Raw genomic sequence first — 57,671 nt, 5'->3', positions numbered from 1 at the left:
CGGCCCTGGGCCTTCCCGGCCCCCGAGCGCGGCACGCTCGACAACGGCCTGACGGTGCTGCGCTGCCACCGGCCCGGCCAGCAGGTGGTGGCGGTCGAGGTCTGCCTCGACGCCCCGCTGGACGCCGAGCCCGAGGGCCTCGACGGCGTCGCCACGATCATGGCGCGCGCCCTGTCGGAGGGCACCGACAAGCACTCCGCGGAGGAGTTCGCCGCCGAACTGGAGCGCTGCGGCGCCACCCTGGACGCCCACGCCGACCACCCCGGGGTCCGGGTGTCGCTGGAGGTCCCGGTCTCCCGGCTCCCCAAGGCGCTCGGTCTGCTCGCCGAGGCGCTGCGGACCCCCGCCTTCGCGGAGAGCGAGGTCGAGCGGCTGGTCCGCAACCGCCTCGACGAGATCCCGCACGAGACGGCGAACCCGGGCCGCCGTGCCGCCAAGCAGCTCTCCAAGGAGCTCTTCCCGGCCGCGCTGCGCGTCTCGCGCCCCCGCCAGGGCACCGAGGAGACGGTGGCCCGTATCGACGCCGCGGCCGTGCGCGCCTTCTTCGAGGCCCATGTGCGCCCCGCGACGGCGACCGCCGTGATCGTCGGCGACCTCACCGGCGTCGACCTGGACGCCGTGCTCGGCGACTCGCTCGGCACCTGGACGGGCGACAAGGCCGCCCCGCACCCGGTGCCCGCGATCACCGCCGACGACACCGGCCGCGTGATCGTCGTGGACCGTCCCGGGGCCGTGCAGACCCAGGTGCTCGTCGGCCGGGTCGGAGCCGACCGTCACGACCGTGTCTGGCCCGCCCAGGTGCTCGGCACGTACTGCCTCGGCGGCACCCTCACCTCCCGCCTCGACCGCGTACTGCGCGAGGAGAAGGGCTACACCTACGGCGTACGGGCCTTCGGACAGGTGCTGCTCTCCGCGCCGGACGGCTCGGGCGCGGCCATGCTCGCCATCAGCGGCTCGGTGGACACGCCCAACACCGGCCCCGCGCTGGACGACCTGTGGAAGGTGCTCCGCACGCTCGCGGCCGAGGGCCTCACCGACGCCGAACGTGACGTCGCCGTGCAGAACCTGGTGGGCGTCGCCCCGCTGAAGTACGAGACGGCGGCCTCCGTCGCGGGCACCCTGGCCGACCAGGTCGAGCAGCACCTCCCGGACGACTACCAGGCCCAGTTGTACGTACGGCTGGCGGAGACCGGCACGGTGGAGGCGACCGCGGCCGTGGTCAACGCCTTCCCGGTGGACCGGCTTGTCACGGTGCTCGTCGGCGACGCGTCGCAGATCGCCGAACCCGTCAAGGCGCTCGGCATCGGCGAAGTGAGGGTTGTCACGGGCTGAACGGAAGCCGCCGATCGGGCAGCAGGCCGAAACCGGCGGATCGCCCGTCAGGCGCAGACAAGCGGAACCCCGGCTTCGGATCGTTTGCCGGGGTTCCGTCGTATGCCCGTTTTGCGGGAGAGGTTGCCTGTCTGCCCTGTGGCATGCGCTACAAAACGGGCTGTCCGTTTGGCGATTGACGGACGAGATGCCTAGCGTCGGTCCGGCTGTTCGTCTGAAGATCGTCGCGCCCGCGGCGTCGGGCAGTCATCGCCGAGTCCCCGTCAGGCGCGAGCCTGGGGAGCCGGGGACCCAATCAGTCCCTGGGGTGAATCGGACACCTTCGCCCGAGCGGAGGCGCCCGTAGGAGACCTTCCTGCTCCGAACCCGTCAGCTAACCCGGTAGGCGAGAAGGAAGGAAAGGATCAGCCTCTCCATGGCGTTCACCCGTGCCACCGGGAAGCATCGTGCCCCGAGCCGCCTGACGCGCAGGAGCGCGAAACTGGCCGGCGCCGCCGCACTCGCCACCACCGGCGTCGTCGGAACCCTCGCCTCCCCGGCTCTCGCCGCAGACGCTTCCGCCCTCTCCGCCGAGGACACCGGCCTCACCCAGATCATCACCATGGGCTCGCTCGCCGACGAGATAGCCGACCAGGCCGCCGCGCAGAAGCAGGAGGCCGAGGAGGCCGCCGCCCAGGCCCGTGCGCGGGAGAAGGCCGCGGCGGAGGCCAAGCGCAAGGCGGAGGCGCGCGCCAAGGAGGCCCGCGAGGCCGAGGAGCGCGCCGCCCGTGAGGCCGAGCGCCGGCGGCTGAACTCCTTCCAGCTCCCCATCGCCGGCTCCTTCGTGACCACCGGCTACAAGACCGGCGGCGCCCTGTGGTCCTCCGGCTCCCACTCCGGCGTCGACTTCCGCGCCCCGTCCGGCAGTTCCGTCGTGTCCGTGGGCTCCGGCACCGTCGTCGAGGCCGGCTGGGACGGCGCGTACGGCAACAGCGTCGTGATCCGGATGAACGACGGCACCTACACGCAGTACGGCCACCTGGCGTCCATCGGCGTCTTCGCCGGCCAGCAGGTCACGCCCGGCCAGCAGATCGGGCTCTCCGGCTCGACCGGCAACTCGACCGGGCCGCACCTGCACTTCGAGGCGCGGACCACGGCCGAGTACGGCTCCGACATCGACCCGGTCGCCTACCTGCGCTCGCACGGCGTCGCCGTCTGACCCCGGCGTCCCCGCCGTGCGGCCCGCCCGTCGCACCCGCTCGCAAGGCCCCCGGCTTCCCGCCGGGGGCCTTCGGCCTATTCCGTGCCGTTTCCGCCATTCCGCGATTGCCGTGCGTGCCAAGAGATTTCCATGGTTTCCCGGCCGCCGTCGGAAAACGGCGCACATTGCAATAGAGTCACGGGAAGACACGTCCAACGGCTGCGTTTCGCTCGGATCAAGGCGGAGGTTCGGTCATGCGTATTCCCGCGCACTCGGTATGCACGGCGATCCGCGACGACATCGTCTCCGGTGTCTTCGAACGCGGCAGCCGGCTCACCGAGGAGCAGCTCGCCCGCCGCTACGGGGTCTCCCGGGTCCCGGTGCGCGAAGCGCTGCGCACCCTGGAGTCGGAGGGGTTCGTCGTCACCCGGCGGCACGCGGGCGCCTGCGTCGCCGAGCCCACGGAGCAGGAGGCCGCCGACCTCCTGGAGGTCCGCATGCTGCTGGAGCCCCTGGGGGCGGCCCGAGCCGCACAGCGCCGTACCGAGGCACACCTCAAGGTGCTTCGAGGCCTGGTCAGGCTGGGGCAGGAGCGGGCACGCCGGGGTCAGGGCGAGGATCTGCGCTCCCTCGGCAACTGGTTCCACGAGACGCTCGCCCAGTCCTGCGGCAGCCCCGGACTGACCGCGCTGCTCACCCAGTTGCGGCACAAGATCGCCTGGATGTACGCGGTGGAGCAGCCGGCCGCGCCGGTCGAGGCATGGGCCGAGCGCGGGGCGATCGTCGACGCCGTGGCGCGCGGTGACGCCGAGCGGGCGCGGGCGCTGACGGCGCTGCACGCGGAGCGGTCCGCCGGGGCGCACCGGCTGCGGCGCACCGTGCGGGTGAGGACTTCGCAACATCCCGTAAACACCACGAGCGGCCGGAATTAACAGACGGCGTATATAAAAAGTGGTGCGGTGCTGCTTCTTTTATGGATTTCCTTTTCCCGACGGCGTCCGTGAATTCGTGGTGCTCGCGGAAAGCGCGTGGGCGGTTCCGGGAAAGCGGTGGTCCCGGGAATGCAGAACCGCGGCGCCCCCGTATCGGGGCACCGCGGTTCTGTCGTACTGAACTGAGGGGGACTCGGCTCAGACCGTCTCGGGAAGCTCGTCGAGACCCTCGGCGACCAGCTTGGCCAGACGGTCCAGGGCGGCCTCGGCGCCGTCCGCGTCGGAGGCGAGGACGATCTCCTCGCCGCCCTGCGCGCCCAGGCCGAGCACGGCGAGCATGGAGGCGGCGTTGACCGGGTTGCCGTCGGCCTTGGCGATCGTCACGGGGACGCCGGCAGCCGTCGCGGCACGGACGAAGATGGACGCGGGGCGGGCGTGAAGGCCCTCGGCCCAGCCGACATTGACGCGGCGCTCAGCCATGGTGTTGCCCTTCAAGTCTTAGCGGGTTGTCTAGACCAGTCTCTCATGTGTTCCGGCGTGCCCTCCGACCGGTCCGAGGCGGTGCCGGACCGCCCGTGCGGCCTCCTCAGACTGCCCGCCGGCAACCGGCGGCGCGACCGCTGCGCCGCGCCGTAGGCTTTGCACCATGCAGACCTCGCAGGAGCACGCCTACCCGGCTCACTGGGAAGCAGACGTGGTGCTGCGCGACGGCGGCACCGCCCGGATCAGGCCCATCACGACCGAGGACGCCGACCGGCTGGTCAGCTTCTACGAGCAGGTCTCCGACGAGTCGAAGTACTACCGCTTCTTCGCCCCCTACCCGCGGCTGTCCGCCAAGGACGTCCACCGCTTCACCCACCACGACTACGTGGACCGGGTCGGGCTCGCGGTCACGGTCGGCGGCGAGTTCATCGCCACCGTCCGCTACGACCGGATCAACGCGCAGGGCCGCCCCGCGAGCGCCCCCGCCGACGAGGCCGAGGTCGCCTTCCTCGTCCAGGACGCCCACCAGGGGCGCGGCGTCGCGTCCGCCCTGCTCGAACACATCGCGGCGGTCGCCAGGGAGCGCGGCATCCGGAGGTTCGCCGCGGAGGTGCTGCCGGCCAACTCCAAGATGATCAAGGTCTTCCGGGACGCGGGATACACCCAGCGGCGCAGCTTCGAGGACGGGTCCGTCCATCTGACCCTCGACCTCGAACCGACGGCGGAGTCCGTCGCCGTGCAGCGCGGCCGCGAACAGCGCGCCGAGGCACGCTCGGTCCAACGGCTGCTCGCCCCCGGCTCCATCGCCGTCGTCGGAGCCGGCCGGCTGCCCGGCGGCGTCGGCCGCACCGCGCTGCGCAACCTCCTCGGAGCGGGCTTCACCGGTCGGGTGTACGCGGTGAACCGCGCGTTCCCGGAGGGACGCGGCGAGATCGACGGCGTGCCGGCGGTCCGCTCGGTCGGCGACATCGGCGAGCCCGTCGACCTGGCGATCGTCGCCGTCCCGGCCGAACGCGTGCCGGAGGCCGTCACCGACTGCGGCGAGCACGGCGTCCAGGGTCTCGTCGTGCTGAGCGCCGGCTACGCGGAGAGCGGCCCGGCCGGCCGGGAGCGGCAGCGCGAACTGGTGCGGCAGGCGCGCTCGTACGGGATGCGGATCATCGGGCCCAACTCGTTCGGCATCATCAGCACCTCGGACGCCGTCCGGCTCAACGCCTCCCTCGCGCCGGAGGCCCCGGCACCCGGCCGGATCGGGCTGTTCACCCAGTCCGGCGCGATCGGCATCGCCCTGCTGTCCGGACTGCACCGGCGCGGCGCGGGCGTGTCCTCCTTCATCTCGTCCGGGAACCGGGCGGACGTGTCCGGCAACGACTTCCTCCAGTACTGGCACGAGGACCCCGACACCGACGTCGTCCTGATGTACCTGGAGTCCATCGGCAACCCGCGCAAGTTCACCCGCCTCGCGCGGCGCACGGCCGCGGTCAAGCCGGTCGTCGTCGTCAAGGGCGCGCGGCACAGCGGCAGCGCGCCGCCCGGGCACGCCGTGCCCTTCACCCGTATCCCCGACGCCACCGTCGGGGCGCTGCTGCGGCAGGCGGGCGTGATCCGCGTCGACACGGTCACCGAACTCGTCGACGCGGGCCTCATGCTGGCCGGGCAGCCGCTGCCGAGGGGGCCGCGGGTCGCGATCCTCGGCAACTCCGAGTCCCTCGGGCTGCTCACCTACGACGCCTGCCTCGCGGAAGGGCTGCGCCCGCTCCCGCCGCGCGACCTCACGACGGCGGCCACGCCCGCAGACTTCCGCGCGGCGCTCGCGCAGGCGCTGGTGGACGACGCGTGCGACGCGGTGATCGTCACGGCGATCCCGTGGGTCGGGGAGAACGGCGTCACGGAATCCGGCGACGGCGAGGTCCTCGCCACGGCCCTCCGCTCGGCCTCGGCCACGGCGCCGGCGAAGCCGGTGGCGGTGGTCCACGTAGAAATGGGCGCCCTGGCCGACGCCCTGGCCGCCGCCTCCAGCACGGCCCCGCCCGCGGCCGGGGGCGCGGGCCAGGCCGGGACCGGGGCTGCCCTGGCCCCGGACCCGGCTGCGGCCGGGCTGGGCCCGGGTGCCCCCGGTCGGGGTGGTGCGGCCGACGGCCGGTCGGCGGGCACTGGTCTTTCGCCTTCGGGCAGCCCCGACGGCGCGGCTGTCCCGGTTTCGGGTCCTGGCGGCCCCGCCGCCACAGGCACCGGCTCCGCCGGTGACGGCCCTGGCCAGGGTGCGCCCGGTCGGGGTGGTGCGGCCGGGGGCGGGCCGGCGGGCACTGATGGTTCACCGTCGGACGCCCCCGCTGGCACGGGCGCTGCCCCGGAGGGGCCCGCCCGTGCCCCGGTTACGTCGGCCGACGCCGCGCAGGCTGCCGGCAGCGGTCCCGCCGCCATGGGCCCCGGCTCCGCCGCAGGCGCTCCTGCGCCGGGTGGCGTAGCCCCGCCCGCCCCCAGCCGCGCCGCGCAGTCCGGCACCGCCGCCCCGGCGCCGGGGCCCAGTGCACCCGCTCCCGACGCCCCCGGCTCCGCCGGGCCCGCCCCGTCCCGCAGGGACACCCGGCGGATTCCCGCGTATCCCGCCGCCGAGCGGGCCGTGCGGGCGCTTGCCGAGGCCGTGAAGTACGGGCAGTGGCGACGGCAGGCAGCCGAGCCGGGGCGGGTGCCTCAGTACGAGGACATCGACGAGTCGGGGGCCGCCGCGCAGATCGAGCGGACGCTCGCAAAAGCGGCGGACCGGAGGGGGTTCGCGCTCGACGCCGCCGACGCGCACACGCTGCTCGCGCGCTACGGCATCCATGTGCGGCCCACCCTCCCCGCGCCCGACCCCGGCGCCGCCGTGCAGGCGGCCGCGCGCCTCGGCTACCCGGTCGCACTGAAGACGACCGCTCCCCACCTGCGCCATCGCGCCGATCTCGGCGGCGTACGGCTCGATCTGGCGGACGAGACCCAGCTCCGCCAGGCGTACCGCGAGCTCACGGACCTGCTCGGCAAGCCCGCCGAGCTGCAGCCCGTGGTGCAGGCCATGGTGCCGCGCGGCGTGGACACCGTCGTGCGCGCCGCGATCGATCCGGCGGTCGGGGCCGTGCTCTCGTTCGGGCTGGCCGGTGCGGCGTCCGAGCTGCTCGGCGACACGGCCCACCGGCTGGTCCCGGCCACCGACCGGGACGCGGCCGAGCTGATCCGCACCGTCCGCACCGCGCCGCTGCTGTTCGGCTGGCGTGGCTCCGCGCCGGTCGACACGGCCGCGCTGGAGGAGCTGCTGCTGCGCGTGTCGCGGCTGGTCGACGACCACCCCGAAGTGGTCGGGGTCAGCCTCGAGCCCGTCGTCGTCGCCCAGCACGGCCTCAGCGTCCTGGACGCGTCCGTGCGGCTCGCGCCGCCCCCGCCCCGCAGCGATCTGGGCCCCCGCAGGCTCCCCAGCTACTGAGCACCGGCGCCTTCCGGGGCCCGTAGGATGGACCGCATGGCGAAGACCGGTACGACGACCCAGGGGCTGCGCGCGGCGATCGAGCGCAGCGGCTACTACCCGGCACTCGTGGCAGAGGCGGTGGAGGCCGCCGTCGGCGGCGAGCCCATCGCGTCGTTTCTGGTGCACCAGGAGACCACGTTCGACGCGAACGAGGTCCGCCGCCATGTCACGGTCCTCGTCCTGACGGCGAACCGGTTCATCGTCAGCCACACCGACGAGCAGGCCGCCGACTCCAGCTCCCCGACGCCGTACGCCACGACCTCCACCGAGTCGGTGAAGCTCAGCCGGATCTCGTCCGTCGTGGTCAGCCGTGTCGTCGCCAACCCGGAGGCGTACACCCCGGGTACCCTGCCCCGCGAGGTCGTCCTGACCATCGGCTGGGGCGCCGTCTCACGTCTCGACCTGGAGCCCGCCGCCTGCGGCGACCCGAACTGCGACGCCGACCACGGCTACACCGGCAACTCGACGGCCGACGACCTGAGCCTGCGGGTCAGCGAGGCCGGCGACGGCCCGGACACCGTGCGCCAGACCCTGGTCTTCGCCCAGGCGCTCTCCGAAGCCACGGCAGCCACCCGCTGATGGCCCAGCCCGCAGTGTGGCCGGACGACCCTGTGTCGCTGGACGTGCACGCCGCGCCCGCGCCCGAGTACGGCAGCGGCTCGCTGGCCGATCTGCTGCCGACGATCGCCGCAGGCCAGGGCGTGCCGGGGCTCGCGCCGTCGATCGCGGAGCTCACGCCCGCCGACCGGAACTGCGTTTTCCTGATCGACGGTCTCGGCTGGGAGCAGATCAGGTCGCACCCCGAGGAGGCCCCGTATCTGACGTCCCTCCTCGGCACCTCGCGCGGCGGCACGGGAGCGCCGATCACGGCCGGCTTCCCCGCCACCACCGCCACCTCGCTCGCCTCCGTCGGCACCGGCCTGCCGCCCGGCGCGCACGGTCTGCCCGGCTACACGGTGCGCAACCCGGAGACCGGCGAGCTGATGAACCAGCTGCGCTGGAGACCGTGGACGCCGCCGAAGACGTGGCAGCCGTACCCGACCGTCTTCCAGCTCGCGGACCGGGCGGGGGTGCACACCGCGCAGGTGTCGTCGCCCACGTTCGAGCAGACCCCGCTCACCAAGGTCGCCCTCAGCGGCGGCACCTTCCACGGCAGGCTGACCGGCGAGGAGCGCGTGGACCTCGCCGCCCAGCAACTCGCCGCCGGTGACCGCTCGCTGGTCTACACGTACTACAGCGAGGTCGACGGCAAGGGCCACCGCTTCGGCATCGACTCCGACGCCTGGCGCGGCCAGCTCATGTACGTCGACCGACTGGTCGAGCGGCTCGCCGACCAGCTCCCGCCGCGCGCCGCGCTGTACGTCACCGCCGACCACGGCATGATCGACGTCCCCTTCGACGAGCAGTCCCGTATCGACTTCGACGAGGACTGGGAGCTGCGGGCCGGTGTCGCGCTGCTCGGCGGCGAGGGCAGGGCCCGCCATGTGTACGCCGTGCCGGGTGCGGAGAGCGACGTGCTCGCCGTGTGGCGCGAGGTGCTGGGCGAGCAGTTCTGGGTGGCGAGCCGCGACGAGGCGATCGCCGCCGGCTGGTTCGGCCCCCGGATCGACGACCGGGTGTACGGGCGGATCGGCGACGTCGTCGCGGCGGCACACGACGACGTGGTGATCATCGCGTCGGTCAACGAGCCGAACGAGTCCGCGATGGTGGGCATGCACGGCTCCATGACCCCCGCCGAGCAGCTCGTGCCGCTCCTCGAAGTACGCTCCTGACTCCCTTCCGCCCAGACCCGAAAGGTCGCAACTTCCCATGCCCGAGCTGGTGTTCTTCTCCGGAACGATGGACTGCGGAAAGAGCACCCTCGCTCTTCAGATCGAGCACAACCGGTCCGCCCGCGGCCTGCAGGGCATGATCTTCACCCGAGACGACCGGGCCGGGGCGGGTAAACTCTCCTCCCGCCTGGGCCTGGTGACCGACGCGGTCGAGGCCGCGGAGGGCTTCGACTTCTACGCGTTCCTGGTCGACCGCTTCTCCAAGGGCGGCCGCTGCGACTATGTGATCGCCGACGAGGCGCAGTTCCTCGCGCCCGAGCAGATCGACCAGCTCGCCCGGGTCGTGGACGACCTGGAGCTGGACGTGTTCGCCTTCGGCATCACCACCGACTTCCGCTCCAAGCTCTTTCCCGGCTCGCAGCGCCTCGTCGAGCTCGCCGACCGCGTCGAGGTGCTGCAGGTCGAGGCGCTGTGCTGGTGCGGCGCCCGGGCCACGCACAACGCGCGCACCGTCGGCGGCGTGATGGTCGTGGAGGGCGCCCAGGTCGTCGTCGGCGACGTCAACCACTCGCCGGACGAGATCGGTTACGAGGTCCTGTGCAGGCGTCACCACCGCCGCCGGATGACGGCGGCCTCGGCCAGGGCGGCCGCGCTCTCCCCGGACGTCCTGCCGGTCGAGACCGGCGCCGAGGAAGCCCCCGGCGCCGGCCGGCTCAACGGGCGTCCGACCGTACGATCGTGAAGACCGCGCCCTCCGGGTCGCAGACGGTGGCCTCCCGGCCACCCGGGCCCGGTCCGGGCGCCTTGATCACGTGGCCGCCCAGCTCCACCACCCGGTGGGCCGCGGCATCGGTGTCCTCGACCTCGAAGTACGTCATCCAGTGCGCCCCCCGGCCGCGCGGCAGCGCCTGGCCCATGCCGTGCACGGACGCCACCGGCCGGCCGTCGAGGCGCAGGGTGAGGCGGTCGGAGGAGTCGGCCGGCTCGGTGTCGTAGCCGAAGACCGCGTGGTAGAACTTCCCGACCGACGACGTCTCCATGGTCAGCAGCTCGTTCCAGACCGGCGTCCCGTGCGTGCCGTACACGGCCGTGCCCAGGTGCGCCGCCGTCTGCCAGACGCCGAACACCGCCCCGGCGGGGTCGGAGGCGATCACCAGCCGCCCCGCGTCGGCGGCGTCGAGCGGCCCGACGCCGACCGTGCCGCCGCAGCTGCGGATCGCCTCCGCGGTCGCACCGGCGTCGTCGCTCGCCAGATACGGGGTCCAGGCGACGGGCAGATGGCGGTCGGCCGGGAGACGGCCGATGCCGGCGACCTCCTTGCCGCCGAGCATCGCGCGGACGTAGGGCCCCAGTTGCGCGGGCCCGGGGAAGAACTCCCAGCCGAACAGCGCCGCGTAGAACTCCTGTGTCGCGTCAAGGCCGTGCACCATAAGGCTCACCCAGCACGGTGTGCCGGGCGTGTGCCGAGTCGCCTCGGTCATCGTCACTCTCTCCTCGGACCATCGTGGTGGCCGTACGGGGGGACCGGCCGCGTCGCCGGCCGCGGCGAAGGCCGTGCGGAAGGCCGTCGCGCCCGAGCAGATGGTGCCATCATGCGAGGCCCACGGCGCCGGGCCGCGCCGGATATGGCGGGTTCCCGCCGGAAGCTGCCCGTTTTGAAGCGGCTCATCCCCTTCGGGGGCGTTACGGTGCGCCAGGCCGGTGCGCGAGGATGGCACCCATGAATCCGATCATCTCCGCGGCGGATCTCGCCCACGAACTCGCCGGCCCCACCCCGCCGGTCCTCCTGGACGTCCGCTACCGGCTCGGCGGGCCGCACGGCCGGCCCGAGTACGAGGCAGGGCACATCCCGGGCGCCGTCTTCGTCGATCTCGAGGCGGAACTGGCGGGACCGCCCGGGGAGGGCGGGCGCCACCCGCTCCCCGACGTCGCCGCGTTCGGCGCCGCGATGCGCCGCGCGGGCGTCTCGGCCGGCACGCCCGTGGTGGCGTACGACGCGGACAAGGGCTGGGCCGCGGCACGCGCCTGGTGGCTGCTGCGCTGGGCGGGGCACGACGACGTACGGGTGCTGGACGGCGGGCTCGCCGCGTGGCCGGGACCGCTCGAGACCGCGGTCCCGGCCCCGAAGGAGGGCACGTTCGAGCCGAAGCCCGGCGCGCTGCCCCTGCTGGACGCCGACGAGGCGGCGGCGACGGCCCGTGACGGCCTGCTGCTCGACGCGCGTGCGGGGGAGCGGTACCGCGGTGAGGTGGAGCCCATCGACCCCGTCGCCGGGCACATCCCGGGTGCCGTATCCGCGCCGACCACGGAGAACCTGGACGACCAGGGCCGCTTCCGCCCTGCCGAGTGGCTGGCGGCGCGGTTCATGGAGCTCGGGGCCCATGAGGGCTCGGGGGCCGTCGGCGTCTACTGCGGGTCCGGCGTCTCGGCCGCCCAGCAGGTGCTGGCCCTGGAGCTCGCCGGCTTCGACGCGGCCCTGTACGCGGGCTCCTGGTCCGAGTGGTCGCGCGACCCGGACCGCCCGGTCGCGACGGGCCCCGAGCGGGGCTGAACCGGCATGGCGCGAGGGCCGGTTCCGCACAACGGAACCGGCCCTCGGGCACCACGTCTCTCACCGCTGCGAAACGTTTCTCACTCCTGCTTCTTGCGGCGGGTGCCGAAGACGATCTCGTCCCAGCTCGGCACGGCGGCGCGGCGGCCCGGCCGGACGCCGTCCGCCTCCGCCTGCCGGTCCGTCGTACCCGTCAGCCGGTCACGGTGGCCGGCCACGGCACGGGGCATCAGCACGTCCGCGTACGCCGATCCGGCGCCGGCGGACGCGGCGGGCGCCACCGGCTCCTCCTCGGACTCCGGCTCCTGCCCGGGCTCGACGGCGGGCGGCTCGACCGGCACCGGCCGTTCGGGCACGACCATGTCGCCGCGGAAGTTGGGCACGGCCTCCAGCAGGCTGGTCAGCGAGTCCCGCTCCTCGTTGCCGTCGCCGTCGGCCGGGGGTCCGGCGGGCCGCTCCATCTGGCGGTCGAGGGCGCGGTCCAGCGGCCGGTCCCTGGGCAGCCGTGCGATGCGGGGGACGAACGGGAAGCTCGGCTCCTGCGACGACGTGATCGTGTCGTCGGTCTCGCCGATCAGCGCCCGCGCCTCGTCGTCGACGGCCTGGACGAGCCGCCGCGGCGGGTCGTAGGTCCAGCTCGCCGAGTGCGGTTCGCCGGCGACCCGGTAGACCAGCAGGACCTCCCAGGTGCCGTCGTCGCGGCGCCACGAGTCCCACTGGGCGGTTTCCTTCTCGGCGCCGCGCAGCAGCAGCCGCTCCTGCACGGCCTCGCCCAGCTGGGGGCCGGTGTTCTCACCGGGGCGGCGTACGGGGGTCTTGCGGGCCCGCTCCGCCATGAAGGCGCGCTCGGCGAGGACCGGGCCCTCGAAGCGGCGCACTCGTTCCACGGGGATGCCGGCGAGCTGGGCGACCTCTTCCGCGGAGGCACCTGCTCGTATCCGCGCCTGGATGTCACGGGGGCGGAGGTGGCTCTCCACCTCGATCTCGATCTGCCCCAGGCGGGCGCGGTCGTTACGTACGGCGGCACGCAGCCGCTCATCGATCGGAAGCGTGTATTCCGTGCTGTCCGCAGCCTTGAGCACCAGTCGTGTGCCGTCGTTGGAGACGGCCACGACACGCAGTTCGGGCATGGGGACCTCCCGGGTGGTGCCTGCCGACGTCACCTGCGTCGCCGCTTCCGCTAGTCGAGTGTGGCCTGCCCGGGTGCAGCCTGCCACAACCTTGCCGAGATGCCCGGCGTGTCGGGCACCTGCCCTGGATCGCCGTTATGGCACGGTTATCCATTCGCCACTCAGTGTGATCGGTCGGTCACTCTGAGCAATAGATCTCCGTGCTTCACCGCGGCGCCCCCGGATCGAGCGCCGTTTTCGGCCCCCAACCTGGGGTCCGGACACCACGAGGGAGGCCGGTCCCAGGGCTCGCCACAGTACTCCATTCGGGCCATCAGAGTGGACCGCCGCGCCGCCGAAGTTCCGCGGCGGGGCGGTAGTTGTGCGCCCGAACAGGGGGTGGCGGGGGTCGGTGCTTCACCGAAACGTCACAATTGGATCCATCTGTCTCCCTCGCGCGGCAGGTGACGCCCGGTCAGTCGCCCAGCACCCGGCGCAGGTACGCGTTCTGGAAGACCCGGTCCGGATCCAGCCGGTCGCGGAGCGCCGTGAACTCGCCGAACCGGGGATACGCCCCGGCGAAGTACGCCGCGTCCCGCGTGTGGATCTTGCCCCAGTGCGGACGCCCGCCGTGCGCCGTCATGATGCGCTCCACGGCGGTGAAGTACGAACGGTAGGGCGTGCCCCGGTACATGTGCACCGCGATGTACGCCGTCTCCCGGCCCGAGGCCGTCGACAGCGTGATGTCGTCCGCCGGAGCCGTACGCACCTCCACCGGGAACCCCACCCGCAGCGGCGAGCGTTCGAGCATCGCCCTGACCTCGCGCAGCGCCGTCACCGCGGCCTGCCGGGGAAGTGCGTACTCCATCTCCACGAACCGCACCCGGCGCGGAGATGTGAAGACCTTGTAGGGAATGTCCGTGTAGGTGCGGGCGGACAGCGCGCGACTGGAGACCCGGGCGATCGCGGGAACGGCAGCGGGCACCGCGCGGCCGAGCGAACAGGCCAGCTGGAAGGCCCCGTTGGACAGCAGCTCGTCCTCGATCCAGCCGCCGACCCTGCCCGGCGGGTCCGGCGGACCGGCGCTGCGGTTGTTCCGCTTGGTGTTGCAGTTGCCGGTGTGCGGGAACCAGTAGAACTCGAAGTGCTCGTTCTCCGCGTGCAGCTCGTCGAACTCGGCCAGCACCCGGTCGAAGGCCATCGGCTCCTCCCGGGCGGTCAGCAGGAAGACCGGCTCCACGGCGAACGTGATCGCCGTGACGATCCCCAGGGCGCCCAGACCGATCCGGGCGGCCGCGAAGATCTCGGGATTCTCCTTCTCGGAACAGGAGAGGACCCGGCCGTCCGCCGTCACCAGCTCAAGGCCCTTGATCTGGGCGGCGATCGAGGCCGAGTCGCGGCCCGTCCCGTGCGTGCCGGTCGACGCCGCGCCCGCGACGGTCTGCTCCATGATGTCGCCCATGTTCGTGAGGGACAGCCCCTCACGGGCGAGCGCCGTGTTCAACCGCTTGAGCGGAGTGCCCGATTCCACGGTGACGGTCATCCCGGAGCGGTCGATCCGCCGGATCCCGGTCATCAGATCCGGCCGGACCAGCAGCCCGTCGGTGGCCGCGATGGCCGTGAACGAGTGGCCCGTGCCGACGGTCTTCACCCGCAGACCGTCCGCGACCGCCTGCCGCACGGCGTCCGCCAGCTCATCCACGGACGCGGGGCGCGCCTCTCTCGCCGGCCTCGATGCGACCGTTCCCGCCCAGTTACGCCACGGGCTGCTTTCGCCCCTCCGGGTCCTGATCACGCTGCTCACGCTGCCCCTCCCGCGTCGGCACCGGCCTGCGCAGCCGGCGGTACCCCAGAAACGCCACCACGGCCGCGACCCCTCCCGCCACGCCGGGCACCGCGTACCCCGCCGCGGCGCCCCGGGAGTCGACCACCCAGCCGGCGGCCGCGGAACCCAGCGCGATGCCGACCGCGAGCCCCGTACCGGTCCAGGACATGCCCTCGGTCAGCTTGCTGCGCGGTACGTGCGCCTCGACGAGGGCCATGGTCGTCACCATCGTCGGCGCGATGGCAAGGCCCGCGACAAAGAGCGCCACGGCCAGGAACGGCAGGCTCCCGGCCAGTTGGAGGGGGATCATACTCACGGCCATCGCGCAGACGCCCAGCACCCACCTCCGGGCGGGATCGCCCTTGAGGTGCAGCAGACCGAAGACGGCGCCGGCGAGGCAGGACCCGAGGGCGTACACCGCGAGCACCCCGCTGGCCGCGGCCTTGTGCCCGCTCTCCTCCGCGAACGCCACCGTCGCCACGTCGACCGCGCCGAAGATCGCCCCGGTCGCGACGAACGCGGCGACCAGCACCTGGAGACCGGGGGAGCGCAGGGCGCTGCCGCCGGTGTGCTGCTCGGCGGGATGCGGCCGCGGCTCCGTCGCACGCTGAGAGGTCAGCCACCAGACACCGGCGAGCAGGAACGCGGCCGCCAGCAGCGGACCGGCCTGCGGGAACCAGAGGGTCGACAGCCCGATGGAGACGATGGGGCCGAAGATGAAGCACACCTCGTCGATGACGGACTCGACCGAGTAGGCGGTGTGCAGCTCGCGCGGCGACCCGCGCAGCAGAGAGGCCCAGCGCGCCCGGGTCATCGCCCCGACACTCGGCACACACCCGGCGGCGGCCGTGAAGGCGAACAGCGTCCAGTCGGGGGCGCCCTGCCGCGTGCAGACCAGCAGCCCGATCACCGCCGCCAGGGCGGCCAGGGTGGCGGGACGCAGCACCCTGCGTTGGCCGTGGCGATCGACGAGGCGGGAGATCTGCGGGCCGAGGACGGCCGCGGACAGCGCCAGGGTCGCGGTGAGCGTGCCGGCCAGTCCGTACCGGCCGGTGATCTCCGAGATCATGGTCATGATGCCGATGCCCATCATGGCCAGCGGCATCCGGCCGAGGAAGCCGGCGGCGGTGAACCCCAGAGTGCCGGGGGTGGCGAAGATCGCGCGGTAGGGACTGGGCAACGGGGGACTCCGGATCGGGCGCCGGTCACACCTGTGGCGCCGGTGAGACGCAGGGCTCCGGTAAGGCGTATGGACAGCCTTCACAGATTACGCGCCGGGAGCCGGCGGACGCACCGCGGTTTTTCCGGTGTCAGCGCCTGGTGGCAGGATCGACCTCATGTCCGATCTGCGCGATCCAGCTCCTTACGACGCCCTTCTGCTGCTCTCGTTCGGCGGCCCCGAAGGCCCGGACGACGTGGTCCCGTTCCTGGAGAACGTGACCCGTGGCCGCGGCATCCCCACGGAACGGCTCAAGGAAGTGGGGCAGCACTACTTCCTCTTCGGCGGCGTCAGCCCCATCAACGACCAGAACCGCGCCCTGCTGGACGCCCTGCGCAAGGACTTCGCCGAGCACGATCTGGACCTCCCCGTGTACTGGGGCAACCGCAACTGGGCGCCCTACCTCACGGACACGCTCCGCGAGATGAGCGGCGCCGGCCACCGGCGCATCGCCGTCCTCGCCACCAGCGCGTACGCCTCGTACTCGGGCTGCCGCCAGTACCGGGAGAACCTCGCCGACGCGCTCGCCACCCTGGAGGCGGAGGGGCGGGAACTGCCGCGCGTCGACAAGCTGCGGCACTACTTCAACCACCCCGGGTTCGTACGCCCCATGATCGACGGCGTTCTCGCCTCGCTCGCCGACCTCCCCGAGGACGTCCGCACCGGCGCGCACCTCGCCTTCACGACGCACTCCGTCCCGACTTCCGCCGCCGACTCCTCCGGCCTCGTCGCCGAACACGGCGACGGCGGCGCGTACGTGCGCCAGCACCTCGACGTGGCCCGCCTGATCGCCGAGGCCGTCGCCCGGGAGACCGGCGCCGAGCACCCCTGGGAGCTCGTCTACCAGTCGCGCAGCGGAGCCCCGCACATCCCCTGGCTGGAGCCGGACATCTGCGACCACCTGGAGGCGCTGCACGGCTCCGGGGCGCCCGCGGCGGTCATGGTCCCCATCGGCTTCGTCTCCGACCACATGGAGGTCCTGTACGACCTCGACACGGAAGCCACCGCCAAGGCCGCCGAACTGGGGCTGCCGGTCCGCCGCTCCGCCACGGTGGGCGCCGACCCGCGGTTCGCCGGCGCGGTGCGCGACCTGCTGCTGGAGCGGGCCGCGACCGAGCGGGGCATCCCGGCCGAGCGCTGCGCGCTGGGCACGCTCGGCGCGAGCCACGACCTCTGCCCCGGCGGGTGCTGCCCGGCCCGCGCGCCGAAGCCCGCCGCGGCCGGCGCCGACAGCCCCTACGCGTGAAGGAGACCCCTGTGACCGCCCCCGTGAACGACCCGCTCGCCCGTGAACTGCTGCCCCTCGCCCTGGAGGCCGCCCGCCGGGCGGGCGCGCTGCTGAGAGACGGCCGGCCGGACGACCTCGGTGTCGCCAGGACCAAGTCCAGCCCCATCGACGTCGTCACCGAGATGGACATCGCGGCCGAGAAGCTGATCACCGGCTACCTCACCGAGCACCGCCCGGACGACGGCTTCCTCGGCGAGGAGGGCGCGGCCACGGTCGGCACCAGCGGAGTGCGCTGGGTCATCGACCCGCTCGACGGCACGGTCAACTACCTGTACGGGCTGCCGACCTGGGCGGTCTCCATCGCCGCGGAGGTCGACGGCGAGACCGTGGTCGGCGTGGTCGAGGCCCCGATGCGGCGGGAGACGTTCCGCGCGGTACGGGGCGGCGGGGCGTTCCTGAACGACCGGCCGGTACGGTGCCGGCCGGCGCCGCCGCTGGATCAGGCCCTGGTCTCCACCGGCTTCAACTACGTCCACACGGTCCGCAGCCACCAGGCGGACGTGGCCCAGCGCCTGATCCCGCGACTGCGGGACATCCGGCGCAGCGGCTCCGCGGCGATCGACCTCTCCGACGTCGCGGCCGGCCGCCTGGACGGCTACTACGAGCGCGGCCTCAGCCCGTGGGACCTGGCGGCCGGCGACCTGATCGCCCGCGAGGCCGGCGCCCTGACCGGCGGCCGCCCCGGCGACCCCCCGTCCGGCGACCTGACCGTCGCGGCGACGCCGGGGGTCTTCGAGCCGCTGCAGGGGCTGCTGGAGGAACTGGGGGCGTGGCACGACTGAGTGGTGACGCCCGGGTGCGCGGCGGGTAGCTTGCCCCACCCCACCCCACCCCACCCCACCCCACCCCACCCCGCGCCTTCCCTCCCCGAACCGGGCTCCGCCCGAGCCCGGTACCGCGCTCCGCGCGGTGGCCTCGATCGTCGGCCGGGCTGACTGTGTCAGCCTCGCCGGCGTTTGAGGCGCGGGTCCGGGCGGAGCCCGGTTTCGGAGAAGGGGCGGGGTGGGGGACAGGCCCGCGCAGCGGCCCCGCGCCCCCACAGCAGAAGGCCCGGCACCGCTTTCGCGGTGCCGGGCCTCCGGCGGCGCGCGCGCAAGCGCACGCCCAGCCTCACGCAGCCGTGAGGTTCACCCCATGCTCGGCGGCCAGACGGTGGAGATCGTCCAGTTCCGCCTGCTCGACATCCGCGAGGAAGTCGTCACCCGTCTCCCGGGCGATCGTGAGGTCGGTCTCGGCGGCCTTTATGCGCTGAAGCAGTCCGGCGGTGAAAGCGTCCATGGTGCGCCCCCTCGTCGTGGGTCGGTGGCACGGGGGTGTGCCGACGGTGGGTTGATCAACCCTGGAACAGGTCGTGGTGTGCCACATACAGGGCGTGATCGGGATGTGCAGTCGTCCTCCCCCGGCCTCCCTGCGTGGAAACCTCAACCCACACGCGAATTCGTCTTATTCCGCGGCGCCCCTCCCTGCCCGGCCTGTAGCCCTTTCGACTTACCGCCGGTTTACGCGCGTAACGGGCAGGATGGATCCGCACAGTCAGTGCACAGACCTGCCCTGTCACATCAGTGGGGCTCGTGAGAGAGGAACAGCGACGTGCGCGTACTCGTCGTCGAGGACGAGCAGCTGCTCGCCGATGCGGTGGCCACCGGACTGCGCCGGGGGGCCATGGCGGTCGACGTCGTGTACGACGGCGCCGCCGCCCTGGAGCGCATCGGCGTGAACGACTACGACGTGGTGGTGCTCGACCGGGACCTGCCGCTGGTCCACGGCGACGACGTCTGCCGCCGGATCGTGGAGCTCGGCATGCCGACCCGGGTGCTGATGCTGACGGCCTCGGGGGACGTCAGCGACCGCGTGGAGGGCCTGGAGCTCGGCGCCGACGACTATCTGCCCAAGCCGTTCGCGTTCACGGAGCTGACCGCCCGGGTGCGCGCCCTGGGGCGCCGTACGACGGTGCCGCTGCCGCCCGTCCTGGAGCGCGCGGGCATCAAGCTCGACCCCAACCGCCGTGAGGTCTTCAGGGACGGCAAGGAGGTCCAGCTCGCCCCCAAGGAGTTCGCGGTGCTGGAGGTGCTGATGCGCAGCGAGGGCGCGGTCGTCTCTGCCGAGCAGCTGCTGGAGAAGGCGTGGGACGAGAACACGGACCCGTTCACGAACGTCGTGCGGGTGACCGTGATGACGCTGCGCCGCAAGCTCGGCGAACCGCCCGTGATCGTCACGGTCCCCGGTTCCGGCTACCGGATCTGATCGCATGGCCACCGCTCCCGTGCCGCCTGAGGCGCCTCCCAAGCCCACCTGGGACCCCCGGGACCCGGTCCGCCCGTGGCTGCGCCCGACCATCCGGATACGGCTCACGCTGCTCTACGGCGGGATGTTCCTGATCGCGGGCATCCTGCTGCTGTCGATCATCTACCTGTTCTCCGCGCAGGCGCTGAACGTCGGCGTCACCGAGCTGCCCTTCAAGATCGTCGAGGGCAAGGTCCAGCCCACCACGCGCTGGTGCACGCTCCCCGAGGAGGCGTCGGGGGAGCAGTTCAGCCAGGCCGTCTCCACCTGCCTCCAGTACCAGCGCGAACTGGCCCTGGACGACCTGCTGCGCCGGTCGCTCTTCGCCCTGCTGGGCCTGAGCATCATCGCGTTCGCCTTCGGTTACGCGATGGCCGGCCGCGTCCTGTCGCCGCTCGGCCGGATCACCCGGACCGCGCGCCGGGTCGCCGGGTCGGACCTGTCGCGCCGGATCGAGCTCGACGGACCGGACGACGAGCTCAAGGAGCTGGCCGACACCTTCGACGAGATGCTCGACCGCCTGGAGCGCGCCTTCACGGCCCAGCAGCGGTTCGTGGCGAACGCCTCCCACGAGCTGCGCACCCCGCTGGCGATCAACCGCACGCTGCTGGAGGTCCATCTCTCCGACCCCGGAGCCCCCGTGGAGCTCCATCAGCTGGGCAAGACGCTGCTGGCCACCAACGAGCGGAGCGAGCAGCTCGTGGAGGGCCTGCTGCTGCTCGCCCGCAGCGACAACCAGATCGTCGAGCGCAAGCCCGTCGATCTGGCGGAGGTGGCCTCGCGCGCCATCGACCAGACCCGTACGGAGGCCGAGGCGAAGGGGGTGGAGGTGCGGGGCCGGTGCGAGCCGGTCGTCGTGCAGGGCAATGGCGTCCTGCTCGAGCGGATTGCCCTTAATCTGGTGCAGAACGCGGTCCGGTACAACGTGCCGGAGCAGGGATGGGTGGAGGTCACCACGTCGGTCGAACACGGTCAGGCGGTCCTGCTGGTCTCCAACACCGGGCCGGTCGTCCCGGCCTACGAGATCGACAATCTCTTCGAGCCGTTCAGACGGCTCAGGCAGGAGCGGACGGGCAGTGACAAGGGCGTCGGCCTGGGGCTCTCCATCGCCCGGTCCGTGGCCCGCGCGCACGGCGGCCGCATCTCGGCAGTGCCCCGGGAGGGTGGCGGCCTCGTGATGCGCGTCACTCTTCCGGTGTGAGGCCCGGAATCGTTGTTCGCTTTAAGCGGAATTTTCGGAAACGGCATCCGGCGAATCCATGTGCGATCGATCACATGGGTCGCATCGGGTGCCCCTACGCTCCGTGATCGATAATCCGGTGGAAAGTCGGGAAAAGCCCGGGTTTCCGAGGGGTTGCATCACGGGAAGTACACGGGGTGGCGCTCGCGAAGCGCCTCCGCGGACCGTGTACGGTCCCCATCGCCATCCAACCCGATCACTCTCGAGGGCTCCGGTTGGGTGTCGATTGAGTAACAGACCTTGATGTGAGGCAAAATCTCCGCCTCAGGTCGGGCACAAGTCCGGCCTCTCACGCGTTACGTGCGCTGGAGACACCGAAACCACCCAGAGGGGGAGAGCGACATGGCAACGGACTACGACACCCCACGCAAGACCGATGACGACGTCGATTCGGACAGCCTTGAAGAGCTGAAGGCCCGCCGGAACGACAAGTCCACCTCGACCGTCGACGTCGACGAGTTCGAGGCCGCCGAGGGCATGGAGCTCCCGGGAGCAGACCTGTCCAACGAGGAGCTCGCCGTCCGGGTCCTGCCCAAGCAGGCCGACGAGTTCACGTGCATGAGCTGCTTCCTCGTGCACCACCGCAGTCAGCTGGCGCGCGAGAAGAACGGTCAGCCCATCTGCCGCGACTGCGACTGAGGAGTCGGCAGTGGCAGGCGGGACACCGTCCGGGAAGCGGCGCTTTCGGCGCAGTAAACCGCCGGAGGCGCACCACGGCGGTACGGACCGCGGACCGGACGCCACGGCGTCCGCCGAGGACCGGGCCGCTCTACTGCCGCACGACGCGATCGAGGGAATGGAGCGGGGCCTCGCAGCCTCGCTCGAGACGGCCGGCCAGGCCGGGCTCCCGACCAGGGCCCGACGCCTGGCAGCTGTCAGGAGGGGCGTCGCCGCGGGCGGCCGGAGCGCACGGGCGGGCCTCGCCAGAGGCGGCCACGGCGCCCGTACGAGGTTCGTGAGGAGCAAGGAGAGCGCCAGGGCCGCACTGGCCCACCTCGCCGACGCCCTGATCGACAACGCACCGCGGATCCCGGTGCGCGACCTGGAGAAACTGCGCCGCCAGTTTCCCGGCCTGCCCGCCGAGCAGCTTGCCGACAAGCTGGTCGCGGGTGCGGCGAACGGCACGTCCACCGTCGGCGCCGGCATCGGCGCCGCCGCGATGATGCCCGTGCCGCCGGCGATGCCGACCGAGCTCGCGGCGGAGATCGCCGGCGTTGCCGCGATCGAGCTGAAACTCATCGCAGAACTGCACGAGGTCTACGGGGTACGGCCGCCCGGCGGTCTCAAGGACCGCAGCACCGCCTATCTGAACTCCTGGTCGCAGGAGCGCGGGATCGAGTTCACCAAGCCCTCGACCTTCAACGCCTCGATGAGCGGCCAGCTCAAGCGCCAGCTGCGTCAGCAGATCATGAAGCGCATGGTGCGCAACCTTCCGAACCTGCTGCCGTTCATGGTCGGAGCGGCCGTCGGCGCCGTGATGAACCACCGCGACACCAGGAAGCTCGCCGACCGCGTCCGCGCCGACCTGCGGCGCAGGCAGGTCCCCTGGGACGCCCTTCCCCCGCTGCCCCCGCTGGAGCAGCCCAAGAACCCGCTGGAGCCCCGCGAGCTCCCCCCTGGGCAGGACGCCTGACCGGGCCCGATCGAGCGCCCGGCCGGCGAAGGCGACGAAGACCGGATCAGGCCGTACGGATCAGGCGGTACGGACGGCCGCCAGCGCCGCGGCCAGCGCCTCCGGGTCCCGGGTCGAGAGGTAGACGTACGGCGTCGGATCGTCCGGGTCGCTGACCTCGATCCGGACGGCGGTCGGCACGTAGCTGCGCAGCAGCATGAACGCCCGCGGATCGGCCTTGTGGAGGCGCCAGTCCCGCGCCTGCTCCGCGTCCAGCACCTCGGCCTCGCCCAGCGCGGAGACCGGGATCCTCGCGTCCCCCGCGACCAGCGACCCGGCCACCACCCGGATCCGGGCGGACCCGTACGAGCTGACCAGCGCCGACGCCAGCGCGCCCGCGGCGATCACGCCGCCGAGCATCGGCAGGAGGCCCAGCGGCAGCATGATCAGACCGCCGGAGAGGGCGACGAGTGCGGTGACGGCCCACCACGAGCGGGGCGCGGTCAGACGTTCTGCGTACTGCGGGGCGGAAGGCTGCATGAATCCAAGCTTGGCACGGCGCGACCCGCGGGTAGCCGCGCGGGTAAGGTCTGCGGCTGTGAGTAACGCGAACTCCCGGCGGGCGACCCCCGGACCCCCCGCCGGTTCCACGGCGCTGACCCCGCCGGCCGACGCCACGGCGCCGGTGCGGCACCCCGACGCGCCTGCCCCGGGTGAACTGCTCGGCGCCCACTACGGGCACTGCTTCGGCTGCGGAGGGGAGCAGCCGCACGGCCTGCACCTCGCGGCACGGGCCGAGGAGGGCGTCCGCGTCACCGCCGAGTTCACCGTGAAGGCGGCGCACCAGGGCGCCCCCGGTCTCGCGCACGGCGGCGTCCTCGCCTCCGCGCTGGACGAGACCCTCGGCTCGCTGAACTGGCTGCTGCGCGTCATCGCCGTCACCGGCAAGCTCGAGACCGACTTCGTGCGCCCCGTGCCGGTCGACACCGTCCTGCACCTCGACGCCGAGGTCACCGCGGTCGCCGGACGCAAGATCTACTCGACCGCCACCGGCCGGATCGGCGGCCCCGACGGCCCGGTGGCCGTGCGCGCGGCCGCCCTGTTCATCGAGGTCAAGGTCGACCACTTCATCGAGAACGGCCGCCCCGCCGAGATCCAGGCCGCGATGGCCGACCCCGACCAGCTCAGGCGCGCCCGCGCCTTCGAGGTGAACCCGTGATGCGTGAACCCGTCGACGTACTGATCCGCCGCGTGGACCCGGAGGTGCCGCTGCCCGCGTACGGGCACCCGGGCGACGCGGGAGCCGACCTGGTGACCCGCGAGGCCGCCGAACTCGCCCCCGGGGAGCGCGCGGTGCTGCCCACCGGGGTCTCCGTCGCCCTCCCCGACGGCTACGCGGCCTTCGTGCACCCCCGGTCGGGGCTCGCCGCCCGCTGCGGAGTCGCCCTTGTGAATGCCCCAGGGACGATTGATGCCGGGTACCGTGGGGAAATCAAGGTGATCGTGGTCAACCTCGATCCGCGCGAGAGCGTGCGGTTCGAAAAGTTCGACCGGATTGCCCAACTTGTCGTCCAGCAGGTCGAGAAGGTGCGCTTCCACGAGGTCGCGGAGCTTCCCGGCTCGGCGCGGGCCGAGGGGGGCTTCGGGTCCACCGGCGGTCATGCCGCCGTGGACGGCTCTACGGGTGGGAATCGATACGCTTCGGTCGTATCCGACCGGGAAGGACAGTGACGTGTTCGGACGTCGCAAGAAGAGTGGTTCCGCCGAGGACGCGGCGGACGCAACGGGCGAGGCCGAGCAGGTCGACGAGCTCGGTACCGACGCCGAGGAGAGCGAAACCCGCAGGGTGAACCTCCCGCCGGCGCCCCGGCCCGACGGCCCCTGGGACGTGTCGGAGGTCTCCAAGCCCGGCGAGGGCCGCGTCGACCTCGGCGGCATCTTCGTGCCCGGGGTCGAGGGCATGGAACTCCGTGTCGAGGTCGCCGGCGACGCGATCGTCGCGGCCACCGTGGTGCTGCGTGACAGCGCCGTACAGCTCCAGGCCTTCGCCGCCCCCAAGAAGGAGGGCATCTGGGGCGAGGTCCGTGAGGAGATCGCCTCGGGCATCACCCAGCAGGGCGGCATCATCGACGAGGTCGAGGGCCCGCTCGGCTGGGAGCTGCGCGCCCAGGTGCCCGTACAGCTGCCCGACGGCACGGGCGGCGTGCAGCTGGTGCGCTTCGTCGGCGTCGACGGCCCGCGCTGGTTCCTGCGCGGCGTGATCTCCGGGCAGGGCGCGGTGCAGCCGCAGGCGGCCGGTCTGCTCGAGCAGATCTTCAAGGACACCGTCGTGGTGCGCGGCGACGGCCCGATGGCCCCGCGCGACCCGATCGTCCTCAAGCTGCCCGAGGACGCGCAGATGGTGCCTGAGGGTGTCCAGCAGGAGGAGCAGGAAGGCTCCCGCTTCTCCGGCGGCATGGGCCAGCTCCAGCGCGGACCGGAGATCACCGAGGTCCGCTGAGGCGCCGTCCCGCGACCAGGCGACAGGCCGCGCTCCCCTCGGGGGCGCGGCCTGCCTGTTTTCACGGCGCGGCGCACGGACGCCGCCGCCGACCGCTCCCTGCCGGCCGCCCGGGAAAGACATGCCTGGCCGCCGGGAAGACGTGCCGCGGGTGCATCAGAATCGCGTCAATACGCGCCGCGGAGTCCCGGCCTGCCCGATACGCCCGGTTCGCTCGGCGTAGGGTCGATGCTGCGGTGCACGGGGGACGAGGTGCCCGGAAGACAATGAGGCCATGGGACGCGGCAAGCTAAGGATCTATCTCGGCGCGGCGCCGGGCGTCGGCAAGACGTACGCCATGCTGTCCGAGGCGCACCGCCGCACGGAACGCGGGACCGACTGCGTGGTGGCCTTCGTGGAGACGTACGGCCGCCTCCGGACCTCCGGGCTGCTGCACGGTCTCGAGCAGGTCCCGCGGCGGGATACGGTCCACCTCGGCGCAGTCCTCACCGAGATGGACGTCGACGCGGTGCTGGCACGCCGCCCCGCCGTCGCCCTCGTCGACGAACTCGCGCACACCAACGTGCCCGGCTCGCGCAACGGCAAGCGGTGGCAGGACGTCGAGGAACTCCTCGCCGCGGGCACGGACGTCATATCCACCCTCAACATCCAGCATCTGGAGTCCCTCGGCGACGTCGTTGAGACGATCACCGGCGTCCCCCAGCACGAGACGATCCCCGACGAGGTGGTCCGCCGCGCGGACCAGATCGAGCTGGTCGACATGGCGCCCCAGGCGCTGCGCCGCCGCATGGCCCACGGCAACATCTACCAGCCCGAGAAGGTCGACGCGGCGCTCTCCAACTACTTCCGCCCCGGCAACCTCACCGCCCTGCGCGAGCTCGCCCTCCTCTGGCTCGCCGACCGGGTGGACGAGTACCTCCAGGAGTACCGCGGCGAGCACGGCATCCGCTCCACCTGGCAGGCCCGCGAACGCATCGTCGTCGGTCTCACCGGCGGACCCGAGGGCCGCACCCTCATCCGGCGCGCGTCCCGGCTCGCGGAGAAGGGCGCCGGCGGCGAGGTCCTCGCCGTCTACATCGCCCGCAGCGACGGACTGACCTCGGCCTCGCCCAAGGAACTCGCCGTCCAGCGCACCCTCGTCGAAGATCTCGGCGGCACCTTCCACCACGTCATCGGCGACGACGTGCCCTCCGCGCTGCTGGAGTTCGCCCGCGGCGTCAACGCCAGCCAGGTCGTGCTCGGCTCCAGCCGCCGCAAGACCTGGCAGTACCTCTTCGGGCCCGGCGTCGGCGCGACCGTCGCCCGCGACTCCGGGCCCGACCTCGACGTCCACATCGTCACCCACGCCGAGGCCGGCAGGGGCAGGGGCCTGCCCGGCGCACGCGGCGCCCGGCTCGGCCGCGCCCGGATCGCCGGAGGATGGCTCGTCGGCGTCGCCGGACCCGTACTGCTCGCGCTGCTGCTCACCCGCATCCACCACCACGGGCCGGGCCTCGCCAACAACGTCCTGCTCTTTCTCTTCCTGACCGTGGTCGCCGCGCTGCTGGGCGGGCTGCTGCCCGCGCTGGCCTCCGCCGCCGTCGGCTCGCTGCTGCTGAACTACTACTTCACCTCGCCCACCCACACCCTCACCATCGCCGAGCCGAGGAACCTCGTCGCCATCGTGATCTTCTTCGCGGTGGGCGTGGCCGTGGCCTCCGTGGTGGACCTCGCCGCGCGCCGCACCCAGCAGGCGGCCCGGCTGAAGGCCGAGTCCGAGATCCTCTCGTTCCTCGCGGGCAGCGTCCTGCGCGGCCACACTGCGCTGGATGCCCTGCTGGAGCGGGTGCGCGAGACCTTCGCCATGGAGTCCGTCGCACTGCTCGAACGCGACAGCGACGTCGACCCGTGGACCTGTACGGCGAGCGTCGGCCCCCGGCCCGCCACCCGCCCCGACGACGCGGACGTGGACATGCCCGTCGGGGACCACATGGCGATGGCGCTCTCCGGCCGCGTCCTGCCCGCGGAGGACCGGCGGGTGCTCGCGGCGTTCGCCACCCAGGCCGCCGTCGTCGTGGACCGGCAGCGCCTTGTCGGCGAGGCGGCGCAGGCCAGGGAACTCGCCGAGGGCAACCGGATACGCACCGCCCTGCTCGCCGCCGTCAGCCACGACCTGCGCACCCCGCTGGCCGGCATCAAGGCGGCCGTCACCTCGCTGCGCTCCGACGACGTCGCCTGGTCGGAGGCGGACGAGGCCGAACTGCTGGCAGGCATCGAGGAGGGCGCCGACCGCCTCGACCACCTGGTGGGCAATCTGCTCGACATGTCGCGGCTGCAGACCGGGACCGTCACCCCCATGATCCGCGAGACCGGTCTCGACGAGGTGATCCCCCTCGCGCTCGCCGGCGTCCCGGCCGAGAGTGTCGAACTCGAGATCCCGGAGACCCTGCCCATGGTGGCCGTGGACCGTGGACTCCTGGAGCGGGCCGTGGCCAACATCGTCGAGAACGCCGTCAAGTACGGCCCCGACGACGTCCCCGTCACCGTCGCCGCCAGCACCCTCGGCTCGCGCGTCGAACTGCGCGTCGTGGACCGCGGCACGGGTGTGCCCGACGACGCGAAGGAACGGATCTTCGAGCCGTTCCAGCGCCACGGAGACGCCCCGCGCGGCGCCGGCGTCGGCCTCGGACTCGCCGTCGCCCGCGGCTTCATGGAGGCGATGGGCGGCACGCTCAGCGCCGAGGACACCCCCGGCGGCGGCATGACGATGGTGCTCACCCTCGCGGCCGCCCCCGGCCCCACCGGAACACCCCCAGCAGCGGCCCGCACGGGCGGAAAGGCGGGCAGCTCATGACCCGGGTGCTCGTGGTCGACGACGAGCCGCAGATAGTTCGCGCCCTCGTGATCAACCTGAAGGCGCGCAAGTACGAGGTGGACTCGGCCTCCGACGGCGCCACCGCGCTCGAACTCGCCGCGGCCCGCCACCCCGACGTCGTCGTGCTCGACCTCGGACTGCCCGACATGGACGGCGTAGAGGTGATCAAGGGGCTGCGCGGCTGGACGCGCGTCCCCATCCTCGTCCTGTCCGCCCGGCACTCCTCCGACGAGAAGGTCGAGGCGCTGGACGCCGGCGCCGACGACTACGTCACCAAGCCGTTCGGCATGGACGAGCTCCTCGCCCGGCTGCGCGCGGCGGTCCGCAGGGCGGAGCCCGTCGGCGGCGAGCAGGAGGTGAGCGTGCTGGAGACCGACGGCTTCACCGTCGACCTGGTCGCCAAGAAGGTGCACCGCGACGGCCGTGACGTACGGCTCACCCCGACCGAGTGGCATCTGCTGGAGGTCCTGGCCCGCAACACCGGGCGCCTGGTGAGCCAGAAGCAGCTGCTCCAGGAGGTGTGGGGGCCCTCGTACGGCACCGAGGCCAACTATCTGCGGGTCTACATGGCGCAGCTCCGCCGCAAGCTCGAGGCCGACCCGTCGCATCCCCGGCATTTCGTCACGGAACCCGGCATGGGATACCGCTTCGAACGTTGATCCGGGGCAGGTGGCGGCCGGTAGGCTGGCTGTATGAGTGCTCGACCCCGTTCCGCGAAGGCGGCGAAGGAGGATTCGGTGGCCAGACAGGCCGGCCGCTTCCGGCGCATGCTGGACCGGCTCTCCAGCTCCCAGCAGGACCTCGAGTCCGAGGAGCTCCAGGAGGACGCACAGGCGTCGGGGTGCACCCGGATCTGTGACTGCGGTGACCGTCAGATCGTCAGAGTCGCTGGTACGTTGCGCACGGTCACCCTGCGTCCGGTGGCCGGCGTGCCCGCGCTGGAGGCCGAGCTCTTCGACGGCACGGCCCCGCTGGACGTGGTCTGGCTCGGCCGGCGTTCCATCATCGGCATAGAGCCCGGCCGCAGACTGATCGCCTCCGGCCGGGTCTCGATGAGCCAGGGCCGCCGGGTGCTGTTCAATCCCAAATACGAACTCCGACCACTCGGACAGGAGTAGCCGGTGCCGTCTGTCGACAAGCCGACCCCCACTACCACGACCAGCGACGCGCAGGAGCCCGCCCTTGGCTCCGGCGCCGGTCCCGACGCCGATTCCGGTGCCGTTTCCGCGTCCGACGATGTGAAGACGGTCACGGAGGCGGCTCTGTTCGAGGCCTTCGGCGGCGTCCGCGGCATGGTGGAGACGGTCCTGCCGGGGCTGCTCTTCGTCTCGATCTACACCGTCAACAAGGACCTGCACCTCTCGGCGATCGCGGCCCTGGGCGTCGCCCTGGTGATGGTCGCGGTCCGGCTCGTCCGCAAGGACACCGTCAAGCACGCGTTCAGCGGCGTCTTCGGCGTGGCCTTCGGTGTCGTGTTCGCGATGATGACCGGCAACGCGAAGGACTTCTATCTGCCGGGCATGGTGTACACGCTGGGCCTGGCGCTGGCGTACATCATCACGGCGATCGCGGGCGTACCGCTGATCGGCCTGATCCTCGGCCCGGTCTTCAAGGAGAACCTCTCCTGGCGGACCCGCAACCCCGGCCGCAAGAAGGCGTACACCAAGGCGAGCTGGGCGTGGGGCCTGATCCTGCTCAGCAAGTGCGCGATCCTCTTCCCGCTGTACTGGTGGGCCGACACGACGCAGCTCGGCTGGGTGCTGGTGGCGCTGAAGATCCCGCCGTTCCTGCTGGCGGTCTACCTGACGTGGGTCTTCCTGGCGAAGGCTCCGCCGCCGATCGACGTCTTCGCGGAGATGGAGGCGGAGGAGGAGCGGCGCGGAGCCGAGAAGTCCGGCTGACGCACCGGGGGCCTGCCCTTGCCCCCACCCCGCCCCTCCCCGAAACCGTGGCTCCGCCCCGGCCCCCTGCCGGCCGCCGCCGTCCGACCAGGGCTTCGGCCCCGGCCGCTCCGGCGGGCTACGGGAGGCCTGGCGTGGTCAAGGGGTACGCCCCTGGGGCAGGCCATGCCCTGTAGACGGGACACCCGGGCCACGGGCTGAGGCCGACCCCCGGGATACGTCGGGCCGAGCCACGCCCGCAGTGGCAACGCCCTCACGCCAGCGGTCGGCCTCCGGGACGACGCACCCCGCAACGGGGCCCGCAGGCACCACCTCACCACCCGGTCACGGGCCCAGACGGCGCCCCGCGGCACCCCTGCCGGAGCCAGCCCAGCAGGGGCGCCCCCGCCCCCAGCGGGGCACTTCGGGAGCACGCACCTGCCAACGGGGCCCGGCGTGGTCCAAGGGGACGACCCGGGCCGAGGCCACGACCCCGCCCCGCGCAACGCCTCCGGTGCCGGCGCGGGCCGCGCCCGTAACGGCGTGGCCCGCGCCCGGAATCAGCCCGCCTCCGGCGGGCCCTCGCGGCGGACCGAGAGGAGGTCCTCCAGTTGTTCCTCGCGCGCCTGCGCCGCCACGAACAGGAGCTCGTCGCCCGCTTCGAGCGTCTGCTCAGGGCTCGGCGTCAGCACGCGGGAGCCGCGGATGATCGTGACCAGTGAGGTGTCCTCGGGCCAGGCGACGTCGCCGATCAGCGTGCCCGCGAGCGCCGACTCCGGCGGCAGCGTCAGCTCGACGAGGTTCGCGTCGCCGTGGCTGAAGCGCAGCAGGCGGACCAGGTCGCCGACGCTCACCGCCTCCTCCACCAGCGCCGACATCAGGCGCGGCGTGGAGACGGCGACGTCGACGCCCCAGGACTCGTTGAAGAGCCACTCGTTCTTCGGGTTGTTGACGCGCGCGACGACCCGCGGCACCCCGTACTCCGTTTTGGCGAGCAGCGACACGACCAGGTTCACCTTGTCGTCACCGGTGGCGGCGATCACCACGCTGCAGCGCTGCAGCGCCGCCTCGTCCAGGGACGTGATCTCGCAGGCGTCGGCGAGCAGCCACTCCGCCTGCGGCACGCGCTCCACCGAGATCGCGGTGGGGGTCTTGTCGATGAGGAGGACCTCGTGCCCGTTCTCCAGCAGCTCTCCGGCGATGGAACGGCCCACCGCACCGGCGCCCGCGATAGCGACACGCATCAGTGACCGCCCTCCTCTGGACCCTCCGCGAAGGCCTCCTCGACCTTCGCGATCTCGTCCGTGCGCATCATCACATGCACGAGATCACCTTCTTGCAGCACGGTCTGGGAGGTCGGCAGGACCGCCTCGCCCAGCCGGGTCAGGAAGGCGACCCGTACGCCCGTCTCGTCCTGCAGCCGGCTGATCTTGTGGCCGATCCAGGCCGGCGAGGTGTGGACCTCGGCCAGCTGCACGCCGCCGCTCGGATCGCGCCACAGCGGCTCCGCGCCGGAGGGCAGCAGCCGCCGCAGCATCTGGTCGGCGGTCCAGCGGACGGTGGCGACCGTCGGGATGCCGAGACGCTGATAGACCTCGGCCCGCTTGGGGTCGTAGATACGGGCGGCCACGTTCTCGATGCCGAACATCTCGCGGGCCACCCGGGCCGCGATGATGTTGGAGTTGTCGCCACTGCTGACGGCGGCGAACGCGCCCGCGTCCTCGATGCCCGCCTCCCGCAGCGTGTCCTGGTCGAAGCCGACCCCGGTGACGCGGCGGCCGCCGAATCCGGATCCCAGACGGCGGAAGGCGGTGGGGTCGCGGTCGACCACGGCGACCGTGTGCCCCTGCTGCTCCAGGGTCTGCGCGAGAGCGGCTCCCACTCGCCCGCATCCCATGATGACGATGTGCACGACCGTCCTTCCGGCTATGTCTTCTGCGGTACCGGCCTGAGGCACCGCGAGTGCGCGTGCAAGTCCACGCTGTGCACCACAGGGTCTCAGACCACGGCCCGGACAGGGTACGCACGGCTCGTCAAGAGGGCCCGGCGAGGCACCCGCGTTAAGATCCCGCAGGTTCTGCGCCGCTGGTTGGGCCTGGCTCATATTGAGCGCTTACGATCCTCAGCGTGTCCAAACTGACCGACGTTCCCAAACGGATCCTGATCGGCCGGGCGCTGCGCAGTGAAAAGCTGGGAGAGACGCTTCTCCCGAAACGCATCGCTCTCCCCGTCTTCGCTTCCGACCCCCTGTCCTCCGTGGCATACGCGCCGGGCGAAGTACTGCTGGTCCTGTCCCTCGCGGGTGCGTCGGCGTACCACTTCAGCCCGTGGATCGCGGCCGCCGTCGTCGTACTCATGTTCACCGTCGTGGCCTCGTACCGGCAGAACGTGCGCGCGTACCCGAGCGGCGGCGGCGACTACGAGGTCGCAAACACCAACCTCGGCCCGAAGGCCGGACTGACCGTCGCCAGCGCCCTGCTGGTCGACTACGTCCTCACGGTGGCGGTGTCGATCTCCTCCGGCGTGGAGAACCTCGGCTCGGCGATCCCGTTCGTCGTCGAGCACAAGGTGTTCTCCGCGATCGCGATCATCGTCCTGCTCACCCTGATGAATCTGCGGGGCGTGAAGGAGTCGGGGAAGCTCTTCGCGATCCCGACCTACGTCTTCGTCACCGGCGTCTTCATCATGATCATCTGGGGCGCGTTCAAGGGGATCGTCCTCGAGGACACCATGCGCGCCCCGACCGCCGACTTCGAGATCAAGGCGGAGCACGAGGGCCTCGCCGGTTTCGCGCTGCTCTTCCTGCTGCTGCGCGCGTTCTCCTCCGGCTGCGCCGCGCTGACCGGCGTCGAGGCCATCAGCAACGGCGTCCCCGCCTTCCGTAAACCCAAGAGCCGGAACGCCGCGACGACCCTGCTGATGATGGGCGCCCTGGCCGTCACCATGTTCTGCGGCATCATCGGCCTGGCCCTGGCCACCGACGTCAAGATGGCCGAGTTCCCGGCGAAGGACCTGATCGCGAACGGCGCCCCCGTCGGCCCCGACTACGTCCAGAACCCAGTGATCTCGCAGGTCGCGGCCGCCGTCTTCGGCGACGGAACGTTCTTCTTCGTCCTGCTCGCCGCCGCCACCGCCCTGGTGCTGTTCCTGGCCGCGAACACCGCGTACAACGGCTTCCCGCTGCTCGGCTCGATCCTCGCGCAGGACCGCTACCTGCCGCGCCAGCTGCACACCCGCGGCGACCGGCTCGCCTTCTCCAACGGCATCGTGCTGCTGGCGGGCGCCGCGATCCTGCTGGTCTGGGTCTACGGGGCGGACTCCACCAAGCTCATCCAGCTGTACATCGTCGGCGTCTTCGTCTCGTTCACCCTCAGCCAGGTCGGCATGGTCCGGCACTGGAACCGGCATCTGAGGACCGAGCGGGACAAGGCCAGGCGCCGCCACATGTACCGGTCCCGGGCGATCAACTCCTTCGGCGCCTTCTTCACCGGCCTGGTGCTGGTCGTCGTGCTCGCCACCAAGTTCACGCACGGCGCGTGGGTGGCCCTGCTGGGCATGGTGATCTTCTACGGGACGATGAGCGCGATCCGTAAGCACTACGACCGGGTCGCCGAGGAGATCGCGGCACCCGAGGAGCCCGGCGAGGACAGCGTCCGGCCGTCGCGCGTCCACGCGATCGTGCTCGTCTCGAAGGTCCACCGGCCGACGCTGCGCGCCGTCGCCTACGCCAAGGCGATGCGCTTCGACCGGCTCGAGGCCATCAGCATCAACGTCGACCCGCCCGACACCAGGGCGCTCCAGCAGGAGTGGGCCCGGCGGGGCATCAACGTCCCGCTGAAGATCCTCGACTCCCCGTACCGCGAGATCACCCGCCCCGTCATCGACTACGTGAAGGGCCTGCGCCGCGAGAGCCCGCGCGACGTGGTCAGTGTGATCATCCCCGAGTACGTGGTGGGCCACTGGTACGAGCAGCTTCTGCACAACCAGAGCGCGCTGCGGCTGAAGGGCCGGCTGCTGTTCACGCCCGGTGTGATGGTGACCTCGGTGCCGTACCAGCTGGAGTCCTCCGAGGCCGCCAAGGAGCGGGCCAAGAAGCGTCAGGACTGGAACGCCCCCGGGTCGGTGCGGCGCGGCCTGGTGGACGACCGGCCGAAGGAGCCGACCGGAAAGGCGTGAGACGCTTCACGGCGGACGTAGACTGGTCGGTCGTTGTCCTGCGTGACGCGGCCGCCGGGAGTACACCCGCTTCCGGCCGCTCGCCGAGTCCCGCACACCCCTTGATCTCTGGAGTCACCCCACCATGCAGAACGCACCTGAGTCCTCGCTGGTCGGGCAGGAGTACGAGGTCGAGGTCGGCCCGGTCGCCCACGGCGGCCACTGCGTCGCCCGCACCGAGGACGGGCGGGTGCTGTTCGTACGGCACACCCTGCCCGGCGAGAAGATCGTGGCCAGGGTCACCGACGGCGAGGAGGACTCCCGCTTCCTGCGCGCCGACGCGGTGCGGATCCTGGAGCCCTCCAAGGACCGGGTCGAGGCCCCCTGCCCGTACGCCGGCCCCGGCATGTGCGGCGGCTGCGACTGGCAGCACGCCAAGCCGGGCGCCCAGCGCCGCCTCAAGGGCGAGGTGATCGCGGAGCAGCTGCAGCGCCTCGCGGGCCTCACCCCGGAGGAGGCCGGCTGGGACGGCACCGTCATGCCCGCCCCGGGCGACAAGCTCCCCGCGGGCGAGGTGCCCGGCTGGCGCACCCGCGTCCAGTACGCGATCGACGAGGACGGCCGGGTCGGACTGCGCAAGCACCGCTCGCACGACGTGCAGCCGATCGACCATTGCATGATCGCCGCGCCCGGCGTCAGCGAGCTGGGCATCGAGAAGCAGGACTGGCCGCAGATGGAGACCGTCGAGGCGATCGCGGCGACCGGCTCGAACGACCGCCAGGTCGTCCTCACCCCGCGCCCCGGCGGCCGGCTCCCGCTCGTCGAACTCGACAAGCCCGTCTCGGTGCTCCGGGTCGAGGAGCGCGACGGGGGAGTGCACCGGGTCCACGGCCGCGCCTTCGTCCGCGAGCGCGCCGACGACCGCACGTACCGCGTCGGCATGGGCGGCTTCTGGCAGGTCCACCCGCAGGCCGCCGACCTGCTGGTCAAGGCCGTGATGCAGGGCCTGATGCCGCGCAAGGGCGACATGGCGCTCGACCTCTACTGCGGCGTGGGCCTCTTCGCGGGCGCCCTCGCCGACCGGGTGGGGGAGAAGGGCGCGGTGCTGGGCATCGAGTCCGGCAAGCGCGCGGTGGAGGACGCCCGCCACAACCTCCAGGGCTTCGACCGGGTCCGCATCGAGCAGGGCAAGGTCGATTCCCTGCTGCCGCGCACCGGCATCGACGACGTCGACCTGATCGTCCTCGACCCGCCCCGCGCCGGCGCCGGCAAGCAGACCGTCAAGCACCTCGCCTCCCTCGGCGCCCGCCGCATCGCCTACGTCGCCTGCGACCCGGCGGCACTGGCCCGCGACCTGGCGTACTTCCGCGACGGCGGCTACAAGCCGCGCACGCTGCGGGCGTTCGACCTGTTCCCGATGACGCATCATGTGGAGTGCGTGGCGATCCTGGAGCCTGCCGAAAAGGGACGCTGACCTGCGGTTTCGCTGAGTGTGCGTTATGGGCGTTACGTGCGTTACAGGCGATATATTGACGCATGTTTGACGCACGAGCGGCATGTTTGACGCACGTTTGACGCACGAACGGCGCGACTTCTGACGGGTCGTCACGCACAGTTTGGTGGCTGCCAGCGAAGCCCGCAGCCGGTGGTTAATGGGCCCCGGAGGGGGCGGGGGGACGGCCGCCGAGCCGTCGGCTGACCTAGCCCTCGCGCCTCTCGATGCTGACGTTCCGTGACGCTGGGTGGAGCCTCAGTCGGGCGGCGTGTCGTGGGCTGTAGGGGCTCCACGGTGGCTGACGTCCGGCTGATCCATGCTTCGGCTTCGGTCCTGGCCTGGCCTGGCCCGGCAGTATGGCCTCGACTCGCGTGCGTACCGCGCTCATGTATGTGGTCAGTCCGGTGGCGTGGCGCCATGCCGCTTCCTGTGCTTCGAAGTGTTTGAAGCGGTACGCCTCGGCGTACTGGACGCGGGCTTCTTCCATGGCGGCTTCCCAGCGGATGCGCTTGACCCGGACCAGGTGACCGCCACTCTGGCGACCGCGCAGGGCACCGAGCAGGTGTCGGCCGCCTACCTCGTCGGTTGCGACGGGGCCGCAGCCTGGTGCGCAAGCGACTCGGCATCTCCTTCGAGGGGTTCACCGAGGCGGAGAAGCAACTGATCGTCGGGACGTCGAGATCGACGGGCTCGCGCCCGACGCCTGGTACCAGTGGCTGGACCTCGACCCCGGTGTGGTCATGCTGTGCCCGCTCAGCGGCACGCGCTCCTGGCAGATCCAGGCCACGCTCCCCGTCGACGCGGACGGCCGGCCCATGGAGCCGTCGGTGGAGGCCCTCCAGCGGGCCGTCGACCGGGCCACGGGCATGCCGATCCGGGTCCATGACGCGACATGGCTGTCGACCTCGCGGATCAACGTACGCATGGCCGACCGGCTGCGGATGGGCCGGGTGCTCCTGGCCGGGGACGCCGCGCACGTCCACCCCGTGCTCGGGGCGCTGGGCGCCAACACCGGCGTGCAGGACGCCTACAGCCTCGGCTGGAAGCTCGCGCTGGTCCTCGCCGGGGCGGCACCGGAGCTGCTCGACACCTGCCAGGAGGAGCGGCTCCCGGTGGCGCGCTGGACGCTGGATACCAGCGTGGCCGGCACCAGGGCCGTGTTCGAGGAGATGACCGGCGGCACCGGCGGCGCCGAGACCGGCCTCACCCAGGAGACCCTCCAGCTCGGGCTGGAGTGCCGGGCCAGTTCGCTCAGCCGCGCCACGCTCGCCGACACCGGCGGCGTCCAGGCCGGCGACCGCGCCCCGGACTCGGTGTGCCTGGACATGGCCGGCCGGCTCGTCCGGCTGTTCGACGTGTTCCGCGGCCCGCACTTCACGCTGCTCGGCTTCGGCGCCGACTGCGAGGCGGCCCTGCGCGAGGTGGCGTCCGCCGGCCCGGACGACCTCAGGACCTGCCTGCTCGGCGAACGGCCGGCGGCCTACGGACTGCGCGCCGACACGCTGGTCCTCGTCCGCCCGGACGGCTGCATCGGGCTCACCGCGCCGGCGGGGGACGGCGCGGCGGTGCTCGGCTACCTCGGTTCGCTGCTCGGCGGCGCGGTGTCCGCCACCACCGCCTGATCAGGCCCCACGGAAAGGAGAGTGCAGATGGTCTACCGCCCCGACTGCTTCCGGCAGCCGGACCTGGGGACGCAGTGGGACCTCATCGAGGAGCACCCGCTGGGCCTGATGGCGCTGTCGGTGGAGGGCAGGCCCGCCGCCGTCCACATCCCGTTCGTGCTCGACCGGCACGCCTGGCCCTACGGCAAGTTGCGCGGGCATCTCTCGCGGGGGCAACCCGATCTGTGAGGCGCTGGCCTGCAACGTCGAGGTGGTGGTGGCGTTCCTGGGCCCCAGCGCCTACATCTCGCCCGACCACTACGCCTCCCCGGCGGACGCGGCCGGCTGATCCGGCGTACGTCGGCAGAACGACGACGGCGCCGCCTCTTCGAGGCGGCGCCGTCGTCGTCGGTTTCACTTCTGGACGGCTGCCCCCGCCAGGCCCTGGCGCAGCAGGGCGTAGGCGTGGTCGGCGTCGGCCACCGCCTCGGGGTAGACCTCGTCAGCGGACCGGCCGGCGACGATGCGCTGCCAGTTCACCGACGCCAGGATGCGCTCGGTGGCGATGACCTGGCCGGCCAGCAGGGCGGCCGTGATCTCGCGGTCGGAGTCCAGCGCGTCGACCAGGGCCTGGGCGAGCGCCTCCTCGGCCTGGGCCAGGTACTGGCTGACGCGTGCCACCAGGCTGGGCGTGGAGTACACGAGGTGGTGGAAGGCGAGGACGTCCTCGTCGTCGTTGAGCCCCGTGATGGGGTCCCGGGCCGCCAGCCCGTCCAGGAAGTGCTGGTGCAGGGCGTCGATCGCGGACACCCCGGGCGGCCGCTCCGCGACGACGGTGCTGCTCACCGTCTGGTGGTCGGCGAAGCGGTGGACGACCAGGTCTTCCTTGGTGGGGAAGTACTTGAACAGTGTGGGTTTGGAGACCTCGGCGACGGCCGCGATGTCGACGACTGAGACCTGGTCGAACCCGTGTTCAAGGAAGAGCGTGATCGCCGTGTCGGAGATCGTCTCTCGCGTTCGCTGTTTCTTGCGCTCCCGCAAGCCCATCGGCGCATTCACCAGGCCACCCTAGCACATACCCTTACCCGGGCAATCAGGTGACTGAGTCCGCGAATTGACTCGGTTAAGGAATCTGCTCTAGTGTCCGCCAGCGGAAGACGGACGGGCCGGACCGAGCGCCGCCCGCTGTGAGGGAAGGACATCAGGACATGGCACAGGCAACAGCGGCCTCCACCGAGAGGTCGGTGCGCCACCGGTGGTGGGGGCTGGGGGTGATCGCCCTGGCTCAGCTGATGGTCATGCTGGACATGACCATCGTGAACATCGCCCTCCCGTGGGCCCAGCAGGACACCGGGATGTCGGACGCGAGCCGGCAGTGGGTGGTCACCGCCTACACCCTCGCCTTCGGTGCCCTGCTGCTGCTCGGCGGACGGGTCGGCGATCTCGTGGGCCGCAGGCGCGCCTTCGTGGCCGGCGCCGTCGGCTTCGCCGTCGCCTCGGTGGCGGGCGGCGCCGCGCCGAACGCCGAGGTGCTCGTCGGCGCCCGCGCGGCGCAGGGCGTGTTCGCCGCGCTGCTCGTGCCCTCGACCCTGGCCATGCTCGCCACCACCTTCACCGAACCGCGCGAACGCGCCAAGGCGTTCGGTGTCTTCAGCTCGGTCGCCAGCGCCGGTGGCGCCATCGGCCTGCTGGGCGGCGGCGTGATCACCGAGTACCTCGACTGGCGATGGTGCTTCTACGTCAACGTGCCGATCGGCGTGGCCGTGGTGGCCGGGGCCTTGCTGTTGCTGCCGGCGATGCCCGCCAACCGCCAGCGCGTGGACGTCCCCGGCGCGGTGCTCTCCGCCTGCGGCATGCTCGCCCTCGTCTACGCCTTCGACCAGGCGGCGACCCACAGCTGGACCTCGCCCCGCGTCCTCGGCTGCCTCGCGGCCGCCGTGGTCCTGCTCGCCGCGTTCGGCCTCACCCAGGCCAGGGGGCCGGCTCCGCTGCTCCCGCTGCGGCTGGTCGCCGACCGCAACCGGGCGGGAGCGAGCCTGACCATCGCCCTGGCCATGGTCAGCCTGTTCGGCCTGTTCCTGATCCTCACCTACCAGTTGCAGGTGGTGATGGACTTCTCGCCGCTGCGCACGGGGCTGGCGATCCTGCCGGCGACCGTGGCGACGGTGCTCACCTCCACCCAGATCGCCGCCCGGCTGGTGCCCCGCGTCCCGCTGCGCCTGCTGGTCGTGCCGGGCCTGTCCATCGCCATGCTGGGCCTGCTCAACCTCGGCCGGCTCACCCCCGACAGCTCCTACGCCTCGACGCTGATGCCCACCCAGATCTTGCTCGGCATCGGTGTCGGACTGGTGATCTCGCCGTGCATCAGCGCCGCCACCTACCGCGTGCCGCCGCAGGAGGTGGGCGTGGTGTCGGCCTTCGTCTCCACCTCCCAGCAGCTGGGCGGCTCCATCGGCACGGCCCTGCTCAACGCCATCGCCACCAGCGTGACCGCCGACCGGATTGCGGGCGGCGGCCGCGGTGAACGGGCCGTGACCGAGGCGACCGTCCACGGCTACGCCGTCGCGAGCCTGTGGGCCGCGGGCATCACCGCCCTCGCCGCCGTACTCGCGGGCCTGCTGATCACTATCGACCTGCGCAAGCCCGCCCAGGCTCCCCCGGAGCAGGCGCGTGCCACGGAAGGCGACCTGGCGCCCAGCAACTGACCGCGCCCCACCGGACCAGCAGTCGCCGGGTGACCTCCCCCGGCCTGGTGGCTGCTCCGGCCGCCCGCCGGGACTCACACAACCAACCGGCGGGCGGCCCCTATCAGGCCCCTAGACCCCCTTTTCTCGCCGTGGATCGGCTTCGGCCCGCCAAGGGCGTACATAGGCTCAGCGCGACCCGCGAACGGCCCGGAGCCGTCATTTTCGAGGATGTGCCCATGCTTCAGGATTCAGCCCCTCTGGAACTCGACGACGCGTTCATGCAGGACCCCCACTCCGTGTACACACGGCTCAACGCCGGAGGCTCGGCGCACCGGGTGATGATGCCTCCCGGGGTCCCCGTGTGCGGCGGACTGCCGGTGTGGCTGATCACCGGATACGAGGAGGTACGCTCGGCGCTCGCGGACCCCCGGCTGAGCACCGACCTCAACAGGACGGACCGGCTGTTCGCGCAGAACGAGCCCGACCGCAACAAGCGCGGCGCGTTCTCCTCCGCCCTCGCCACCCACATGCTGCACTCCGACCCGCCGGACCACACCCGGCTGCGCAAGCTGGTGAACAAGGCGTTCACCAGCCGCGCCATCGAAAAGCTCCGGCCGGAGATCGAGCAGATCACCGGCGAACTGCTCGCCGCCCTGCCGGACGAGGACCCGGTGGACCTGCTGGACGCGTTCGCGTTCCCGCTGCCGATCCGGGTGATCTGCCTGCTGCTGGGCGTGCCGCTGGAGGAGCAGGAGAACTTCAAGTCCTGGTCCAAGGCGCTCGTCTCCGGCGACTCGCCTGCGGCGACCGCCGCCGCGTCGACCGCGATGATCGAGTACCTCGGCGACCTCATCGAGCGCAAGCGCCGTACGCCCACCGACGACGTGCTCGCCGCGCTGGTCTCGGCGCGTGACGTCGACGACCGGCTCACCGAGACCGAACTGGTCTCGATGGCCTTCCTGTTGTTCATCGGCGGCCACGAGACCACCGTCAACACCCTCGGCAACGGCACGCTGCACCTGATGCGCAACCTGGACCAGTGGGAGGCGCTGCGCCAGGACCGCTCCCTGCTGCCCGGCGCCGTGGAGGAGTTCCTGCGGCTGGAGAGCCCGCTGAAGCACGCCACCTTCCGGTGCGCCACGGAGGACCTGCGCATCGGCGACACCGAGATCCCGGCCGGCGACTTCGTGCTGCTGGCACTGGCCTCCGCCAACCGGGACCCGGAGCGCTTCGGCGATCCGCACACGCTGGACGTCCGCAGGCCCACCGGCGGCCATGTCGCCTTCGGGCACGGCATCCACTACTGCCTCGGGGCGCCCCTGGCGAGGATGGAGGCGCAGATCGCCTTCGGCGCGCTGCTGGACACCTTCCCCGCCATGCGGCTCGCGGTCGACCCCGAGGACGTGCGGTGGCGCACCAGCACGCTCATCCGCGGGCTCCACTCACTGCCGGTGCGGCTGAACCGCCCATAGTGTCCAGGCTCTGCGGCAGTTCGTCACGGCGGGACAGGTTGAGCTTGCGCAGCACACGCGTCATGTGCTGCTCGACCGTGCTGACCGTGATGAACAGCCGCCGGGCGATTTCCCGGTTGGTGTGCCCCTCCGCCGCCAGGGCGGCGACCCGCAGTTCGGCCTCGGACAGCACGTCGTGGACCTGCTCGGAGGCCTCGTGCCCGGCGGCGCACACCCGGCCGTCGGCCGACCGCTCCGCGTCCGGCAGCAGGCTCTGGCTGAGCGGCTGCGCATGGCACTTCTTCGCCATCCGGTAGGCACGGCGTACGATCACCCGGGCCCGGTTGGACTTGCCCAGCAGATGGTAGACACGGCCCAGATCGCCCAGCGCGTGCGCCAGCAGCAGATCGCACCCGGAGTCCTGGAGTTCGTCCACGGCCTCCCGCAGCGCCCGCAGCCGCTGCTGGGGCTCCATCGTCGAAGCCAGCAGACGCAGGGCGTTGCCGTGCACCCGGGGGTGGCCCTTGTGCCGGGCCAGTTCCTCCCGCAGATACGTCACGGCCTGGTCCGGCTCGCCCAGGCGCAGCCGGGCCTCGGCCACCCCGGAGCGCCACGGGATGAGCGTGGTGTCGGCCACCCCCCAGCTCTCCAGGGCCTTGCCGCACGCCAGGAAGTCGCCGAGCGCGGCCTGAAGTCTCCCGGTGGCCAGGTGGAACTGGCCCCGGGCGTACAGGTAGTGCTGGCCGAAGAGGGTCTGGAAGACCGCCTCGGGCACCGGCTGGCCGAGCCGGGCCCGCGCCTCGTCGTAGCGGCCCATCGCGGTCAGCGCGTACACCGAACTCGCCAGCGGCAGGCCGATGCTGATCCCCCAGCCCCGGGACGACATCCGCGACAGGACCAGGTCGCTGTGCCGCTCGGCCTCCAGCAGTCGGCCCTGCCGGATGAGGTTCGCCGCCCGCAGCGAGGACAGCAGCGCGTCCCAGGTGGGGATGTTGCGCTCGCGGGCCGCCTCCAGCAGCGTGGTGCACCAGGCGTCGACCTGCTCGGTGCGGTCGGCGTAGAACAGCGTCATCAGCGCCAGCGGGATGGTCTCAAGCGTCGGCGTCAGACTGGACATCTCCAGCACATGGGCGGCGCCGACCACGGCCGGCCCGGGTTCGCCGCCCCGCAGGACGACGGACAGGGCGGTGGCCGCGTGCAGCCGCGGCTGCTCGGCAATCGCCGCGGGGGCGATCTCGTGCGTGACGTCGACGGACACCTCGCCGAACATGCGCCGGTGGAACGGCGGGCACAGCACGGACAACCACCGCTGCAGCGCCCGCACCTCGGCCACGCCCTCCTCGCCCGGGTCGTCGGCCAGCTGCCGGTCGACCAGCTCCAGCACCTCCGCGGCCTCGTCCACATAGCCGTGCCAGACCAGGTTCTTGATCAGGGACATCGCGCCCGACGTGGCCGTGAGATTCCCGGCCTGGAGCGCCTCCTTCAGTTCCGGGAGCCGCCGCATTGCCTTGGCCGGGTCGACCTGCCAGGCGGACAGCGTGCGCTGGAACAGGATGGACGCCCGCAGCGGCCCGTCCGGGCAGATGGCGTGGGCCAGGTCGAACAGCCGCATCGCCTTGGGGAACTCGTCCTGGGCGATCGCGTCGGCCGCGGCTTCCCAAAGCAGTGGCGGCGCCCAGGATTCCGCTATGCCTCCCGCCGCCACGATGTGCTCGGCCACCGTGGCCGGATGTGCGCCGTTGTCGTGCAGCAGTACGGCGGCCCGCCCGTGCAGCCGCGCCCGCTCCTCGGCGGAGACCTCGCCTCCCAGCACGGTGTGCATCCTCGGGTGGCGGAAGCCCGGTCCCGCCAGCAGGCCGGCCTGGGTCAGCTCCTGAAGGTGCCGGGTGGGCGGGTTCGTGCTGTTGCGGTCGAGCAGCACCGACAGCGCGTCCGGCCCCAGCACCGCCAGGTGCCGGGCGAGATCGGCCGCGGGCGCGCTGACCCGGTGGGCGCAGTCGACCACCGCGGAGTCGAACATCTCCCCGGCGACAGGCCGTATCGCGGCCGCGCCCGTGTACGTGCCCTGCCGGGCGTTGCAGGTGTCCTCGACCAGCGCCCGCGTCAGCAGCGGGCTGCCCCCGCTCGCCGCGTGGAACTCCGCGGCGCCGGCCTCGTCGGCGGGCACGCCCAGCCGCTCGGTGAGCAGCAGCCGGATGTCGCCGGCGGTCAGCGGGCCGACCCGCAGCTGATGGAATCCGGGCTGCCGGGCGAACTCGGCCCGCGCGGCGGCGTACGGGGGCAGGGCCTGCGGCCGGTCGGTGAACACCGCCAGAACCCGGGAGGCGACCATGCGGCGGGCGAGGTGCCCGAGGCAGCCCAGCGACTCGGGGTCGGCCTCGTGGATGTCGTCGACGGCGAGGACGAGGGGATGGTCGTCGGCCAATTCCATGACGGCCGCGCAGAATTCATCCATGGCCTTGTCGTGTTTACCTTCCGGTGCCCGGGTGACCGCCGCAAGGCTGCGGCCGACGGCTGCGAGCGTGTCACTCGTACGCTGTGAAGCTCCTTTGAATCGCCCTGTGCGCCACAGGAGTTGATGGACCACGCCCCAGGAGTTGGCGCGCTCCCTCGGGGAGCAGGCCGCTCTCAGGACGAGGGAACCGGACTTCGCCGCGCTCTGGGTGAATTCGTGGAGGAGGGCGGTCTTGCCGATCCCCGCAGGGCCACTGACCAGGGCGATCGGACCCGCTCCGCAGTCGCGTGCGGTCAGCAGGTCATGCAATTGGGTGAGTTGTATGTCCCGTCCGACGATGGACATCCGCAGGTGCTCCTAAGGTGCCGAGGCTTCGGTATGTCTTCAGCCATCCTGCAACTTCAGACAGTCCGCCGGATCTTCAGTGATCATCGCCACAGGGATTTGGCGCAAGTGTCACCGTCGACAACGGCAATTCGGCCAACTCCGAAAGCCAGGGCAATTTTCCGCCTTGGGGTTCTTCAAAGAGGCGAAAGAAAATGCGGCCCGGGGGAATCCCCGGGCCGCACCTCTCGGACAGGCCTCGACCGTTCTCGGACGGTCCGCGCCTCAGGCGGCGAGCGGCTCCGGCAGCGGCCGGGCGTGCAGGACGTCGAGACGGGACACCGCACGCGTCACCACGACGTACAGCCGGTGCAGTCCGCGCGGCTCGGACTCGACGATCGCGGCCGGCTCCACCACGACGACATGGTCGTACTCCAGGCCCTTGACGACCGTCGCGGGCAGCACGGTCACCCGGGCGGCCGTGCCGACCTCCTCGGCCGTCGCCGTCTCGATGCCCGCCCGGCGCAGCGCCGCCGAGGTGGCGGCGACCGCGTCGTCGGCGGCGATGACGGCGACCGACCCCTCGCGGTCGAGGGCCGCGCGGACGCCGGACACGGTGGCGGACGCCAGGTCGTCGACGGCGCTGACCGTCAACTCGCCGTCATGGCGCAGCGAGCGGGCCGGCGGCACGTCCACGCCCAGGGCGCCCACCAGCCGGTTGGCCAGCTCCATCACCGCGGCGGGCACACGGAAGCCGGTGGTCAGCGGGACGACCGTGGCCTGCGCCTTGCCCAGGTGCGTCAGCTGCTCCTGCCAGGTCCGCGCCGACCACGGCGCCGTCGCCTGGGCCAGGTCGCCCAGCACCGTGATGGAGCCGAACGCGCTGCGCCGGGCGATCGCCCGGCACTGCATCGGCGACAGGTCCTGAGCCTCGTCCACGACCACATGGCCGTAGCCCTCGGGGCGTTCGATGAGCCCCGCGACCTCGTCGAGCAGCAGCATGTCCTCGACCGACCAGGTGGCGCTCTTCTCCGACCGCGGAGGCTTCGCCCACAGCAGGGCCCGCTGCTCGGCGGCGTCGAACACCCCGTCCGCCGCGGCCTCCATCACCGCCGGATCGCTCAGCAGCGTGGCCACGACCTCCTCCGGCCGCGCCACCGGCCACGCTGCCTCCAGCAGCGCGGCGACCGGCTTCGAACGGCCGATCTTGCGCGCCCAGGTCACGCTCTTCGGGCCGGCCCGCCGCTCGGCCTGCTGCTGGATCAGCGTGACCACCCGCGAACGCACATGCTCGCGGCCGATCCCGTACGGCACCCCCATGCCCCGCACCTCGTCGATGACCCGGGCCAGGTCGTACGAGTCCACCCGCCAGCGGTACGAGCCGTCGGTGACCGCGATGGACTCCTCCGAGTGCCTCACCCGGGCGTACAGCGCGCGCTCAAGGACGGTGGCCATACGGTCGCTGTGCTTCAGGACGCTGACGTCCTCGGAGTCCGCCCGCCGCACCGGGTGCCGTGCGACGACGTCCTCCACCGTCAGCTGGGCGATGTCGATCTCGCCCAGCGACGGCAGCACCTCGGAGATGTAGCGCAGGAAGGTGCGGTTCGGGCCGATGATCAGCAGACCGCTGCGCTGCAGCCGCTCGGGGAACGTGTAGAGGAGATACGCGGCGCGGTGCAGGCCGACGGCGGTCTTGCCGCTGCCCGGGGCGCCCTGCACACAGACCGACTCGTTCAGCTCGCTGCGGACCAGGTTGTCCTGTTCCGGCTGGATGGTGGCGACGATGTCGCGCATCGGGCCGAGGCGAGGCCGCTCGATCTCGGCGGCGACGATCGCGCTCGCAGCGTCGCCGCCGTCGTCGCCGCGGGCGTGGTCGAGGTGCTCGTCCTCGAGTCCGGTGAGGTCCTCGGGAGCGCCGTGGCTCCACGGCGCCCACCCGAAGCGCCGCCGCACCGCGACGCCGCGCGGCTCCAGGGCGCTCGCCTGGTAGTAGGTGCGGGAGACCGGCGCACGCCAGTCGATCACCAGGGGCGGTGCGGCCGGGTGTTCCGAGATCCGCCTGCGGCCGATGTAGTACCGCTGCCGCCGGTGGTCCCCCGCCTCCTCGGAGTCCTCGAAGTCGAGCCGGCCGAAGAACAGCGGGCTGTCGGGCTCCTCCGCCATCTGCTGTGCGCGGGTGCGCAGGTAGCGGCCGAGCGCCTCGGCACTCGCGCCGTCACCCGACACGTCCTCGCCCGCGACGACCTGGTACTGGGCATCGTCCACCTGCCGGGTCATCGCCTCGCGGCACACCGCGACGTACGCACGCTCCAGGGCCAGCTCGTCGTCGAGTCCGACGGCCTCCTGGGTGCCGTACGTGTCCTGGACGTGTGACGTCATCGATCGACCTTTCCGAAGTGACGGCCTTGCGCGCCGCCCGACGAGGCCGGACGGCGAATTCCGGGTCCCAGCATAACTGAACCCGGTTAATAGACTGGCTGGGTTGTGTTATTGCCGGCCGGATACCGACGGCCTACGCGCAGTGCTCCGAGCGGGCGCGTACGGCTGGGCGCGACCAGCGCTCCGCGCGGCCGGTGTCGACCGGGCCGCGGCCGGAGTTGCCGGGGGTCTGCTGCCGCCGGGTCGCGGTCACGTTCCGAGCGGCCGGTTGTCGCCGGGCGTGCCCAGTGCTCCGGGGGCTGTTTGCCGTCGGCCGCAACCAACGCTTCGCGGCGCCGGTGTCGCGGCCCGGGGCCACGCGTTTCTGGCGGCCGGTAGCCGCCGGGCGTGCCTAGTGCTTCGAGCGGCCGGGCACCGCCGGGTGGGACCAGCGGTGCCGGCGCAGCCGGCGGCTGGTGACCGCCGGCCGCCGGCAGTGCTTCGGTGGCCCGTTACCGCCTGGCCGCGATCAGTGCGCCCAGCACCGCCGCGTGGACCAGATGGCCGGGGGCGTACAGCTCCTTGCCGATCCACAGTGGGGGGTGGTGTTCGGCGTTCAGGCCGTGCTTCAGGAGGAAGGCGCAGCCTCGGTGTACGGCCTGGGTCGCCTCCTCGGAGCGGGCGTCTCCGTCGGCGGTGAGTTCCAGCAGGGTGCGTACCGCGTAGGCCGTCTCCTCCGGTGTGCCGTCCCAGCGGCCCCAGGAGCCGTCCTCGTGCTGCCGGTGCAGGAGCCAGTCGACGGACCTGCCGAGGGCTTCGGCCGACGCCGGGCCGGCGTACCGGTGCAGGGCCAGGGCGCAGCGCATCGTCGCGAAGTAGGGCGAGGCGTGCCACTTGTCGGACCAGCTGCCGTCCGGCCCCTGGCGGTCGCGCAGCCACGACGCGATCCGGGCGACGGCGTCCCGGGACCGGTCCCCCTCAGCAGGAGGACCGTCGGCCGGGTGGCAGCCCAACGCCTCAAGGATGTGCGCGTTGGTGGTCGTGGACGGCTCGTGCTCCGGGATGGTGGACATGAAGTGGCTGCCCGCGTCGTACTGCCACAGGTACTCCGGCTCCTGCGGCGCCCCCAGGCGGGCCAGGGCCGTCAGAACGATCGCGCTGGTCTCCGCCTCGTACGCGAACCCCGGCGCGGTCGGCGCCCCGGACCGGCCGACGTCACCCGGCAGCTCCTTCAGCAGCGGAGCGAGCACCTCACGCTCCACCCCCGCCGTCGCCAGGTTTCCGGCGATCCACGCCCGCTCGTAGTACACGATCGAGGTCATCGCGGGGACCGCGCCGGATCCCCGCTCCTGGGCCTGCCGCAGGAAGCGCACCGAGGGGTGCGCGGGGGCGGCCGGCTCCCGAGGGCCGAGCCAGGCGGCGGTCGCGGCAGCGGAACAGCCGACGACCCCGTCGACCGGCTCCATCTCGGCGGCGCCGACGGCCGCCGGGCCCACGATCTCCAGGTAGTGACCGGCGAGCGGGTTGCGCCAGGCACCCCCGCGCAGCCCACGCAGCGCCTCGTCGGTCAGCCCGTGCGGCAGCGCCAGCGGCTGCACCGGTCCGTCCCCGAGGACGGCGAGCCGGGCGTTGATCCCCTCCACCAGAGCGGGGATGACCATGAAGAACACGACCGTCGACGGCACCGGCTCCTCGGCGCTGCCCGCCACCAGCGCGGCCGCCGCCGCGAGCCCCCGCCGCGCGGCCTCGACGAGCGCCGCGGGCGGCAGCGGCAACTCGCCGCCCTCCCAGCCCAGCACGGCCAGCAGCGCCTCCGTCGCGCTCAGCGTCGGCACGAGGGCGTACCCGCCGGGACCGCCCCAACTGCCGTCGGACCGCTGCTCGTCGAGGAGATACCGGACCCGGGCGGCGTCCCCGTCCAGCCACGGGGCCAGCGACACCAGCCGGGCCGTCTCGTACACCGAGGGACCCAGCGCGCCGGTCGGGTCGTCCAGCACCCGCTCGACCAGCTCGGCGACGAGCCGGTCGAGGTCCACGTCCGTGGGCGTGCTCACGCGGGGAGCTCCTCGGAGACGGTGATGCTGTCGACGAGCAGCGACGACGGCAGCGTCGCCGGGTCGGGGTCGCCCGGCAGGACCGGGCCGCCGGGGCTGCCGATGATGATCGCCAGACAGAAGTACACGGGCTGGTCGAACAGCCAGCCCTTCGGAGTGGTGTCCTGCGGGGTCAGCTTCAGGTACTCGCGGCCGTCCAGGTACCAGGTGATCGAGTCGGGGCCGCGCCGCCAGACCGCCGAGTAGGTGTGGAAGTCCGCGCTGAGCGGGCTGCCGTCCTCCGTGGTCGTACGGGCGCCCATGCCCAGGGACGGGATCTGGTGGCACTCGGGGGAGTGGACGGCACCCCACACCGAGTCCGGCTCGGAGCCGAGCGCCTCCATGACGTCGATCTCCCCGGCCCGGTACCACGCCTGCACCGGGTCCTCGTCACCCCGGTGCCGCAACTGCGTGCCCCAGGCCCACAGCGCGCAGTCCAGGCCCGGACCCGCTGCGGTCTTCACCCGGGCGTCCAGGCGCAGCGCGCCGCCGGGCCGCGGCACGAAGTCCTCGCGCCGGGTCTCCAGCCACGCCGCCCGGTACTCCCCGTCCTCGTGCGTGGCGGTGATCCGCAGGTGCCCGGCGCCGTCGAGGCCGACGTTCGCGGGGTCGTCCGTGTGGAACTCGATGCCGGCGCCGAACGGCTGCCCGGTGACGACCTGCCACAGGGCGGGGTCGGGCGGGGACCCGGCCGGGCCCTCGAACGTGTCCTGCCACAGGACCTTCCACGACGGCGGCGCGGTCGCGGCGGCCGGGGCGGTGGCGTGCTTCTCGTTCACGGTCTCCATGTCTTTCTCGGGCTCCGTCTTCCTCAGTTGCCCGGGGCCGACGGTGCGGCGGCGTCCGGATCGAGATGCTCGGCCATGGCGAGCGGGGTGGGATGGGCGAACAGGTCGGCCAGGCGCACAGGCACACCCAGCGTCTTCTCGATGCGCTGCACGAGCTGAGCGCCGAGCAGCGAATGCCCGCCGCTGTCGAAGAAGTTGGCGTGCGGGCCGAGGTCGGTCCGGCCGAGCGTGCTCTGCCACAGGGCGAGCAGCCGCCCGGCCGTCCCCGACTGCGCCTCGGGCGAGGCCTCTTCCGCCCCCGCGGCCGCACTGCGCTCGGAGCGGCGCTGCTCGGCGTGGCGGGTCAGCGCGAGATGGTCCCGCTTCTCGTTGGCGGTGGTCGGCAGCGACTCCAGCACGACGATCTCCTGGGGTACGGCGGCGGAGGGCAGCAGGGACCGGGCATGGGCCGTCAGCCCGGCGGTGTCCACCTCGGCCACGGCGTCCCCTCCCTCCGCTCCTTGCGCCGGTTCCACGAACGCGACCAGGGCGGCGTCCGGCCCGCCGCGCCCCACCACGACGACGGCGACGTCCCGTACGTCCGGACGGTCGAGCAGCACCGCCTCCACCTCGCCCAGTTCGATCCGGTGGCCGCGCAGCTTGATCTGGCGGTCGGTCCGGCCCAGCAGCTCGACGCTGCCGTCGGGCCGCAGCCGGGCCAGGTCGCCGGTGCGGTAGTGGCGCCCGTACGCGGGATGGTCGCGGAAGCGGTCCGCCGTCAGCTCGGGGCGGTTGTGGTAGCCCAGCGCGATGCCCGCTCCGGCGATGCACAGCTCGCCCTGCACACCGACCGGCAGCTCCCGGCCGTCCGGGTCGACGGCGAACACCTGGGTGTTGGCGATCGGACGGCCCACGTCCGCGCGGACCACCTCGTCCGGCACCGGCCCCGAGGTGGACCAGATGGTCGTCTCGGAGGGGCCGTACACATTGAGCAGTGAGCCGCCCGAGGCGGCCAGCGTGCGGGCCAGCGCCGGCGGCAGCGGCTCCCCGCCGCAGACCAGGCGCCGGCCGGCGAGCTGCCCGTCCGCCGCGTCGGCGACGACCCGCCAGGTCGTCGGGGTGGCCTGCACGATGCCGACGTCGTGCGCGACGACCTCGGCGAGCAGGGCCCGGCCGTCGGTGCGGGCCTCGTCGGAGGCCACGACCAGCCGTCCGCCGCACACCAGCGGCAGGAACAGCTCCAGGGCGGAGATGTCGAAGGCGAAGGTCGTCAGCCACAGCACGGCGTCGTCCGCGGTGACCTTCAGCTCCTCGGCGAAGTGCTGGACCACGTTGGCGAGGCTGCGGTGGCCGACCAGGGTGCCCTTCGGCTTCCCCGTCGAGCCGGACGTGTAGATCAGGTAGGCGCAGCAGTCCGGATCGGGGCCGCCGGCACCGGGGTCCGGCAGCGGGCCGGAGCCGTCCCGCGCGAGCGGCTCCAGCGGAACGACCCGCGCCCGGACCCCCTCGGGCAGCTCCACGCCCGGCGCCGTGAGCACTGCCTGCGCGCCGGAGTCCTCCAGGACGTACGCCAGGCGCTGCACGGGGTGCTCCGGATCGACGGGCAGATACACCGCTCCGGCCAGCCACACCCCGAGGGCCGCGGCCGCGAGTTCGGGACCCCGGGGCGCGGCGAGCGCGACGATGTCACCGGCCCTCACCCCGGCGTCCGCCAGGACGTCCCGGGTGTGCTCGGCGGCCCGCCACAGCTCGGCGTACGTCGTGCTGCGACCGTCGCCCACGACGGCCGGCGCGGACGGCGTCAGCGCCACCCGCTCCCGCACCGCCGCGAGCACGCTGGGCGGATCCACCGGGCGCGCGGTGTCGTTGCTCGCGGCCAGCACGGCGAGGTCGGAGGGCCCGGCCAGCGGCAGTTCGCCCATCGGCCGGTCCGGCCCCTCCGCGGCCGCGAGCAGCAGCGCCTCGAAGCGTTCGAGCAGCCCCTGTACGTCGGCCCGGTCCAGCACCTGCGTGTAGTACGCGGCCCGGACGGTCACCTTGTCCGCCGAGGACAGGAAGAAGAACTCCAGGTCGAACTTGCTGAAGCCGTTCTCCACCGTGAGCCTGCGGGCCGTGGTGTCGCCGAGGGGGAAGCTCGTACGGCCGTCGTCCGGAACGTAGTTGAACAGATGGCGGAAGACGGTGTTGCGCCAGGAGGCGCCGCCGTCCCTGCGCAGTTCCGGCAGCAGGACGTCGACCGGCACATCGGCGTGGGCGACCGCCCCGAGGAACGCGTCGCGGGCGGTCCGCACCAGGTCGCGGAAGCCGCCGCCGAGGTCGACGGGTATGCGCAGCGGCAGGGTGTTGACGTGGTAGCCGACGGCCCTGGACGCCTCGCGCGCCCGGACGTTGACCGGGGTGCCCACCACCAGGTCGGGACCCGCGCCGTGCCGGGCCAGCAGCAGGCCGTACGCGGCCAGCAGCACCACCGCCTCCGGCGCGCGCAGCTCCTTCTGCAGCCGGCGCAGTACCTCGGTCGCCCGCGGGGACAGGTCGGCCGTGATCTGGTCACCGGTGAGGGTCGGCTCGGGAAGATCCTCGCTGCCGCACCACAGGGCGAGGCCCGCGGCGTCAGCCCCGGCCAGCTGCCCGCGCCAGTACTCCACGGCAGCCGCGCGGGGAGCGGGCTCCCGGTACGGCGGCTGCGCGGTCAGCAGCTCCGCGGGTGGCGCGGCACCGGCCGCGAGCGCCGTGTACCCGGCGGTGAACTCCTCCAGCAGGACCGCGCCGGAGACCGTGTCGAAGACCAGGTGGTGGACGGCGAGACAGAACGCGTCGCCGTCCGCGCACCTCACCCGCGCGGCCCGCACCAGCGGCCGCCCGTCGATGTCGAAGGGACGCGCGATGAACTCCCCGACGACAGCGGCGACCTCCCCCGGCTCCGCCGCCAGCTGCTCGGCCTCGATCCGCACGGCAGCGGGGTCGAGCACCTCCTTGACGAGGCCCGCCTGCTCCTGCCGGAACACCGTGCGCAGCGCCTCGTGCCGGCGCAGCAGCAGATCGATCGTGCCCTGGAGCGCCGGGCCGAGCAGCGGCCCGTCGGCCTGAAGGGCGACGGAGAGGTTGTTGACCCCCTTGACGGGCACCAGCTCGTCCAGGAGCCAGAGGGCGTGCTCCTTGCTGTCGGCCGGGCGGGACCGGACTTCCGTTGCTTCTGGCATTCCAACCGTTCCGTGGGTTCGCGGGAATTCGGTGGGGCGTACGTACGGGATTCGCGCGTACGGGACTTGCGCGTACGTGACTTCTCAGGCGGGCCTGTCCGCGCCGAGCAGCTCGGTCACCGTGCGGGTGACACCGGGGTCGCGCAGCAGGTCGACGTGCCGGACGTCGACGCGCAGTTCCCGGCCCACGGCGATGTCCTGGCCGGCCGCGCGGGAGCCGTTCAGACCGCTCGTGGGCGACGAGGACGTGACGGCGACGGCCTCCCGCCACGCGGGCAGAGGGTCGATGTCCGCGGCCGCGATCAGATAGCCGACGAACGACGCGAAGACCGCGGTGATCTCCTCCATCCGCTTGGCGTCCAGCTCCAGCCGGTCGAAGGCGGGCTTGGCGGTACGCCGGTACACGTCGAGGAGTTCGGCGCCCAGCGCGGCCATCGTCGTGTGCTGCTCGTGCGCCCGCCGCGCCTCGTCCGCCGCCTGCGCGGTCTCCTCGGCACTCAGCAGGGCGGACATGGAGTCGAGGACCTTGTAGAACTGCGAGTACAGGGTCAGCGGGCCGGACTGCTCGGGGTCGAACAGCACCAGCGCGGGCGCCTGTTCCTGCCGGGCGGCGAGGCGCTGCGCGATCACGCCCGCGTAGACGCCGCCGACACAGAAGCCGAATACCGCGCGGACCGGGCGGCCGTCGGCCGCCACCTCCTCCAGCCACCGCTCGACGGGGTCGGCATCGTCGGCACCGGTCCCGGCCTCCTGGGGAATCGTCTCCCAGATCGAGTAGGGCAGCAGGTCACCCAGACCCGAGGCCAGATCGGTGAAGCGGCCCTCGGCCCGGCCGGTGGCGTCGAAGTCCACGGCGAGCACGAGCTCGTGCGCGTCCGCGTTGCCGAGAACCCGCCACGTCTGCTGATCGGTCATGGTTCGGGATCCCCCATGGTCTGTGGAAAACACTGCGTTCGGTTCGGTGGAAAACGGTGAACTCGCGTTCGTGGAGAACGGTGAATGCACGTCCGAGGACAGCGGATTCGTGTTCAGGGACGGTGAATTCGCGTCCGTGGAATACGGAGAATGCGCGGTCACGCTAACTTCGCCTCCTGGCTCGGATAACCCCTAGCCGACCCCTGCGACCCCCAGCCGCGTGGCCAGCACCTCGGCGACCGCGTCGGTCTGCTCCGAGACATAGAAGTGACCGCCGCCGAAGACCCGCAGGTCGAACGGGCCGGTGGTGTGCTCCTGCCAGGCCCGGGCCTCCTCCACGGTGGTCTTCGGGTCGTTGTCGCCGGTCAGCGCGACGACGGGGCAGCCGACGGCCGCGCCCGGCGCGCTGCGATAGCGCTCGATCGCCTTGTAGTCGGCCCGCAGGGACGGCAGGAACATCCGGACGATGTCCTCGTCGTCCAGCGCCGCCTGCGCGGTGCCGTCCAGGGCGCGGATCTCCCGCAGCAGCGCGTCGTCGCCCTTGCGGTGCAGGTCCTCGCTGCGGTGCCGGGAGGGGGCCCGGCGCCCCGACACGAACAGGGACACGGGCGTCACGCCCGCCCGCTGCTCCAGCCGCGCGGCCACCTCGAAGGCGACGGACGCGCCCATGCTGTGCCCGAACGGGGCGAGCGGGCGGTCGGTGCCGACGGCCTCGACGACCGCGTCGAACGCGGCGTCGGCCAGCTCGTGCAGGTCCTCGAAGGCGGGCTCCCGATGCCGGTCCTGACGGCCGGGATACTGCACGGCCACCACGTCCAGCCGTCCGGCGAGCGCCCGGGACAGTGCGTGGAAGGACGTGGCCGAGCCACCGGCGTGCGGGAAGCACACCAGGGTGACACCGTCGGCGGGCGCCGGCTGGTAGCGGCGGATCCAGGGGCTCTCGATGGGTGCGGTACGTGTGGGGGTCATGACGCGGTCCTCTTCATTTCCTCGTGCAGGTGCGCGGCGAGCTCTGCCGGCGTGGGGTGGTCGTAGATCAGCGTGGGCGGCAGGTCGAGGCCCGTGACCTTGGTGAGCCGGGCGCTCAGCTCGACGGCCGTCAGCGAGGCGAACCCGGCGTCCAGGAAGTCCTGTTCGGCCGGAAGCGCGTGCGGGTCGGCGTGCCCGAGCACCGCGGAAGCGGCCGACCGCACGGCCTCCAGCAGCAGCGCCGGCCGCTCGTCCTCGGGCGCGTCCGCCAGGGCCCGCGCCAGGTGCCCGTCGTCCTCGGACGGCTGGGCGTCCTCCGGCGCCTCCATGGCGGTGGTGGCGCGGCTGTGGTCCCAGGCCGACAGCAGCGACAGCACCGCGTTCAGGGAGTCGGCCTCACGGGCGGAGTCGACGTCGAGCAGCGCGGCCAGAGCGCCGACGTCCCGGCTGCCGACAGCGCGCCAGAACCGCCGCTCCAGGTCGCTGCCGCCGGCCGGCGCCTGCTGCGGCCCGGACGGCAGCCAGTACGCCGTGCGCTGGAAGGCGTACGTCGGCAGCTCGACCGTACGGGCGCCGGTCGGGGCGAACACCGCCGCCCAGTCCGGGGACACACCGTGGACGTGCAGTTCGGCGACGGCCGTGGCCAGCGCCCGGGCATCGGTGCGGTCGCGCCGCTGGACGGGTACCACCAGCGCCTGACCGCCGAGGCATTCCCGGGCCATCGCGGCCAGCACCGCGTCCGGGCCGACCTCGACGTACGCGGTGACGCCCTCCTTCTCCAGACGCGTCAGCTGATCGGCGAAACGCACCGCCTCCCGCGCGTGCCGCACCCAGTAGCCGGGGTCCTGGAGCAGCCCGTCCGACGCCGTCTCCCCGGTGACGTCGGAGACGACCGGGACGCGCGGCGCCCGGTACGACACCTCGCGCGCGACCGCCGCGAACTCGTCGAGCACCGGATCCAGCAGCGGCGAGTGGAAGGCGTGACTGACCCGCAGCCGCCGGGTCCTGCGGCCGAGAGCCCTGAAGTGCGCGGTGATCTCCTCGACCGCGCCCTCGCGGCCCGACACGACCACGGTCGACGGCCCGTTGACCGCGGCCACCCCCACCTCGTGCGTCCGCCCGGCCAGCAGCGGCAGCACCTCGTCCTCGGCCGCCTGCAGCGAGGCCATGGCCCCGTCGGCGGGCAGCGACTGCATCAGCCGGCCACGGGCCGCCACGAGCCGTGCCGCGTCGGGCAGGTCGAAGACCCCGGCGACATGGGCCGCCGCCAGCTCACCGATCGAGTGCCCCGCCAGCAGGTCGGGTCGCAGCCCCCACGCCTCAAGCAGCCGGAACAGCGCCACCTCGACGGCGAACAGCGCGGGCTGGGCGTACTCGGTGCGGTCGAGCAGCTCCGCCTCCGGGGAGCCGGACTCCGCGAACACGACCTCGGCCAGGGGCCGTTCCAGCAGCGGTCCGAACTGCGCGCAGACCTCGTCGAACGCCGCCGCGAACACCTCGGACGAGGCGTACAGCTCCCGGCACATCCCGGGCCGCTGGGTGCCCTGCCCCGAGAACAGGAAGGCGACCTTGTGACCGCCCGCGGCGGCACCCGTCACCACGGACGGCGAGCCCTCGCCACGGGCCAGCGCCTCCAGCGCCGCGAGCCGCTCCGCCGGGTCGTCGCCGAGCACCGCACCCCGGTACGCGAACGCGGACCGGGTCGTGGCCAGCGACAGCCCGACCTGCGCGGCAGTCAGCTCCGGCCGCTCCTGTACGAAGTCCCGCAGCCGGGCGGCCTGGGCGCGCAGGGCCTCCGGACTCCTGCCGGACAGCACCCACGGCAGGGCGACGACCCCGCCCGGCTCGCCCTCCTCGGCCCCGGCCTCGTCCGGCGCGGCATGCTCCAGGACGACATGGGCGTTGGTCCCGCTGATCCCGAACGACGACACGGCCGCTCGCCGGGTACGGCCGGTCTCCGGCCACTCGGTGGTCTCCGACAGCAGCGAGACGGCTCCGGAGTCCCAGTCGACGTGGGTGGAGGGGGTGTCGACGTGGAGGGTACGGGGGAGCAGGCCGTGGCGCATGGCCATGACCATCTTGATGACGCCGCCGACGCCGGCGGCGGCCTGGGTGTGGCCGATGTTGGACTTCACCGAGCCGAGCCACAGCGGCTGTTCGGGAATGTGGTCCTGGCCGTACGTCGCCAGCAGCGCCTGCGCCTCGATGGGGTCGCCGAGGCTGGTGCCGGTGCCGTGGGCCTCGACCGCGTCGACGTCCGCTCCGGTCAGCCCCGCACTGGACAGGGCCTGGCGGATCACCCGCTGCTGCGCGGGACCGTTCGGGGCGGTGAGGCCGTTGCTGGCGCCGTCCTGGTTCACCGCGCTGCCCCGCACCACCGCCAGCACCGGGTGGCCGTTGCGCCGCGCGTCCGACAGCCGCTCCAGCAGCACGACGCCCGCGCCCTCGCCCCAGCCCGTGCCGTCCGCGGAGTCCGCGAACGCCTTGCACCGCCCGTCGCGGGCCAGCCCCCGCTGCCGGCTGAACCCGATGAACGTACCGGGCGTGGTCATCACGGTCACGCCGCCCGCGAGCGCCAGCGAGCACTCGCCGTTGCGCAGCGACTGCGCGGCCAGATGCAGGGCCACCAGCGAGGAGGAACAGGCCGTGTCGACCGTGATGGCCGGGCCTTCCAGACCCAGGTGGTACGCCACCCGGCCAGAGGCGATGCTGCCGGAACTGCCGTTGCCGAGGAACGCCTCCAGCCCCTCCGGCACCTCGGTGACCTGCGTGCCGTAGTCGTGGTACATGACGCCGGCGAAGACGCCCGTACGGCTGCCTCGCAGGGTCCGCGGGTCGATGCCGGCCCGTTCCACGGCCTCCCAGGAGGTCTCCAGGAGCAGGCGCTGCTGGGGGTCCATGGCGAGGGCCTCGCGGGGCGAGATGCCGAAGAAGCCCGCGTCGAACTCGGCGGCGTCGTACAGGAATCCGCCTTCTACCGCGTACGTCGTGCCGGGGTGGTCCGGGTCCGGGTGGTACAGCGCCTCCGTGTCCCAGCCGCGGTCGGCGGGGAACCCGGAGATCGCGTCGCCGCCGGAGCGCACCAGCCGCCACAGGTCCTCCGGAGTGTGCACCCCGCCCGGATAACGGCAGGCCATGGCCACGACGGCCACCGCGTCCTCGTCGGGGTCCAGGTCGCTGCGCCGAGCCGGGCCGGCCGCGGTGTCGGGCTCGTCACCGAGGGCCTCGGTGACCAGATACCGGGCCAGTTCGACCGGGCTCGGCTGGTCGAAGACCAGCGTGGCCGGCAGCCGCAGCCCGGTGGCCGAGGCAAGCCGGTTGCGCAGCTCGATGCCCGTCAGCGAGTCGAACCCAAGGTCCCTGAAGCTGAGTTCGGCCTCGACACCTCCGGCGCCCGCGTACCCCAGGATCCCGGCGGTGTGCTCCCGCACCAGGCCGAGCATCGACGCCATCCGCCCGGCCGGCTCCAACTCGCCCAGCCGGGCGGCCAGAGACCGGCTCTGCGGTTCGGCTCCCTCCCGGGCGGCGGCGCGGCGCACCTGGCGGCGTGCCAGCCCGCGCAGCAACGCCGGCACGGGCTCCTCCGCGCCGAGGGAACGCCGCAGCGCCGCGACGTCGAGCCGGATCGGCAGCAGGTGCGGT

Annotated in this window: 47 protein-coding genes and 1 riboswitch (1 of these 48 running past the window's edge); of the genes, 29 read left to right on the top strand and 18 right to left on the bottom strand. The window is 72.6% G+C overall.

Annotation, left to right across the window (positions count from 1 at the left end):
- From ACWD01_RS22460 to ACWD01_RS22450, 3 genes are all read left to right on the top strand, one after another.
- Positions 1-1,332, top strand: partial view of a M16 family metallopeptidase gene (locus tag ACWD01_RS22460; protein ID WP_451164567.1) — the 3' portion only. 36 nt of this gene lie to the left of the window's left edge; 1,332 of the gene's 1,368 nt are visible here — the last part of the coding sequence; the start codon falls outside the window, past its left edge; it ends in the stop codon at positions 1,330-1,332.
- A gap of 240 nt (positions 1,333-1,572) precedes the next feature.
- A riboswitch (cyclic di-AMP (ydaO/yuaA leader) is annotated at positions 1,573-1,734 on the top strand.
- A gap of 13 nt (positions 1,735-1,747) precedes the next feature.
- Positions 1,748-2,530 (top strand): M23 family metallopeptidase, encoded by a 783-nt coding sequence (locus ACWD01_RS22455; RefSeq protein WP_451164472.1) that lies wholly within the window; start codon positions 1,748-1,750, stop codon positions 2,528-2,530.
- 236 nt (positions 2,531-2,766) lie between these two features.
- Positions 2,767-3,444 (top strand): GntR family transcriptional regulator, encoded by a 678-nt coding sequence (locus tag ACWD01_RS22450; protein WP_356895894.1) that lies wholly within the window; start codon positions 2,767-2,769, stop codon positions 3,442-3,444.
- 198 nt (positions 3,445-3,642) lie between these two features.
- On the opposite strand, the gene ACWD01_RS22445 is transcribed toward ACWD01_RS22450, so the two are convergent.
- On the bottom strand, positions 3,643-3,924 hold the full coding sequence (locus tag ACWD01_RS22445) for an HPr family phosphocarrier protein (protein ID WP_005310999.1): 282 nt from the start codon (positions 3,922-3,924) through the stop codon (positions 3,643-3,645).
- 166 nt (positions 3,925-4,090) lie between these two features.
- Here ACWD01_RS22445 and ACWD01_RS22440 point away from each other — a divergent pair, with 166 nt between their 5' ends.
- Genes ACWD01_RS22440 through ACWD01_RS22425 form a run of 4 tightly spaced genes read left to right on the top strand, consistent with a single transcriptional unit; the run spans position 4,091 to position 9,940 of the window.
- The gene (locus tag ACWD01_RS22440; protein WP_451164469.1) at positions 4,091-7,384 is read left to right on the top strand and encodes a GNAT family N-acetyltransferase; all 3,294 of its coding nucleotides are present in this window, start codon (positions 4,091-4,093) and stop codon (positions 7,382-7,384) included.
- 36 nt (positions 7,385-7,420) lie between these two features.
- The gene (locus ACWD01_RS22435) at positions 7,421-8,005 is read left to right on the top strand and encodes a DUF5998 family protein (RefSeq protein WP_451164467.1); all 585 of its coding nucleotides are present in this window, start codon (positions 7,421-7,423) and stop codon (positions 8,003-8,005) included.
- Positions 8,005-9,198: an alkaline phosphatase family protein gene (locus ACWD01_RS22430; RefSeq protein ID WP_356895901.1), complete on the top strand. Its 1,194-nt coding sequence runs from the start codon at positions 8,005-8,007 to the stop codon at positions 9,196-9,198. The genes ACWD01_RS22435 and ACWD01_RS22430 overlap by 1 nt, the downstream gene beginning before the upstream one ends.
- A 37-nt stretch (positions 9,199-9,235) precedes the next feature.
- Positions 9,236-9,940: a thymidine kinase gene (locus ACWD01_RS22425; protein ID WP_451164464.1), complete on the top strand. Its 705-nt coding sequence runs from the start codon at positions 9,236-9,238 to the stop codon at positions 9,938-9,940.
- Here ACWD01_RS22425 and ACWD01_RS22420 read toward each other — a convergent pair.
- Positions 9,912-10,679 (bottom strand): VOC family protein, encoded by a 768-nt coding sequence (locus tag ACWD01_RS22420; protein WP_451164462.1) that lies wholly within the window; start codon positions 10,677-10,679, stop codon positions 9,912-9,914. The two genes, ACWD01_RS22425 and ACWD01_RS22420, sit on opposite strands and share 29 nt — an antisense overlap.
- Positions 10,680-10,918: 239 nt before the next feature.
- Here ACWD01_RS22420 and ACWD01_RS22415 point away from each other — a divergent pair, with 239 nt between their 5' ends.
- On the top strand, positions 10,919-11,749 hold the full coding sequence (locus tag ACWD01_RS22415; RefSeq protein ID WP_451164460.1) for a sulfurtransferase: 831 nt from the start codon (positions 10,919-10,921) through the stop codon (positions 11,747-11,749).
- Positions 11,750-11,829: 80 nt separating this feature from the next.
- On the opposite strand, the gene sepH is transcribed toward ACWD01_RS22415, so the two are convergent.
- The 3 genes from sepH to ACWD01_RS22400 form a co-directional block, all read right to left on the bottom strand.
- Positions 11,830-12,879 (bottom strand): septation protein SepH, encoded by a 1,050-nt coding sequence (gene sepH / locus ACWD01_RS22410; protein WP_451164458.1) that lies wholly within the window; start codon positions 12,877-12,879, stop codon positions 11,830-11,832.
- Positions 12,880-13,333: 454 nt separating this feature from the next.
- Positions 13,334-14,662 carry a D-arabinono-1,4-lactone oxidase gene (locus ACWD01_RS22405; RefSeq protein WP_451164456.1) on the bottom strand — a complete coding sequence of 443 codons (1,329 nt, stop codon included), beginning with the start codon at positions 14,660-14,662 and terminating at the stop codon, positions 13,334-13,336.
- Positions 14,613-15,863 carry an MFS transporter gene (locus ACWD01_RS22400; RefSeq protein WP_451164454.1) on the bottom strand — a complete coding sequence of 417 codons (1,251 nt, stop codon included), beginning with the start codon at positions 15,861-15,863 and terminating at the stop codon, positions 14,613-14,615. The genes ACWD01_RS22405 and ACWD01_RS22400 overlap by 50 nt, the downstream gene beginning before the upstream one ends.
- 157 nt (positions 15,864-16,020) lie before the next feature.
- On the opposite strand from ACWD01_RS22400, the gene ACWD01_RS22395 reads away from it, so the two are divergent.
- Positions 16,021-17,148: a ferrochelatase gene (locus ACWD01_RS22395; RefSeq protein WP_451164452.1), complete on the top strand. Its 1,128-nt coding sequence runs from the start codon at positions 16,021-16,023 to the stop codon at positions 17,146-17,148.
- A 23-nt stretch (positions 17,149-17,171) separates the two neighbouring features.
- On the top strand, positions 17,172-17,972 hold the full coding sequence (locus ACWD01_RS22390) for an inositol monophosphatase family protein (protein ID WP_451164565.1): 801 nt from the start codon (positions 17,172-17,174) through the stop codon (positions 17,970-17,972).
- 328 nt (positions 17,973-18,300) lie between these two features.
- Here the strand turns inward: ACWD01_RS22390 and ACWD01_RS22385 are convergent, their stop codons facing one another.
- Positions 18,301-18,468 (bottom strand): hypothetical protein, encoded by a 168-nt coding sequence (locus ACWD01_RS22385; RefSeq protein ID WP_189888452.1) that lies wholly within the window; start codon positions 18,466-18,468, stop codon positions 18,301-18,303.
- Between the two features lie 312 nt (positions 18,469-18,780).
- Between ACWD01_RS22385 and ACWD01_RS22380 the strand changes: the two genes are divergently transcribed.
- The 4 genes from ACWD01_RS22380 (at position 18,781) to ACWD01_RS22365 (ending at position 22,346) form a co-directional block, all read left to right on the top strand.
- Positions 18,781-19,434, top strand: coding sequence for a response regulator transcription factor (locus tag ACWD01_RS22380; RefSeq protein ID WP_451164450.1), 654 nt, complete (start codon positions 18,781-18,783; stop codon positions 19,432-19,434).
- Positions 19,435-19,438: 4 nt separating this feature from the next.
- The gene (locus tag ACWD01_RS22375) at positions 19,439-20,674 is read left to right on the top strand and encodes a sensor histidine kinase (protein ID WP_451164448.1); all 1,236 of its coding nucleotides are present in this window, start codon (positions 19,439-19,441) and stop codon (positions 20,672-20,674) included.
- Between the two features lie 381 nt (positions 20,675-21,055).
- Positions 21,056-21,352: a DUF4193 domain-containing protein gene (locus ACWD01_RS22370; protein WP_005310959.1), complete on the top strand. Its 297-nt coding sequence runs from the start codon at positions 21,056-21,058 to the stop codon at positions 21,350-21,352.
- A 10-nt stretch (positions 21,353-21,362) separates the two neighbouring features.
- Positions 21,363-22,346 (top strand): hypothetical protein, encoded by a 984-nt coding sequence (locus tag ACWD01_RS22365; RefSeq protein ID WP_451164446.1) that lies wholly within the window; start codon positions 21,363-21,365, stop codon positions 22,344-22,346.
- Positions 22,347-22,406: 60 nt separating this feature from the next.
- On the opposite strand, the gene ACWD01_RS22360 is transcribed toward ACWD01_RS22365, so the two are convergent.
- Positions 22,407-22,865 (bottom strand): DUF3093 domain-containing protein, encoded by a 459-nt coding sequence (locus tag ACWD01_RS22360; RefSeq protein WP_451164444.1) that lies wholly within the window; start codon positions 22,863-22,865, stop codon positions 22,407-22,409.
- Between the two features lie 58 nt (positions 22,866-22,923).
- Between ACWD01_RS22360 and ACWD01_RS22355 the strand changes: the two genes are divergently transcribed.
- The 7 genes from ACWD01_RS22355 (at position 22,924) to ACWD01_RS22325 (ending at position 29,580) form a co-directional block, all read left to right on the top strand.
- A complete protein-coding gene (locus ACWD01_RS22355) occupies positions 22,924-23,544 on the top strand; it encodes a PaaI family thioesterase (protein WP_451164442.1) in 621 nt (206 codons plus the stop codon).
- Complete coding sequence (gene dut, locus ACWD01_RS22350; RefSeq protein WP_451164440.1) at positions 23,544-24,056, top strand: dUTP diphosphatase; 513 nt, start codon at positions 23,544-23,546, stop codon at positions 24,054-24,056. Before ACWD01_RS22355 ends, dut begins: the two co-directional genes overlap by 1 nt.
- 1 nt (position 24,057) lies before the next feature.
- The gene (locus tag ACWD01_RS22345) at positions 24,058-24,825 is read left to right on the top strand and encodes a DUF3710 domain-containing protein (protein ID WP_451164438.1); all 768 of its coding nucleotides are present in this window, start codon (positions 24,058-24,060) and stop codon (positions 24,823-24,825) included.
- A 274-nt stretch (positions 24,826-25,099) separates the two neighbouring features.
- A complete protein-coding gene (locus ACWD01_RS22340) occupies positions 25,100-27,658 on the top strand; it encodes an ATP-binding protein (protein WP_451164436.1) in 2,559 nt (852 codons plus the stop codon).
- Positions 27,655-28,338 carry a response regulator gene (locus ACWD01_RS22335; protein ID WP_451164434.1) on the top strand — a complete coding sequence of 228 codons (684 nt, stop codon included), beginning with the start codon at positions 27,655-27,657 and terminating at the stop codon, positions 28,336-28,338. Before ACWD01_RS22340 ends, ACWD01_RS22335 begins: the two co-directional genes overlap by 4 nt.
- Before the next feature lie 33 nt (positions 28,339-28,371).
- Positions 28,372-28,797, top strand: a complete 426-nt coding sequence (locus ACWD01_RS22330) for an OB-fold nucleic acid binding domain-containing protein (RefSeq protein WP_451164432.1) — start codon at positions 28,372-28,374, stop codon at positions 28,795-28,797.
- A 3-nt stretch (positions 28,798-28,800) separates the two neighbouring features.
- Positions 28,801-29,580, top strand: a complete 780-nt coding sequence (locus ACWD01_RS22325) for a DUF3159 domain-containing protein (RefSeq protein ID WP_451164430.1) — start codon at positions 28,801-28,803, stop codon at positions 29,578-29,580.
- Between the two features lie 539 nt (positions 29,581-30,119).
- Here the strand turns inward: ACWD01_RS22325 and ACWD01_RS22320 are convergent.
- Both ACWD01_RS22320 and ACWD01_RS22315 read right to left on the bottom strand, forming a co-directional pair.
- Complete coding sequence (locus ACWD01_RS22320) at positions 30,120-30,803, bottom strand: potassium channel family protein (protein ID WP_356895940.1); 684 nt, start codon at positions 30,801-30,803, stop codon at positions 30,120-30,122.
- Positions 30,803-31,471, bottom strand: coding sequence for a potassium channel family protein (locus ACWD01_RS22315; protein ID WP_356895942.1), 669 nt, complete (start codon positions 31,469-31,471; stop codon positions 30,803-30,805). The genes ACWD01_RS22320 and ACWD01_RS22315 overlap by 1 nt, the downstream gene beginning before the upstream one ends.
- A 215-nt stretch (positions 31,472-31,686) precedes the next feature.
- Between ACWD01_RS22315 and ACWD01_RS22310 the strand changes: the two genes are divergently transcribed.
- The 6 genes from ACWD01_RS22310 (at position 31,687) to ACWD01_RS22285 (ending at position 37,159) form a co-directional block, all read left to right on the top strand.
- A complete protein-coding gene (locus tag ACWD01_RS22310; protein ID WP_451164427.1) occupies positions 31,687-33,735 on the top strand; it encodes an APC family permease in 2,049 nt (682 codons plus the stop codon).
- A 124-nt stretch (positions 33,736-33,859) separates the two neighbouring features.
- Positions 33,860-35,188, top strand: coding sequence for a class I SAM-dependent RNA methyltransferase (locus ACWD01_RS22305; RefSeq protein ID WP_451164425.1), 1,329 nt, complete (start codon positions 33,860-33,862; stop codon positions 35,186-35,188).
- Between the two features lie 337 nt (positions 35,189-35,525).
- Entirely contained in the window at positions 35,526-35,873 is a 348-nt protein-coding gene (locus tag ACWD01_RS22300) for an FAD-dependent monooxygenase (RefSeq protein ID WP_451164423.1), read from the top strand.
- Between the two features lie 70 nt (positions 35,874-35,943).
- Positions 35,944-36,831: an FAD-dependent monooxygenase gene (locus ACWD01_RS22295; protein WP_451164421.1), complete on the top strand. Its 888-nt coding sequence runs from the start codon at positions 35,944-35,946 to the stop codon at positions 36,829-36,831.
- 27 nt (positions 36,832-36,858) lie between these two features.
- On the top strand, positions 36,859-37,059 hold the full coding sequence (locus ACWD01_RS22290; protein WP_451164419.1) for an FMN-binding negative transcriptional regulator: 201 nt from the start codon (positions 36,859-36,861) through the stop codon (positions 37,057-37,059).
- A gap of 22 nt (positions 37,060-37,081) precedes the next feature.
- The gene (locus ACWD01_RS22285; RefSeq protein WP_451164563.1) at positions 37,082-37,159 is read left to right on the top strand and encodes a hypothetical protein; all 78 of its coding nucleotides are present in this window, start codon (positions 37,082-37,084) and stop codon (positions 37,157-37,159) included.
- Between the two features lie 65 nt (positions 37,160-37,224).
- Here the strand turns inward: ACWD01_RS22285 and ACWD01_RS22280 are convergent, their stop codons facing one another.
- Positions 37,225-37,869, bottom strand: a complete 645-nt coding sequence (locus tag ACWD01_RS22280) for a TetR family transcriptional regulator (RefSeq protein ID WP_451164417.1) — start codon at positions 37,867-37,869, stop codon at positions 37,225-37,227.
- Between the two features lie 149 nt (positions 37,870-38,018).
- Between ACWD01_RS22280 and ACWD01_RS22275 the strand changes: the two genes are divergently transcribed.
- On the top strand, positions 38,019-39,515 hold the full coding sequence (locus ACWD01_RS22275; protein ID WP_451164415.1) for an MFS transporter: 1,497 nt from the start codon (positions 38,019-38,021) through the stop codon (positions 39,513-39,515).
- 218 nt (positions 39,516-39,733) lie between these two features.
- Positions 39,734-40,969, top strand: coding sequence for a cytochrome P450 family protein (locus ACWD01_RS22270; RefSeq protein ID WP_451164413.1), 1,236 nt, complete (start codon positions 39,734-39,736; stop codon positions 40,967-40,969).
- Here ACWD01_RS22270 and ACWD01_RS22265 read toward each other — a convergent pair.
- The 8 genes from ACWD01_RS22265 to ACWD01_RS22230 all read right to left on the bottom strand — a co-directional run.
- Positions 40,923-43,748, bottom strand: a complete 2,826-nt coding sequence (locus ACWD01_RS22265) for an ATP-binding protein (protein ID WP_451164411.1) — start codon at positions 43,746-43,748, stop codon at positions 40,923-40,925. The two genes, ACWD01_RS22270 and ACWD01_RS22265, sit on opposite strands and share 47 nt — an antisense overlap.
- 264 nt (positions 43,749-44,012) lie before the next feature.
- On the bottom strand, positions 44,013-46,106 hold the full coding sequence (locus ACWD01_RS22260; RefSeq protein ID WP_451164409.1) for a HelD family protein: 2,094 nt from the start codon (positions 46,104-46,106) through the stop codon (positions 44,013-44,015).
- Positions 46,107-46,597: 491 nt separating this feature from the next.
- Positions 46,598-48,139, bottom strand: coding sequence for a prenyltransferase (locus ACWD01_RS22255; protein ID WP_451164407.1), 1,542 nt, complete (start codon positions 48,137-48,139; stop codon positions 46,598-46,600).
- Positions 48,136-48,966, bottom strand: coding sequence for a glycoside hydrolase family 16 protein (locus ACWD01_RS22250; protein ID WP_451164405.1), 831 nt, complete (start codon positions 48,964-48,966; stop codon positions 48,136-48,138). The genes ACWD01_RS22255 and ACWD01_RS22250 overlap by 4 nt, the downstream gene beginning before the upstream one ends.
- Before the next feature lie 23 nt (positions 48,967-48,989).
- A complete protein-coding gene (locus tag ACWD01_RS22245; protein WP_451164403.1) occupies positions 48,990-52,145 on the bottom strand; it encodes a non-ribosomal peptide synthetase in 3,156 nt (1,051 codons plus the stop codon).
- 84 nt (positions 52,146-52,229) lie between these two features.
- Positions 52,230-53,060: a hypothetical protein gene (locus tag ACWD01_RS22240; RefSeq protein ID WP_451164401.1), complete on the bottom strand. Its 831-nt coding sequence runs from the start codon at positions 53,058-53,060 to the stop codon at positions 52,230-52,232.
- A gap of 192 nt (positions 53,061-53,252) precedes the next feature.
- A complete protein-coding gene (locus ACWD01_RS22235; RefSeq protein WP_451164399.1) occupies positions 53,253-54,029 on the bottom strand; it encodes a thioesterase II family protein in 777 nt (258 codons plus the stop codon).
- A partial coding sequence (locus tag ACWD01_RS22230) for a type I polyketide synthase (protein WP_451164397.1) occupies positions 54,026-57,671 on the bottom strand: 3,646 nt, incomplete at its 5' end. The genes ACWD01_RS22235 and ACWD01_RS22230, both read right to left, overlap by 4 nt.

The organism is Streptomyces sp. NPDC002835, from assembly GCF_053591995.1.
This window is presented reverse-complemented; position numbering and strand designations above follow the sequence as displayed.

Coding starts and splice junctions, on each gene's coding strand:
- ACWD01_RS22455 (WP_451164472.1), top strand. CDS start 1,748: ATGGCGTTCACCCGTGCCACCGGGAAGCATCGTGCCCCGAGCCGCCTG.
- ACWD01_RS22450 (WP_356895894.1), top strand. CDS start 2,767: ATGCGTATTCCCGCGCACTCGGTATGCACGGCGATCCGCGACGACATC.
- ACWD01_RS22445 (WP_005310999.1), bottom strand. CDS start 3,924: ATGGCTGAGCGCCGCGTCAATGTCGGCTGGGCCGAGGGCCTTCACGCC.
- ACWD01_RS22440 (WP_451164469.1), top strand. CDS start 4,091: ATGCAGACCTCGCAGGAGCACGCCTACCCGGCTCACTGGGAAGCAGAC.
- ACWD01_RS22435 (WP_451164467.1), top strand. CDS start 7,421: ATGGCGAAGACCGGTACGACGACCCAGGGGCTGCGCGCGGCGATCGAG.
- ACWD01_RS22430 (WP_356895901.1), top strand. CDS start 8,005: ATGGCCCAGCCCGCAGTGTGGCCGGACGACCCTGTGTCGCTGGACGTG.
- ACWD01_RS22425 (WP_451164464.1), top strand. CDS start 9,236: ATGCCCGAGCTGGTGTTCTTCTCCGGAACGATGGACTGCGGAAAGAGC.
- ACWD01_RS22420 (WP_451164462.1), bottom strand. CDS start 10,679: ATGACCGAGGCGACTCGGCACACGCCCGGCACACCGTGCTGGGTGAGC.
- ACWD01_RS22415 (WP_451164460.1), top strand. CDS start 10,919: ATGAATCCGATCATCTCCGCGGCGGATCTCGCCCACGAACTCGCCGGC.
- sepH (WP_451164458.1), bottom strand. CDS start 12,879: ATGCCCGAACTGCGTGTCGTGGCCGTCTCCAACGACGGCACACGACTG.
- ACWD01_RS22395 (WP_451164452.1), top strand. CDS start 16,021: ATGTCCGATCTGCGCGATCCAGCTCCTTACGACGCCCTTCTGCTGCTC.
- ACWD01_RS22385 (WP_189888452.1), bottom strand. CDS start 18,468: ATGGACGCTTTCACCGCCGGACTGCTTCAGCGCATAAAGGCCGCCGAG.
- ACWD01_RS22375 (WP_451164448.1), top strand. CDS start 19,439: ATGGCCACCGCTCCCGTGCCGCCTGAGGCGCCTCCCAAGCCCACCTGG.
- ACWD01_RS22370 (WP_005310959.1), top strand. CDS start 21,056: ATGGCAACGGACTACGACACCCCACGCAAGACCGATGACGACGTCGAT.
- ACWD01_RS22360 (WP_451164444.1), bottom strand. CDS start 22,865: ATGCAGCCTTCCGCCCCGCAGTACGCAGAACGTCTGACCGCGCCCCGC.
- dut (WP_451164440.1), top strand. CDS start 23,544: ATGCGTGAACCCGTCGACGTACTGATCCGCCGCGTGGACCCGGAGGTG.
- ACWD01_RS22340 (WP_451164436.1), top strand. CDS start 25,100: ATGGGACGCGGCAAGCTAAGGATCTATCTCGGCGCGGCGCCGGGCGTC.
- ACWD01_RS22335 (WP_451164434.1), top strand. CDS start 27,655: ATGACCCGGGTGCTCGTGGTCGACGACGAGCCGCAGATAGTTCGCGCC.
- ACWD01_RS22330 (WP_451164432.1), top strand. CDS start 28,372: ATGAGTGCTCGACCCCGTTCCGCGAAGGCGGCGAAGGAGGATTCGGTG.
- ACWD01_RS22320 (WP_356895940.1), bottom strand. CDS start 30,803: ATGCGTGTCGCTATCGCGGGCGCCGGTGCGGTGGGCCGTTCCATCGCC.
- ACWD01_RS22305 (WP_451164425.1), top strand. CDS start 33,860: ATGCAGAACGCACCTGAGTCCTCGCTGGTCGGGCAGGAGTACGAGGTC.
- ACWD01_RS22300 (WP_451164423.1), top strand. CDS start 35,526: ATGCTTCGGCTTCGGTCCTGGCCTGGCCTGGCCCGGCAGTATGGCCTC.
- ACWD01_RS22290 (WP_451164419.1), top strand. CDS start 36,859: ATGGTCTACCGCCCCGACTGCTTCCGGCAGCCGGACCTGGGGACGCAG.
- ACWD01_RS22275 (WP_451164415.1), top strand. CDS start 38,019: ATGGCACAGGCAACAGCGGCCTCCACCGAGAGGTCGGTGCGCCACCGG.
- ACWD01_RS22270 (WP_451164413.1), top strand. CDS start 39,734: ATGCTTCAGGATTCAGCCCCTCTGGAACTCGACGACGCGTTCATGCAG.
- ACWD01_RS22265 (WP_451164411.1), bottom strand. CDS start 43,748: ATGTCCATCGTCGGACGGGACATACAACTCACCCAATTGCATGACCTG.
- ACWD01_RS22260 (WP_451164409.1), bottom strand. CDS start 46,106: ATGACGTCACACGTCCAGGACACGTACGGCACCCAGGAGGCCGTCGGA.
- ACWD01_RS22250 (WP_451164405.1), bottom strand. CDS start 48,966: ATGGAGACCGTGAACGAGAAGCACGCCACCGCCCCGGCCGCCGCGACC.
- ACWD01_RS22245 (WP_451164403.1), bottom strand. CDS start 52,145: ATGCCAGAAGCAACGGAAGTCCGGTCCCGCCCGGCCGACAGCAAGGAG.
- ACWD01_RS22240 (WP_451164401.1), bottom strand. CDS start 53,060: ATGACCGATCAGCAGACGTGGCGGGTTCTCGGCAACGCGGACGCGCAC.
- ACWD01_RS22235 (WP_451164399.1), bottom strand. CDS start 54,029: ATGACCCCCACACGTACCGCACCCATCGAGAGCCCCTGGATCCGCCGC.